This is a genomic window from Hyphomonas atlantica corrig. (assembly GCF_000682715.1).
GTDB lineage: Bacteria > Pseudomonadota > Alphaproteobacteria > Caulobacterales > Hyphomonadaceae > Hyphomonas > Hyphomonas atlantica.
The window spans coordinates 56,424-106,719 of record NZ_AWFH01000004.1; the positions used below are offsets into that span (position 1 = coordinate 56,424).

Genomic DNA, 50,296 nt, shown 5'->3' on the forward strand with positions numbered 1-50,296 from the left:
CGGAGAGGAAGTTATCCGGCTCGACCCAAAATAGCGCCGCCGCACAACCGTTGCTGGTACAAATTGATCGATCGGAGTTGATTTCAACTTTTGATTGCATACACTTCTTGGGTTAGCGCTGTGTCCAGGACATCAAGATGCCGCAAGACAGGTCAAACACCACATCCCGACGGCCCACTGGCGCGGATCGCTTCACAGGCGTTCAGATTCGTCAGGCTCGGCGCGAACTGGGCTTCACGCAGGAAGACCTGGCCAGCACACTGGGACTGACGTTTCAGCAGATCCAGAAATATGAGGCTGGGCACAGTCGGTTGTCGGTTGGGCGACTGCGGGAAGTGGCAATCGCGCTCGGCAAGCCTGTAGGGTTTTTCTTCCTGCCCGTTCCCGCACTTCCGTCCAGCCAGCAGTCGGAAGCCCGCAAACTGAGAATGCTTCAACAGGAAGCAAAAAAACACATCGACGATCTGGCCGAACAAGCTGACCTGATGGCCGCCATTCGAATTCTCAGCGCGCTTTCAGCTCGGCAATCCTAGCGCTGGCATTTGCTACAGAAGAAGCTCGACCGGCCAGACTGGACGATACGCTGAATGGGCTGATCGCAGTTCCGACACGCCTGCCCCTCCCGGTCATAGACGGCGAAAGCATGCTGGAAGTACCCCAGTTCGCCACTGGCGCTCGCAAAGTCTGAAATGGAGGACCCACCCGCCGCAATCGCCTCGGCAATCACATCATTGATGGCTGGCACCAGCCGTGCCGCCCGTTGACCCGGGATTGTCGCCGCGTGTCGCCGGGGCGACACACCTGCTCGCCAGAGCGCTTCGCATACATAAATATTGCCAAGGCCGGCAATGACAGCCTGGTCCAGAAGGGCAGATTTGACAGGTGTTTTCCGTCCCTTGAGGGCGCTGTTCAAATACGCTTCCGAAAATCCGTTCGACAGCGGCTCCGGCCCCATCGCCATTAACCGTGGATAGGCCTCGAATTGCGCGGCTGGCCAGAGTTCCATGAACCCAAACCGCCGGGGGTCATTGTAGATCACCTGCGCCCCGCTCGCGAGTTCAAACACGACGTGATCGTGGCGCGGATCGGTTCCGGTTTCATGGTGGAACTCGCCAATTTTCGAGTCAGAAACGGTAAAGCGCCCCGTCATGCCAAGATGCATGATGAGAACCTCATCCGTGGACAGGGCGAGCGTGAGAAACTTCGCCTTTCGTCCCAGATGTGTGATGCGCGCGCCCGTGAGGCGCTCAGCAAACCGCTCAGGAAAAGGAAACCGCAAATCAGCGCGATTCTGGCTGAGGTGCAGAATCTGCTGCCCTTCCATGACTGGGGCAAGTCCGCGGCGAACTGTCTCGACTTCGGGTAATTCAGGCATGGCAATGGCATATAGCTTACCATGCACGAGGCAACTATGGTGACGCGCATGACGGCAGACAGTGAAACCGAACGCAAAGTCTCATTCGGATTTGAGGATGTAACCGAGTCAGAAAAAGTCGCCCGCGTGAAGGGTGTCTTTCGCTCAGTGGCGTCTCGCTACGATCTGATGAACGACCTCATGTCTGCAGGCGTGCATCGCCTCTGGAAGCATGACGCGATGAACCAGGTAAATCCCCAGCCGGGAGAACGGCATCTGGATGTCGCTGGTGGTACGGGTGAGCTCGCCCGTGCGTTCCTGACGCTGGCCGACAAGGCAGGCAAACGACGCGGCCTCGATTCGCAAGCGACGGCGATTGTGTGCGACATCAATGATGCCATGCTGGAAGCAGGCAAGGCGCGCCCGGACAATCAAAAATGGGAGGGTCGTCTCGATTGGGTCTGCGCTGATGGTCAAAGCCTGCCCTATCCGAACCGATCATTTGATGCGGTGACGGTTTCCTTTGGCATTCGCAATTTTGCGGACCGCGTCGCGGGCTTGCGAGAATTCCGCCGCGTCTTGAAACCGGGTGGTCGTCTCGCTGTTCTGGAATTCAGTCATATGACCGTGCCGGCGCTGCAAGCCGCCTACGACACGTACAGCTTCAATGTCATCCCGAAATTGGGCAGCCTCGTCGCCGGCGATGAAGCCAGCTACCAGTATCTCGTGGAATCCATCCGCAAGTTCCCCGCACAGGATGAGTTCCGTCAGGAGATTGAAGCTTCGGGGTTCTCCCGCGTCAGTGTAACGAATTACTCCGGTGGCATCGCCGCCCTGCACTTTGGCTGGGCAGTTTGATGCGCGTCAGCTCGGGTTCATTTCCGGTGTCAAACTGGAGCGCTGGGTCGGGTCCAACAACAGCTCATTGGGCGGCGGACTCTTGTCTGCATAATACACAGCTGCGGCGATCATCGCCGACACAAGCAAACCACTCATCACAAAGTATAGAATTCCTTTGTTTTTCGGTGCTTTTTTAGTGGCCATGATAGCCTCCTCCATAAATAGATTATCCCTGAACAAACGCTGCACGGAACGACCGGTTCCCACGGCGCAATGGAGCCGCACATGGGAATGATCGGAGATTATCGCCGCCTGATGCGTGCAGGGATCGCTCTGGCCCGCCATGACGTCATCTTGCCGGGCGCATATCAGACCCGCCTGCCCCTACCCGCCCGAATCGCCGGACGGATCCTGCGGCTCGTCGGTGGTGGCGCGAAAGGTCGGCCTGGCCAGAGACTTGCCCGCGCTCTCGAAAAGCTCGGCCCGGCTTACATCAAGCTGGGGCAATTCCTGGCGACGCGGCCCGATGTATTCGGCGCCGAAGTAACCGAAGACCTGGGACGGCTGAAGGACAAGCTGCCCCCCTTCTCCATGAAAGCAGCGCGCGCGGCCCTCGCTGAAGAATTCGGCGCGGCCGACGCAGAACACCTGTTCGGAGATCTGTCAGACCCGGTTGCAGCCGCCTCTCTGGCGCAGGTCCACAAGATGGAGCTGGCAGGTGGCACTCGCGCCGTGAAGATCCTGCGTCCCGGAATTGAGCGACAGCTGACGGTGGAACTCTCCGCCATGAAGCGCGCGGCACGTACAATTGAGGGCATATCCGCGGAAAGCCAGCGCCTCAAACCGGTTGCATTCACAGAGACCATCGCCGCTGCCATGATGCGCGAGACTGATCTGCGTCTGGAAGCAGGCGGCGCAGACGAAATGCATGAGATCAGTCAGAAATCCGGCCATTTCGTTGTGCCGGGCGTCGATTGGGATCGCACGGGTCGCCGTGTTCTGACTATCGACTGGATTGATGGAACACCCCTGACTGACCCAAAGGCGTTGGACCGTCCGGGTATCGACCGCAAGAAACTGGCGAACGACATCACGCAAGGCTTTCTCACGCATGCCATCGAATACGGCGTGTTTCATGCGGACATGCATGAAGGGAATTTGATTATCACGCCAGAGGGAAAAGTAGCCCTGATCGATTTCGGCATTATCGGCCGGATCGGCATGACAGAGCGCCGGTTCCTGGCGGAAATTCTGTGGGGCTTCCTGAAACGCGACTATCTGCGCGTTGCCGAGGTGCATTTCGAAGCTGGATACGTTCCGGCCACCCAATCCGTCGGAGAGTTTGCACAAGCACTGCGTTCCATAGGGGAACCCGTTCACGGCAAGCCCGCCGAAGAAGTTTCGATGGGCCGCGTTCTGCTGCAACTCTTCGACTACACGCACACATTTGGCATGTCTCTGCGCCCGGAACTGGTTCTGCTCCAGAAAACAATGGTTCAGGTCGAGGGCGTTGCACGTGCGATTGATCCCTCACACAATATCTGGTTCGCGTCTGAACCGGTTGTTGGAGGCTGGATACGCCGCAGTTTCGGCCCGGAGGGCGCAGCAAAGCTGGTGGCGGGAAATGTGAAAGAGATTACCAACCGGCTGAAGCGATTGCCGGAAGTGATGGACCGGTTTGAGGCCTCACTTGAGCCGCCCGCACCGCTCCCGCCGCCAACCAGACGGTTTGCGCCCTGGTGGGGCTGGTTCGGCTTTATCACGGCTCTGGTAGCCCTCGCCATATGGGCGGCGAAATAGCCCGATGACAGCAAAATCCTGCAAAACCTGGCGAAATCCTTAACTGACACGGCAGGTTCACGGGGATTTCATGGGGCATCGGCAAGGAATTTGCGGTAAGAGTGCCATCAAGACTGAAGGCCCCGATTAATGACGCAGAAACGCATCCTCCTGATCATTTCCGGCGGAATTGCCGCCTATAAAAGCCTGGAGCTTATCCGGGAGTTGCGCCGGCGCGACATTGCCTGTCGTTGCATCGTCACCAAGGGGGGCCAGGAATTCGTGACGCCCCTGTCTGTTTCAGCCCTGTCAGGCGACAAGGTGTACACCGAACTCTTCAACCTCAGCGACGAAGCCGAAATGGGCCATATCGAGCTGTCTCGTTCGGCTGACCTCGTCGTCGCCTGCCCGGCGACCGCAGACCTGATGGCCAAAGCCGCTGGCGGCCTTGCCAATGATCTTGCATCCACAACTCTGCTGGCAACCGACAAGCCGGTTCTGATGGTGCCTGCCATGAATGTCCGGATGTGGCAGCATCCTGCCACCATGCGCAACATCGAGACATTGCGCGCCGATGGCGTAACGGTGATGGAGCCGGACGAAGGCGCGATGGCCTGTGGTGAATTTGGACCTGGGAGGCTTCCAGAGATCCCGGCGATTGTAGCCGAGATTGAGCGCATGCTGGCGGGTGAAAACGCCGGCGCGCTTTCCGGCACTCACGCCCTTGTCACAGCCGGCCCGACACGGGAACCGCTGGACCCGGTCCGCTTCCTCTCAAATCATTCGTCCGGCAAACAGGGCTACGCCATAGCCGAAGCGCTCGCGCGTCTGGGCGCGCAGGTCACGCTCGTATCTGGGCCGGTTTCTCTGCCTGCCCCGCGCGGTGTGAATTTGGTGCCAGTTGAGACGGCGCGGCAAATGTTGAAAGCTTGCGAAGATGCTCTGCCCACTGATGTCTTCGTATCAGTGGCCGCCGTTGCGGACTGGCGCCCTGCCCGCGCAGCGACCAAGAAGCTGAAGATCAAAGGTGCGGGCAGCGAGCATCCGTCCATGGAACTGACGGAAAACCCGGACATCCTCAAAACGCTGGCCAACAAGCGAAAGAATCGCCCCTCCCTCGTCATCGGCTTTGCGGCAGAAACCCATGATGTCGAGGAGCATGCCGTAGCGAAGCTGAAGCGCAAGAACTGTGACTGGATTGTCGCCAATGATGTGTCTGGCGATGTGATGGGGGGAACAGAGAACGAGATTGCTCTGATCTCGCGAGACGGATCCGAACGCTGGCCACGCATGGGCAAGGACGAAGTTGCCCGCCGCCTTGCCCTGAAAATTGCCGAAACCGTGGGTGATGAAGGCGACGGTTTGAAACTCGCTGCTGAATAGGCGCTAGGTCGGCAGTTCTTCATTGCGGGCAAGTACGTCCCCCGCCAGATACAAAGACCCACAGATCAGGATACGGTCGACACCTGTTGCGGCCGCAGCTTTCATCGCGTCCTCCAGACTTCCGCATGCGGTTGCCTTCAAACCTGCATTGGTTGCCGCTTCAGCGAGCGCTTGCGGGTCTGCGCCCTGATGACCCGGAGCGTTCGGGAGCGTGAAAACGTCAGGTCTCACCTCGCGAAACGGCATGAAATACCCTATTGAGTCCTTTGAGGCGAGCATGGCGGTAACAAGCGCCGTTTTCCCCGGAAGTCCTTGAAGCTGCTTCGCGATCGCCCGTGCAGCGTGGGGATTGTGCCCACCATCCAGCCACACTTCCAGACTCGGCACAATATCCGTAACCGGCCCTTTTTTCAGGCGCTGCATGCGCGCAGGCCAGATCACATTTCGCGCGCCTTCAAAGATCGCATCCTGATCAATGACTGTCGAATTGCCGAACAATTGCACCGCCATTGCAGCGAGCGCAGCATTGGCGCGCTGATGCTCTCCCAACAAGCCGAGATCCTCCGGCATCGCATCAATGAAATGTGCCTTGAGTCGGTATAGCGGCGCTCCGACCTCATCTGCCCGTTTCGCAATAACGTCATCACAGACCTTGCGCTGGATCGCCGTCAAAGCCGGGCAGCCGGGCTTGATGATCCCGGCCTTCTCTCCAGCAATCTTGCGAAGGTCTGAGCCGAGAAAGGCCTTATGATCGAAATCAACTGGCGTAATAACACTCAACGCTGGCTGGTTGATAACGTTCGTCGCATCATAACTACCGCCCAGTCCAACTTCCAGAATGAGCACATCGGCCGGCACTTCGGAGAATGCCAGCAATGCCGTGGCAGTCGTTGCCTCGAAATGCGTAATCTCGTGCCCTTCGATCGCTGTATAGGTGCGTTCCAGCCAGTCGATCAGCCGAGCGTCATCAACGATCTGCCCAGCAAGCCGGATGCGTTCATTGAAGCGGACAAGGTGGGGGCTTGTAAAAACATGCACCCGCAAACCTGCAGCTTCCATCATCGCGCGCATGAAGGCACAGGTGGACCCTTTGCCATTCGTTCCAGCGACATGGATAACCGGAGGAAGTTTGTCCTGCGGACGGCCGAGCAGGTCGAGCGCAGTCAGTACACGCCCGAGCGATAATTCGATCGTCTCTGGATATAGCCCTTCGAACCGCCCCAGCGCTTCGGCCAGGGCCGGACTGTTACCAATCAAGCAGAGCTGCCCTTACTCTTCTGGGATTTCGGTGCGTGTGTCTTGGGAGGCGTCAGAGAGGCCGGCAAACGATCCTCTACCCGTCGGGCATTCGGCATCAACATGGACATCACATTAGACAGCGTGTCTTTCAGCTTCCGACGATCGCAAACAATGTCGACCTGCCCTTTTTCGCGCAGGAACTCCGCACGCTGGAATCCTTTCGGAAGGCTCTCACGAATGGTTTGCTCAATCACGCGCGGACCAGAGAAGGCGATCATGGCACCCGGCTCTGCAATGTGGACGTCTCCCAACATCGCGTAAGAGGCAGAAACGCCGCCTGAGGTCGGGTCGGTCAGCACGACGATGTAAGGAAGTTTCGCCTCCGCAAGCTCGTTGATGGCAAGCGTTGTGCGCGGCATCTGCATCAGGCTGAGTGTGCCTTCCTGCATACGCGCGCCGCCAGACGCGGTGCAAACGACAAAGGCCGCCTTGCGGGCGAGCGCCATATGCGCTGCCGCGACAAATCCTTCACCGGCTGCCATGCCGAGTGAGCCGCCCATGAATGCAAAATCCTGGACGAGCACGACGGTCGGCACGCCGCCAACTTTACCATAGGCCGCGACCATGCAGTCTTCCTGTATGATCGGCGCGCCGCCACCCTCGGATTCCTTTTTGTCCCTGGCGGCAATCTTTGCCTTCGCTGCCTTGAGGCGCGACGGATATGGTTTGTCGTCCCTGAATTTCAGAGGGTCATGCGGAACGGACGGCAGCTCCAGCGGCTCCCAGCGCTCATCATCGAACAGCAGACGCAGGCGCGTGCGCGGACTGATACGAAGATGCGCGCCAGCCGGTGTCACATGCCAGTTTTCTTCCAAATCTGTCCGATAGACGAGTTCGCCGGAAATCGGACACTTCACCCACAGATCGTCGGGCGTGTCTTTCTTCGCCAGCATGGTCTTCAGGCCCGGCGGGGTGACCTTTGTAATCCAGTTCATGCCAGAACCTCCTCGGCGGCATTCAACATCACTGCTTGGCGACCGTCCTGATCGCTTCGCTCAACTCTTTCGCCAATGCGCCCATTCCCCGCGGTGCATCAGCAAATTCCCCCGATTCGTGGGCCTTTTCCGCATGGTCCACGAAAGCAGAGCCTACGACAACCCCATCGGCGATTTTAGCCATTTCTGCAGCTTGATCGCCAGTTTTGACGCCAAATCCCACACAAACAGGCAATCCGGAAACGCGTTTTGCCATCTCAATGTTCCCGGCAATGGCCTGCGGATCGGCGCTTCCGGCCCCGGTAACGCCCGTCACTGCGACGAAATACAGGAAGCCGCTGGCGCCCTCGGCGACCTTTTGCATGCGGGCCTCATGGGTTGTTGGCGTCGCCAGGCGAATGACGGAAAGGTCATACGGCGCGTATGCATCGCGCAGTTCTCCGTCTTCTTCGGGCGGCAAATCAACCAGGATCGTGCCATCGACGCCCGCCTCATGGGCCGCCTCGGCGAACTTCGCAAAGCCCATGCGAAAGACCGGATTGGCGTATCCCATGATGATCACGGGCGTCGTCTTGTCATCCTCGCGAAACCGCGCAGCAAGCGCCAACGTGTCAGCGAGGGTCGTTTTGTGGGCGAGCGCGCGCAGCCCGGCCTTCTGGATCGACGCGCCATCTGCCATCGGATCCGTGAACGGTGCGCCGAGTTCAATAATGTCTGCCCCATTGTCGCGAAGCGCGCACATGGCTGCGAAGCTTGTTTCAAGGTCAGGGTCGCCAGCCATCAGGTAGGAGACCAAAACGGCGCGGGACTCGCCGCTTGCCTTGGCGAAAGTATCTGTAATGCGGGAAGTTGGCATCAGGTGTCCGTATTCTCGTGAACCCAAGCCTCATAAGGCGCATTCGCCTGAATGCAAGGCAGCGCGACCATGGCCGGTACATCATAAGGGTGGTGCGTCAGGACCAGCGCTTCGATCCGGTCCCAGTTCGCTTGAGGCGCTTTCAGCCAGAGCACGAACTCGAACGCCTGCTCGACGACATTCTTCCACCGATAGGTGGACGAGACCGGTCCTTCCAGGTTTGCACACGCCGCAAGGCGATGTTCGATGGCGCCATCAGCGATGGTTTCGGCAACGTGGCGAGACGGACAGGTAATTCGGATAAGTATGATATCGGTCAATCTGATCTCTTCGAAGCAGGTTGGTCAGAAGTGAAGGGGAGCATTTTCTTGTCTCCGCGTCCATCCGAATCCTTTGCACCAAGCGTGATGCGGCGGACCATGCTCATTCCGTTCCGCTCTACATGTCGACGCCGAGCGCCTTCGCCACGGAGAACACATCCTTGTCGCCCCGGCCGCACATGTTCAGGATCAGCAAGCCGTCTGGGCCCAGTTCTTTCACAACTTCCCCCACACGGGCCAAAGCATGCGAAGGCTCAAGCGCCGGGATGATGCCCTCAAGGCGTGTGCAAAGTTGGAACGCATCGAGCGCTTCCTGGTCAGTACAGGAGAGGTATTCCGCCCGGCCTGTATCGCGCAGGAATGCGTGCTCGGGCCCGATGCCGGGATAGTCGAGGCCCGCTGAGATAGAATGCGCGTCGACGATCTGCCCATCGTCGGTTTGCAGAAGATAGGTCTTGTTGCCATGCAGGATGCCTGGCAGGCCGCCATTCAGCGCCGCCGCATGCTCACCCGTCTCAATTCCATGCCCGGCGGCCTCAACACCGATCAGGCGCACGGACTCGTCTTCAAGGAAGGGATGGAACAGGCCAATCGCGTTCGAGCCACCGCCAATACACGCCATCACGGCATCCGGTAGACGCCCTTCCCGCTCCTGGATTTGTGCGCGCGCTTCCTTGCCGATCACGCTTTGGAAGTCGCGCACCAATTCGGGATACGGGTGCGGACCAGCGGCCGTGCCGATACAATAGAATGTGTCATCTACGTTGGTGACCCAGTCGCGCAGCGCCTCATTCATGGCGTCTTTCAACGTGCCTGTACCGGACGAAACCGGCACAATCTTGGCGCCAAGCAATTTCATGCGGAACACGTTCGGCTTTTGCCGCTCGACATCAGTCTCGCCCATGAACACGACACATTCCAGACCGAAACGAGCGCAAATGGTGGCCGTGGCAACGCCATGCTGACCGGCACCCGTTTCGGCAATGATGCGCGTCTTGCCCATGCGTTTGGCCAGCAGGACCTGACCGAGGCAATTGTTGATCTTGTGCGCGCCGGTATGATTCAGCTCATCGCGCTTGAAATAGATTTTTGCGCCGCCGAAATGCTCTGTCAGGCGCTCAGCAAAATAAAGCGGTGATGGACGTCCCACATAATGGGTCCACAGGTCGTCCATCTCGGCCTTGAAAGCCGGATCTTCCTTGGCCTTGCGGTACTCTGCCTCCAGATCCAGGATCAGAGGCATCAGCGTTTCGGCCACATACCGTCCGCCAAACTCTCCGAAACGGCCATTCGCATCCGGCCATTGGTCCCACGTGTTCCGCAAATCCATTCTACCTGCTTTCCTTGCACTTCACGCCCGTATCTAGACCGAAGGGCGAGCCAAGGAAAGCGCGGTGATGTGACCGCCTCCGTAAAGGGCTAGCCCATCAATGGATAGAAGAATTCTTCGCGAGAAATCTTGCCACCGGAAACCGTGTACAAGCCGACCTCCTTCATCTGGATCCGCTCACCTGTTTCCTTGTTGGTCACATCCATATCGAACACGAGCGAGAACTGATCGTCTCCAAAGAGAAAAGGACCCTCTGCGCTCACCTTGTGAACCTCGTGCGCGCCATACCACCAGTCATGCTTGCCGCAGATGCCATCAAGACCGGCTGTTTCCCGGCCGCCATCCCCCATAGCCAACGCTTCGACGGACACGCAGTCGGAGGCGTATAATGTATCCAGCGCTTCCGCCTCTCGCCCGGAATTGCAGCAATCCGCCAGGCTGTTTGCTACGCGGGTCAATTCTTCTGAAAACATGATGTTTCCTCCCTCATTCATGTGCCCTCACCGTAACACAGAACAAAAACGGAACAATCGTAATTTCTAAGAATGTTTTGCGGCGCTAAGAAATTCTGAAACGAGGTCGCGGTCCTTCACACCTTTTCGCCGCTCAACGCCGGAAGATACGTCTACAGCCGGTGCCCCGGTCAATCGAATTGCATCAGCCACATTGCCCGGATTGAGCCCGCCCGCCAACAGCCACGGGCGCGGCGCCGTCCACGCACTCAACAAGTTCCAGTCGAATGCGAGACCATGCCCGCCGGTACGGTCAGCCCCCTTGGGAGGCTTGGCATCGATGAGCAACCGATCCGCGGCAGCATAGTCACCCACGCGAACGAGATCATCGGCTTCGGCAACACCGATCGCCTTCCAGATTTCCTTGCCGGTTCGCGCCTTGATGTCCGCCACACGGTCTGGTGTCTCTTGCCCGTGCAATTGGAGGATTGGAAACCCGAGACCGACAATGCGATCAATTTGCTCGTCGACTGGATCAACCAGCAAAGCCACGGGCCGCGCGGGACCAACCTGCATCAACAGGCTCGCGGCCGCCGGTTCCGTGACAAACCGCGGACTGGCTTCAGCGAAAACAAATCCAATCCAGTCCGCACCCGACTGCGCGGCATGGCGCACCAGGTCCGGATCAGTCAGGCCGCAGATTTTTACTTGGGTCATGCCGCAGGCGTTACGCCAGCAGGCAACACTTCGTCAATTCACGGGCTGACGGGACGTGGATTGTCCTTGAGGACGGCCGCGAAGAAAATCTTGCCAGAATCCTTTGGCCCGATCTCGCGGTTGAAGGTCCAGCGCATGTGCGTAATCTCTTCCGGCATGGACACGCGAACCGGCTGAATTTCCTCAAGGCCCGATTCCGCGATCAGCTTTTCACGCGGAATATACGTGGCGCCACCATCGACTGAAAAATCGACCGAGGCCTGATCATATTCTGCAACGGCAGAATCCCCGAGCAGACTGACATCCTCTGGCACCGGCAGGGTAAGAACAACGTCTTTCGCCGGAGCATCCGCGGGATTTGAGTACGTCACTGAATAGAACAATTGCTCACCCGGCTTCACTTCTTCAGCCGGCAGCAATTCCATCTCCAGACCGCCCTCCTCGTCCTCTATGACGATCACACGTTCGACCTGTTGTTCGACGATGAGTTCCTGGGCGAACGCCGGAAGTCCGATGAGGAGAGTTCCGGCAAGAGTGGCAGCTGCGCGCATCAGCATGACAGGGTTCCTTGGCAGAGACGGTTGATGAAACTTTTTTCACGATCCGCCCAATTGGTTAACAATCGCTCAAATTCCATAAAGGATTTGCAGCGATTTCATGTCCAAGTTTCCGATCTGTGAAGATTGCCCTCCGAATACCTTCGCTTTGTCACTGCGCCGCCACACATGTTGCAAGCCGACACCAGTTTCCCTCCCCACGACAAAAGACGGGCACACTCTCCGGTCAGGATGGCAATCACTCCCAATCCAGCAGATCAGGAGGCACCCATGCCAGTGCACCATATCAAATCAATCCTCGCCGCAAGTCTTGTAGCCAGCACGGCCCTCTTCGGGCCGACTGCCACCGCCCAATCGCCCCAGCCCGCTCCGCGCTATGTGAAAGCAGAAGCGGCAAATGTGCGCGGCGGCCCCGGAGTCAGCAACTCCATCGTCACTGTACTGAACCTTGGCACGGAAGTGTCCATCTATGTCACCAAAGGTGACTGGGCGCGGATCTCCGGCCCAGGCCAGCCCGAGAAATGGATTTACGCGCCACTGCTGCAGGACCACAAACCGCAACCGGCAAAAACCGCAAACGCGCGGACAGCGCCAAAGCCATCGCAGAAAGCTGCCGCCCAACCTGACAGCCACCAGAAACACGAGCCTGAAGCATCCCCTTCAAGGAAGCCAGAACATCCGTCGGCTCAAAAGGAAAAGCAGGACGCACGGCCTGCGCGGTAAGCCACCTCAGTTTCACCTCTTCTCCGACGGCTCGCATCAAAAGGCCGTCGGACGCAGTGGTTTGCACAATACTAGGTCGGCCCGGGCTCATACCAGATTGGAGAACTCCACGCCCTTTCCTGTATGACTGGATGGAGCGTCGGGTTGGGCGGAGTGCCATTTCGAATGGCGTCCCAGGTAGACCAGCGGCACGTCGGATTTTCCAGTATCCGCACATAGTAGAAGGCCCGCTGGTCAGGGTCGAACGTCGGGTCCTGCCACAGCGTGCGGAGAGCGACGTCTCCCTTGAACGGCGTGGGCGTACATGTCGCCAGATCCACCATTGCGAAGTTGTCTGGGCACCGGAACGTCTCGGGGTCAACCGTGCCGCCGTCAGCACATGCGACATCGAACACCTGCTCACGAGATTGTCCGTCCTCGACCCACCCCTTCACTATCTGCGCACGCTGCAAGAACGCAGATGACGGATCGCGGAGTCCCCAAACAAAGAACTCAGGCGCCTTGTCTTCTAGATATGACAGATCGCCGCCCATTGGGACCGCCTGTGCATCCATCTGGGCGATACTCTCTGGGATCACCCCTCCCTCTCCCGCCAGATCGTATCCAGCAAAAAACCGAACCTTGATCCGCGGCCCGGAAGTGGCGAACGTTTCCTTGCGCCGCAAGGCGTCAAAGATCATGTCGCGGGTGTTGGACTCTGCCCACACACCAACAAGGCCAGCCGAACTCCAGGATTGATCGGGCTTGGATGCTTCGCGGGAATTTGGTGTCCCATCAGGCCGGGTGGTCGCACGGTCCGGCGGCACCGAACTGCGCAGCTCAGCCGTTCCATCGACAACGCCTGCCTTTGAAAAATAGTTCGCTTCTTCTACCGATCCGGGCGCGCTGTTGTGCGTGTCAGAAGAACCTACAAAGCCGAACCGAAAGGGATTGAACCCATCAGTCTCTTGCAGGAGCAAACCATCCTTCAATGCCTGGCGCACATAGCTGCCACGGAAGTTGGTGACGTCACCATTGGACCCAACCCGCTTTTCCATCAGCTCGAAATCTGACCACTCATCATTCGGAGAGAGGATCGGGTGCGTATCTGATGTCCCCTTGACCTGCGTGATCTCGACCAGCGGCTCATTGCGCATACGCAAGGCGGCATAATCTGCGTCCATCGGCTCGTCGTTCCGGCGAACAAGTTCAAACATGATCCCGTCCGACCCGTTGGAATTATGAGGAATGGCCAGCGCGTCGGCCCCCTCTTCGCGCCATTGCTCCATCTTTTTCCAGAGGTCTTCGGGGTCTTCGGATTCCAACGCGGCAAACGGAAATTCCGGCACGGTCGCCGATCGAAACAGGACATTCCGATGAAGGTTCAATCCACCCGGTTCGGAGGTGAACTCGTATCCGACAAAAGTCGTGAACCGACCGGGTTCATTATACTTCTCGGCGGCGTCCTGAACGATACCCCATGCCCTGCCGATCACATCAGGTGCCTTGAAACCTTCCGGCATGTCGTTCGCTCGATAGCGAGCCAGAACCCGAAAGAATGCGGCATTGGCCTCCGCAGGGTTCTCACTGAACAGCCCGGCAGCGAGCGGGTCTTTAGACAACCGACGAGCCGGATCGTTCGCTTCCCGCATCGCGCCAAGGTATTCAGCATGATCCGTCACCGCCACGAAATCGAGCGGGGGCCCCAAGAGGCGAACAGGCATGCCATTGGCGTGCGTGATCGTCTCTCCACGCGCGAACCGGTAAGCATCTTCCGGCAAGGTGCGTACATTCCCGAGATAAGCATCGAAGGAGAGGCCCGTATGGACGTGGAGGTCTCCGAAATATGCATTGCGCTCCGAATTGAATGCTACGCCCGCTCCTGTTGACGTAACTTCGGCAGACTCCGTCTCATTTCCGGAAACCGGCGACGGCGCGTCAATGATAGCGCCATCGCATGCCGTTAAAGCTGCAAGCAGAATCATACCGGTAGACCATAGGATCCAGAGGCGGAAACGGGAATATCTGAGCAAGGACATGACCCGACAATACGTGCTCCATCGGGATTCCGTCTGTGCGAGCGACGCCCTCAGCCTTGACGATCGCATCGTTTGGACCCGGGAAATGCTGGCGGTGAGACAGGGATTCGAACCCTGGAGACTATTGCTAGCCTACACACTTTCCAGGCGTGCGCCTTCGACCACTCGGCCACCTCACCGTGCTCAGCAGAGGGGAGCCAATAACCGAAGGTCTGCAAGATCGCAAGACTGTGATTGCCGTTCGTGGCAGACAATCCCATATGAGCCGCTGAAAGGGAGACCGTTTCATGTTGTTCTCGAAAAAGCCCGTCGCGATTCCGGATGCCGACAGCGCCCTGCCCGGCCGCGCGCAGCCCATTCCGACCGCCAGCACCCACTACGTTTTTGACCGCGACCTGCAAGGCCCCATCCCGGAAGGGTTCGAAACGGCCATCTTCGGGCTCGGCTGTTTCTGGGGCGCGGAACGCGTTTTCTGGCAACAGGATGGCGTCTGGCTGACCCGTGTCGGCTATGCAGGCGGCTTCACGCCAAATCCAACCTATGAAGAAGTCTGTTCCGGGGGCACCGGGCATACCGAAATCGTCGAAGTGATCTTCAACCCGTCCGAAGTCACCTTCGCTGATCTGGTGAAGCTGTTCCTTGAAAGCCACGACCCGACCCAAGGCATGCGGCAGGGCAACGACATCGGCACGCAGTACCGTTCAGCCCTCTACACAACGTCTGACGCGCAAGCCGCGACGGCACAAGAGATGATTGCGGTCTACGAAAAAGCCCTCGCCCAGAATGGCCACGCCAGCCAGATCACGACAGAAGTGGCCCCGGCCGGGCCGGTCTACCTTGCTGAAGACTATCACCAGCAATACCTCGCCAAGAACCCCAATGGCTATTGCGGCATCGGTGGTACAGGCGTGTCCTGCCCTATCGGGCTCGGCGTCGCCACCTGATTGGCGGGGGCGCCCCTAGGCCCCGAAGTTTACCGCAAAGCGCTTGCGCGTCTCGATCAGGTTCTGAGCCTTGTACATGGCGTCAGACGCGGCCTGCGCGCGCTTGATGGTCGGGTCAGCCTGAAGTGCCTCGATCACCTTTGATAGGTGACCAATCGCGGCTTCGACAGTCTTGCGATCAAACTGCTTCGTCGCTTTGGCCAACAAGGCACGCCCCAGATCCATGTGCGCCTGCACTGCCCGTGAGGCGTCTTGATCGTTCTTGATGTCGTCGAGATGGATCCGACGCAGCATGATAACCTGTTCCAGGGCCTCGATATCCCCTGACTGTTCGGCGATATGCACAAGAGACGCGCAGAAATCCGCCTCAATCCGGCTGCGCAGCGGCAGGGGTAGCGCCGGGGTATCCTCCAGAATATCAGAAAGCGCGTTGGACAGCGTTTTCATCTTTTCCGGTCGGAATGATTGTGGGTTCGCCAGCGCTGGCTGCAGCTCGCGGGCGAGGAAATAGGCTGCCACGCGCTGCATCTGCCCCTCCAGATCGGACATGCGGCCCGGCAATGTCAGCGTAAAGAGGCGCGCCTCAGCCGGCGTCAGACCTCCGCCGCGGCTAAGGCCGTGCACGACGAAACCATCTTCCTTTCGGCCGGTCCGGTCCGCCCAGACCAGCATGTCGGCGTCCGCCGTCTGCAAACGGCGGCGAGCGCGCTGCACCGCGCGGGTCTCAACACCGCCGCGAATGCTGCCTGTGCGGAAAACTTTCAATGGCGCGCCAAAACTGAACTCCGGCACGTAAGACTCAAGAGACGACAACAGCCACTTCCAGGCACGGCCTGCGCGCTGACCCGTCGGGCGCGCCACAAGAATTCGATAGCCCGGAGATTTGTCGTTGCGCGCGGCGCGTGCACCTGCCTCATTGCGCAATGACTTCAGCAGGGACCGGACAAGGCTGAACGCCACCGCAAGCAATGCCAAAACCAACACACCCAGCATGCCGAGCCCGAACGTGGCGAGCTCTGGCGCGCCAACGACGTTCGCTTCGAACCAGCGCTCAGCGTTTGTGAACCAGTCATTCACGGGCATTCGGGCAGACCTCCGGTATATGTGTGCGATACGAGCCCAACCCCGCACTGGCAACAGGCAAACGCTGTTCAGGCGGCTTCGAGGATGGTTAGATCGTGTTCTGGGCGAGTTGATTTCAGGGGACCGAATGGGCGCAGAAAGATTTGTAACGCGGTTTGCACCCTCGCCGACCGGCCATCTTCACCTTGGCCACGCCCTGTCGGCTTTTCACGTCTGGGATACAGCCCGCAGATATGGTGGCAAAGTGTTGTTGAGGATCGAAGACATCGACCTGACGCGCTGCAAGCCGGAATATGAGGCCTCCATTCTCGAAGACCTGAACTGGCTGGATCTCGACTGGGACGGCGAAGTACGACGACAGTCGGACCATTTTGCAGAGTATGAAGGCGCGCTGGAATCTCTTCGGTCTCGCGGCCTCGTCTACCGCTGCTTCAAGACCCGGCGGGAGATTGCAGCCGCCCTGCCTGCAGGCGCGAGCCCCGATACGGCTGGATATACAGGAAAGCCCCTGCCACCTGCCGAAGAACAGGAGTTGATTGAAAGGGGGCGCGCCTTCGCCTGGCGATTGTCCCTCACCGCGGCCCAAGATTGGCTCGGTTCGCGCTACAAGGCGCTCAGCTACACGACATTCAGCGACACAGGCACGACTGAAGTCGCTGCAGACCCCTCACCTTTTGGCGACGTCGTACTGGCCCGCAAGGACACACCGACCAGCTATCACCTTGCCTGCTGTCATGATGACGCGCTTCAAGGCATCACGCATGTCATCCGCGGAGAGGACATTCGAGAGATGACAGCAATACACGCCCTGCTTCAGGCGCTTATGGACTGGCCTCAGCCACTCTACCGGTTTCATCCGCTCATTATGGGTCCGGATGACAAGAAATTGTCCAAACGCTCCGGAGACCGGGGATTGCGTGAATGGCGTGAACACGGCAAGACGCCGCAAGACATTCGCGCCATGACAGGCTTCTCCGCATGACAGACACTCCTATTTCCGCGCCGGCCGCGCGTCACTGGGTCGGACCCCTGATGATGCTGTGCGGCGGAATCGCAATTGGTTTCGCGCCGATCGGCTTGCGCCTCGGCCTTGATGATCTTGGGCCTCAAGCGATTGCCTTTTGGCGATATGTGTTCGCTGCACCTGTTCTGTTCCTTCTGGTTCTCGGCATCCAGAAACGCCTGCCCAGCAAGCCGAACATGTTCATTGTCATTGGAGGCACATGCTTCGCACTGGATATCGGCCTCTGGCACTGGGGCCTCACCCTAACCAGCGTATCGAATGCCACCTTCATCGTGAATCTCGGAAATGTCGGTGTCGGATTCGCAGCATGGTTCTTCCTGAAGGAGCGCCCAACACCCGTCTGGTTCATCGCCGTTATCCTCGCGATGGCAGGCGCTGCCGCGCTTTCTCTCGGCGCGGCAGGGGGCGGCAGCGGCAATATCCGAGGCGACCTGCTCTCCCTTGCTGCGGCAGTCCTCGTTTCCGGCTACTTGCTGGCGTCCAAACTCGCACGTCGAACGATGAGTGGCATCGACGCCGTCTTCTGGCTGACCTGCGTGGAAATCATCGTCGCCGGCATGATGGTGATGACCTTCCGGGAAGACTTCCTGCCCGCGCATATCTCGGGCTTTCTCGCCCCCTTCATTCTGGGGGTCGGGATTCATGTCATCGGACAGGGCCTGATCATCACAGGCCTGGGCATCACCCCAACATCAGTTGCAGGGGTGCTCATCCTGATCCAGCCTGTCGTCGCTGCCGCTGTCTCATGGCAATTGTTCAATGAACCTCTCACCAGCATTCAGGCCGCTGGCAGCGCGCTTATCCTGTTTGCTGTGTGGCTTGCGCAAAGCGGGCACAAACCGCAGCCAGTCGACTGATCGCAGCATAAATGTCACGAAATGCGTCTAAGGCCGACGCAAACCTGTTCTTCCGGAGTCTGCCCCATGCGCCGCACCGCCCTTCCCCTTGTTTCTATCGCCGCTCTGGCAATTGCCGGTTGTTCTGCCTCATCCGATATCACCGGAACCGACAGCACTTCCACGCCGACAATCACGCGCGAAGCAGCCACCCCCATTCAGTCCGGAGACTCCTACTATCAGTCCGCCGCTGAAGCAGTGGACGCGCGTATCCAGCAACGCGGTGTCAAACCAGCCAAGAACGTCATCCTGTTTGTTGGCGATGGTATGAGCATTCCGACCATCACGGCTGCGCGCATTTATGCCGGTCAGAAGCGCGGGCTTGATGGCGAATCCTATCGACTGACCATGGAAACCCTGCCTTTCATGGCCTTGTCGAAGACTTACAGCCATGATTTCCAGGTGGCCGATTCCGCCTCTACTGCAACGGCAATGGTGACGGGCGCCAAAACGAATTCCCGTATGCTGGGCGTTCTGCAGGACACACGCTTCAACAATTGCGCCAGCGTGGAAGGCAATACAACCGACACCCTGTTTGAGCTGGCAGAACGCGCTGGTCTTGCAACCGGACTGGTTTCAACCGCGCGCCTGACCCACGCGACCCCCGCCTCAACCTTCGCCAAATCGCCAAGCCGCGACTGGGAGAATGATGCGGACCTGAAAGGCGGCGACGCGAGCGCGTGCAAGGACATTGCCCGTCAATTGATCGAATGGCCGGAAGGCGACGGCTTTGAAGTGGCCATGGCCGGCGGACGCGGAAGCTTCACCACCGTCGATCAGGCCGATGTGGAAAACGCGGACTGGTCAGGTAATCGCGAAGATGGCCGGGACCTCACTGCAGAGTGGACGGCCAAGTCCGATGACCACGTGTACATTACTGACAAGGCAGGGTTCGATGCGATCGACTTCGCAAGCGACGCCAAAGTGCTTGGCCTGTTTGAACCTTCTCACATGAAGTTCGCGATCGACCGCGCCGATGATCCAGCGGGCGAGCCGTCGCTCGTCGACCTGACCAAAGCGGCGATCACGCGCCTGTCCCGCAATGATGAAGGCTATATGTTGATGGTGGAAGGCGGTCGGATTGATCACGGCCATCATGGCGTCAGCGCGATCCGGGCCCTGGATGAGACCGATGAAATGGACCAGGCCGTTGCCGCTGCACTCGAGATGACGAATGCGGACGAAACGCTGATCATCGTGACGGCAGATCACTCTCACACGATGACTATTTCAGGTTACCCAACACGCGGAAACCCGATCCTCGGCAAGGTCGTCAGTGGGCTCGACAATGCGCCCATGGATGCGCAAGACGGCAAACCGTATACGACCTTGTCCTACGCCAGCGGGATGACAGCTTGTCGCCTCGTTTCCGGCGAACAGGATTGTGTACGCGAAGACCTGTCCGACATTGATACGACCGAAAAGAACTTCCAGCAGCCTTCGCTTGTGTTCATGGCGTCTGAAACACATGGCGGCGATGATGTTGCCATCTTCGCGACTGGCCCCGGATCGGAACTCGTTTCTGGCGTAATGGAACAGAACGAAATCTTCCATGTCATGGGCCGCGCTTCCGGTCTCGTGTCAGCCCCGACAGAATAGACTGCCGTCGCGTCGGGCCTGTTCAGGCCGCGCATTCTGGGTGAAACTTCTCCATCGCTGGTCATCTGCGCCAAAAAAGAGCGCGGAGACCGGACAGAGGAGGAAAACCCATGAAGGCTGCCGTCATGCGCGCGCCCAATGCGCCGCTATCCATCGAAGATGTTACCATTTCCAAGCCCGGCCCGCGCGAAGTGCTGGTTAGACTGAAGGCGGTTGGCGTCTGCCATTCAGACGTACATTTCTGGGACGGCAACTTCCCGGCTGAACTACCGGTCATTCTGGGCCATGAAAGCGCGGGCGTGGTTGAAGAAGTTGGCTCAATGGTATCTGCGGTGAAGCCGGGCGACCACGTTATCTCGATCCTGTCGCCGTTTTGCGGAACGTGCGAGTACTGCCTGACGGGGCATATGTCAGTCTGCCATACGGTGAACCGGGATCATTTCCAGCGCCAACCCACCGAAGCGCCGCGCCTGTCCATCAAGGGCGAAAAAGTCGGCCAGTTCCTGAACCTTTCCTCTTTTGCAGAGCAGATCCTTGTTCATGAAAACGCGCTGTGCGCCGTAGACAGGGATATGCCGATGGACAAGGCCTGCCTGATTGGCTGCGGTGTCATCACCGGTGTCGGCTCCGTTTTCCACTCGGCCAAGGTTGAACCCGGATCAACAGTCGCTGTGCTGGGGTGCGGCGGCGTCGGACTTGCGGCGGTCAATGGTGCAGCGATTGCCGGGGCCAGCCGCATCGTCGCGGTCGATCTTTCCGATGAGAAACTCCAGATGGCGGTACGCTTTGGCGCAACGGACACGGTCAATCCCGGCAAGGTGAATGCGATCGAAGCCGTCAAGGAGCTGACGAATGGCGGTGTCCATTATTCCTTTGAGTGCGTCGGCCTGAAACAGACGGCGGAACAGGCCTATCACATGTTGCGTCCGCGCGGCGTGGCCACCGTCATCGGCATGATCACACCCGGCGTGAATATCGAGATTCCGGGGATCGAATTGCTCGCTACGGAGAAGCGGCTACAAGGTGCCATCATGGGCTCCAACAGGTTCCGTGTGGATTTCCCACGCCTCATTGAGCTTTACAAGCAAGGCAAGCTTCACCTGGATGATCTGGTCTCGGATCGTATCGGCCTGGAAGGCATTACGGGCGCATTGCAGAATTTGAAAGACAACAAGGGCACTGTCGCCCGACAAGTCGTGGTGTTCGACTAAAGCCCTTCGAGCGGAACTTCTAGAGGTTTCCGACATTTCCTCTCCAGCCGGATACAGATTTCATAAAAGGCTGGAGAGATTGACCATGCTCGAAATGCTTGAATGGATTGCCATGGGCACAGGAATCTGTGCCGCCATCATGATCTCAGCAGATCTGGGACGGAAGATCACCGGCACCGCCTTTGTGATCTTCGCGGTCTCTTCAACGGCTTGGGTCGCAATCGGCGTTGCAGAAAACGAACCGCCACTGCTCTATCAGAACCTCGTCCTGACCGTGATCAATTGCATCGGCATCTATCGCTGGCTGATCCTGAAGAAGGAGGCCGGCTAAAGTCCAAACCGGGAGGGGTTATCCCGGATCAGTGCCTCGAGCTTCGGCAGTCCCTCGCGAATACCCTTTGCCAGTTGGCCTGAAACCAGTCCACCGAGCACCAATGCCGCGCTCGCCTTGCCAGCCCAATGCAGCTCGCACCCGCTGTCAGTCGCCACGACACGGTAGTCCTCAATTGCCGCCGAGACCGGCAATGTGGACTTGTCAAAATAGAACGCCATGCGCATGCCGTCTTCCCACGCAAAGAAGACTTCCTCAACGCGCTGGTCACCAATTTCAACGGTGCGCGTTGTGCCGACGCCGAATGGCTCAGGGCTGGTCCAGATAACTTTCGTGATCGGCAACCATTCCGTCCACGCATCAGCATCCAGCAACGCAGCCCATACTGCGCTGGCCGGGAACGGAAACGCGTGCGACGCACGAAGTTTCGGTTTGACCGTGGCGAGATAGTCCTCGCCCACTGCCTTGTGTTGTTTCAATGCCTTGGCCATCAGGCCCTCCCCTGTCGTCTTATTGTGTAAAGACAGGAGAGAGCGATGTTGCCCTCAAGTCAAACCATGCCGCCACGGCACGGTTCAACATACCGAAGGCTAGTCCCGCAGCAATTCGTTGACGCCGGTCTTGGAGCGCGTCTGCGCATCAACCGTCTTTACGATCACAGCGCAGGCCAGGCTCGGTCCGCCATTCTTGTCTGGCAACGTGCCTGGAACGACCACGGAGTAAGGCGGCACCTTGCCATAGGTGATCTCGCCGGTCTTGCGATCCACGATCTTCGTCGACTGGGTGATGAACACGCCCATTGCGATGACCGAGCCTTCCCCAACGACCACGCCCTCAACCACTTCGGAGCGTGCGCCGATGAAACAATTGTCTTCAATGATGGTCGGATTGGCCTGAAGCGGCTCCAACACACCGCCGATACCTGTGCCGGCGGAAATGTGGCAGTTCGCCCCGACTTGGGCGCACGAGCCTACCGAGGCCCATGTGTCGATCATCGTGCCTTCGCCCACATACGCGCCGATATTGACGTAGGATGGCATCAGAACGGCGTTCTTCGCGATGTAGGCGCCGCGGCGCACGGCGGCAGGCGGCACCGCCCGGAACCCGGCGGCCTCAAATTCAGACGAGCCCCAACCCTGAAACTTCGACGGCACCTTGTCCCACCAGTTTCCGCCACCCGGCACGCCGGAAATCATGCCATTTGCGTTCAGGCGGAAAGACAGAAGAACAGCCTTCTTCAGCCATTGGTGAACCTGCCAGGTGCCATCACCATTGGGGCTGGCCACGCGCGCTTCGCCGGAATCAAGCAGCTCGATTGCCGCTTCGACAGCTTCACGAACTTCGCCCTTGGTCTCGGTTGTCAGCGTGTCGCGGTTTTCCCACGCCTGTTCAATCGCATTGGCAAGGGCTTCAGTCATCTTGGTCTCCGGGAGAATTGTTCGGCAAAGTTTCAAGCGCCGCCTCAAGAAAGGCGGCAAGGTCGCCCGTCACATAGTCTATGTGGTCGGGCCCGTCATCCCCCAACAGATCCTGCAGGTTTGCCGGGCGGGCCTCAACCGGCTCGTGGCTCCAGTCTTTCTCCGAATGCACCAGCACTGTGGTGAACCCCATATCCTTGGCTGGCAGCAAGTTTCGGGCGAGATCTTCGAAAAAAATTGCCTTGCCCGGCGCCACATCATGCATTGCGCAGAACCGATTGTAGGAATCCAGATGAGGCTTTGGTGTATAGTCCGCATCTTCGATCCCGAAACTGCCATCGAACAGATCACCAAGCCGCATCCTGTCCACCACGCGCTCAGCATGGCGGCGAGAGCCGTTCGTATAGACAAACTTGCGCCCTGGCAGCGCGCGGATGGCCTGCCTCAACGCCGGCAGATCTGGCAACGGTGAGAGATCGATATCGTGCACATGGTGGAGAAAATCTGCTGGATCGATCTGATGCACCTTCATGAGCCCGGAAAGTGTCGTACCATAAGTGGCGTAGTATTCTTTCTGGACCTTGCGGGCTTCAACCGGATGCAAATCCAAAGTTCGGGATACAAACTCAGTCATGCGCGTATCGATCTCGGCGAACAGGTCGCACTCTGCCGGATAAAGCGTGTTGTCGAGATCAAACACCCAATCGGCGACGTGACCGAACTGGCCAAATGGCGCGAGATGAATACCCGCCTTGCTGGAGGTCATTGATCGCCCGCCTTGGCGAAGTCCCGCTCAAAGAATTCGAATACGAGACGCTGATCGACCGGCTCATTCGCCGCCTGGAAAAGCGCTGTCCGATAAGCAGAGGCTTCGCAGTCATCTCGGCCGACAATGGCAAATTTCGCCCGGCCGACGCAAAACGCATCAGACGCCTTCGAAAGCGTGCGGATCTTCGTGCCGTCTTCCATCTCGCCATAGACGTAATGCTCAGTTCCGCGCAGCGCCTTGTCGATCACGCGCGCGCAACCGCCGGCCTCAAGCATCCACCACCCACGGCTCTCCCAACCTTCCGTGCCGCGACGGCCAATAGCGCTCCAGATCCGTTTGTCTGTGCGGTTGCACAAGGTGAATCCGACATTCCGGCCATTCTCCTTCGCCACCTGCTCCAGAAAGTCGATCAGGTCGGCATCAGATGTGGATTCGGGAAGATTGTTCTCTTCCAGGAATTTCGCGATGGCCGTGCGCGTTTTGTAGCCGATACGGCCATCAATAGCGCCGGACAGAACCCCGGCCTCTTCAAGCAGGCGCTGGATGCCTGCGGCCTGTGCCATATCTGGCGAATAATTCTCGATCTCTGTAAACGTCGTGGTCCAGCGTGAGCGGCTCTTGATCTCCACAGACCGAAACCCGCGCTCTTCCAGCCCCATCGCCGTGCAGTTCGGCGGGCTTTCCAGCGAAAAGCTGCCCGTTGGGTCTACGCACAGATCTCGGCCGCCGCCCCATTCGCGCAAACCGCCGCGATGGGCTGTGGAGGTACGTCCGTAAACATAGTGAAATTTCGGATCGAGTGGCGCCTTGACGGCAATCTGACAGGATCCAGGCTGCAACTTCGTCCAGCCATCAACCGTAATTGACCCGCCAACAGGGCGGCCAACAGCCGTTTCGATGATGTAGCTGGTTTCATTGCAGAGCTTCCAGCCATCGCCGGAGGCATTCTGGGCCTGCGCCATCACAGGGACCCCCGCCGCCGCTGCGACGAGGCCGAGACATTTAAGAAATGAGCGTACCTGCACCATGTTCGGTAAATAGCTCCATGAGCAGGGCGTGCGGTGCACGCCCATCGAGGATTACTGCCGCCCCAACTCCATGTTTTACGGATTGGGCCGCCGTTTCAAGCTTCGGAATCATGCCACCTGCAGCTGTGCCATCCGCGATGAGGTCCGGAATCGCGTCCACCGCAATCTCGCGCATCAAATTCTTGTTCTTGTCCAGAACACCAGCCACGTCCGTCAGCAGGAACAGGCGGCTCGCCCCGAGGGCCGCCGCAAGCGCACCCGCGGACGTGTCCGCATTCACATTATAGCGATGCCCGTCTTTACCCACGCCGACTGGCGCGACCACGGGAATGAGTTGTGAGTTGGACTTGAGTAAGGCATCCAGTACGCTTGTGTCCACTGCGCTTGGCTCGCCCACGAAACCGAGATCGAGGACCTGCTCAATGTGACTGTCCGGATCGCGTTCGGTCTTCTGGGCCTTTTCCGCCTGGATCAGGTTACCATCCGAGCCCGACAGGCCAACCGCCTTGCCGCCAGCCTGATTGATGGCCCGCACGATGGATTTATTGATCGGACCGGACAGAACCATCTCGACGACTTCCATCGTCGCTTCGTCGGTCACGCGCAAACCACCCTTGAACTCCGACACGATGCCGAGACGATCTAGCAGCTTGCCGATCTGCGGGCCGCCGCCATGCACGATGACAACATTGATGCCGAGCGTCTTCAGCAAGACCACATCCCGCGCAAAGATCGCCGACAGGCGCTCGTCCACCATGGCGTGGCCCCCATACTTCACGACAATTGTCTTGCCGGCGTAACGCTGGATATAGGGCAGCGCTTCGGAAAGCGTGCGGGCGGTGAATTGTGCGTCTGAAATCTGGTCTGTCATGGGCGCCCCTTTAGCGCGGGTTTGCCGACAGGACAAATGCGAATCCTAGAGCGCCCGATTCATGTAGACGCTGTTCGGATCCAGCGTGTAGCCGCCAAACGGGGGGCAATAGTCGAAGCCATAAACTTCATAGAGTTTGCGAGCAGGAATGAAGCCGTCCATCGAGCCGGTTTCCAGATAGAGCGCTGAGTAATTGCGCCGCGCCGCTTCGCTGAGAATGAACTCCAGCATCTGGCGCCCATACCCCTTCCCCCGCATGTCAGAACGAGTGTGCATGGACTTCACTTCGCCTGCCCCATCCGGCAGCGCCTTCAGCGCGCCACAGCCGACAAGCGTCTCATCCTCCCACATCGACCAGACTGTCACTTCGGGCACGCGCAAGCCTTCAGCGGGCAGGAAATGGCAACTCCCGGGCGGTGATTGAGAGAGCATCAGATCGGCGTGCGCCTGGAGAAGCGCCAACATCTCGTCGCTGGAGACATCATCTTCGCAGATTTGAACGGCCATGTGGGAGAACCTCCAGTTGCAGATCACGGCAACTCTTTACCCAGAGACGCCCCCTTATTCCAGCCCGGCTATTTCGGCTCTCAGTTCAGGAATCCCCCACCCCTTTTCAGACGAGGTCTGGCGCACGACAGGATGGGCCGCGCCGCGCTTCTTGAGCTTGGTGGAAATCTTGTCGACCAGCGCATCCACTTCAGACTTCTTGATCTTGTCGACTTTCGTCAGCACGATCTGATAGGTCACAGCCGACTTGTCGAGCATGTTCATGACCTCTTCGTCCGTATCCATCAGGCCGCGGCGGGAATCGACCAGCAGGAAGACACGTCGCAGCGAGGGCCGCCCGCGCAGATAGGAACGCGTCAGGCGCATCCAGCCCTCAGCCTGGGTTCGGCTGACCTTGGCATAGCCAAAGCCCGGCAGGTCGACGAGGTACACGCGTCCTTCGCCAAGATCGAAATAGTTCAGCTCTCGCGTGCGTCCGGGCTCTGCGGACGACCGCGCCAGTTTTGCACGATTTGTCAGCGCGTTGATGAGCGATGATTTGCCGACATTCGACCGGCCCGCGAAGCACACTTCGGCACGGTCTGCAGGCGGAAGACCTTTCAGGTCCACCACGCCTTTGACGAACTCGACAGGGCCGGCAAACAGGACACGGCCAGCTTCGAGCGCCTCTTCACTGAAGCCACCATCCATATCCATCGGCTTAATCCGTCGCTTTTGCCTTGCCGCCGAACAGCCGTTTCACGAACTTGCCGATCTCGGTCTCGACGCCGTTCCGGCGCATGATGAAATATTGCTGTGCAAAGGACAGCAGGTTCGACCACACCCAGTACATGACGAGACCTGCCGCAAAACCGCCGAATACGAACATGAAGACCAGCGGCATGGCTTGAATGATCCGGCGCTGGGTGGGGTCCGGTGGCGGCGGGCTCAGCGTCTGGATCGCTGCCATGGTCACACCATACAGGATCGGCAGAATACCGATGCCAATGATAATGCCGAGGATCGGGATGGATTTGATGTCCGCTGCCGACCAGAACGGGATCAGGCCAAACAAATTGCCGATAGCCGTCGGATCCGGCGCAGACAGGTCACGCAGGAATCCGAAGGATGCGTGGCGCATTTCGATGGTGACATAAAGTGTCTTGTAGAGCGCGTAGAAGATCGGGATCGTGAACAGGATCGGTAGACAGCCCCCCACCGGGTTCGCGCCCTCCTGCTTGTAAAGCTTCATGATCTCTTGCTGCTGGCGTTGCGGGTCGGCCTTGAAGCGTTCCCGGATCTCCTGCATCGGCTCCTGCAGCTTCTTCATCTTTGCCATCGATTTGTAGCTCTGATTGTAGAGCGGCACGAGCGGCAACTTCACCAAAACCGTGAAGGCCAGGATCGCCCAGCCAAACGAGCCCACGATGCCGGACAGCCATTCCAGCGCGTAGAAGAAGGGCTTGGTCAGGAAGAAGGCCCAGCCCCAGTCAATGGCATCGACCATGCGCGGAATGCCCAGATCATTCTGGTAGTGCTGCAGTACGTCAAACCGCTTGGCGCCAGCGTACAGGCTGTTGGATACGGTCTGGCTTTCACCCGCCGCCAGTGTGATCGGCGCAGACTCTGTGCGCACTTCGAGCGGCCCGCCACGTGACAGTTTCCGCTTGTCCACGAGACCGGCAAAGAACGCGTCCTGTTGCGGCACCAGGGCGCCCAGCCAGTACATGTCTGACAGGCCCCACCAGCCGCCCTGGCTGGACGGGAACGTGCCCTCGCTGGTTTCGCCCTTGATGTCCTTCAACTGGAACAATGGCTTGTACTTTTTCAGGCGCAGCTCGTTATCGACCACACCCATGAGGCCCATATGCGCGAGCCCGCCTTTGGAGGATGAGCCAGGATCTGTGGTTTCTAGGAATTGCTTGTAGTCGCCATGACGCTCAATCGAGCCGATGGCGCGCACCTGGCGCGGCTCGCCGGAATTGTTCGTCACCGTGTCGGTGAAGGTGAACAAATAGTCTTCATCAACAGAGATCTCGCGATCAATCACCAAGCCTTCAGACTCGAGGCGCAGGGTGAGCGGATTGCCGGGCGTCAGCTGCCCTTCCCCCACCTGCGTCCAATTCGAGTTGCGGCCAGCCACCAGTTTCGAGCCGTCAGCCCAGTACCAGGTTGCGAAATAGCCGAATTCGGAATTCTCCGGGCGAAACAGGCGAACTTCCTGTTCCTTCTCGACGGTCAAATAGTGCTTCTTGAGGCTGAGATCGTCGATGCGTGAGCCAGCCAGCCGAATCGACCCATCCACAGACGCGGCATCAAATGGCACGCGGACGTCATCTTCCAGAGCTTCCTGAACCGGTTTGATCTCGGCAATGGCCGGGGCGTCGGAAGACACGACCGGACCGGTTTGCTGTTCGGCTTCGCGGACGGCCTGATTGGCTTCGAACTCTTCCTGCGCAGGCTTCATGATGAAGGCCTGATACGCAAACACAAACGCAATCATTGCGACCATGGCGATCAGGAAATTGCGCTGGTCTTCTTTTTCCATCTGGCGGGATCCCGGCAAGTCTGGTCAGCACGCCGGAAGCGGCGGCATCTGGGTTAATCAGCGGCGAGGCTTATCAGCGCGCTTTCCATATCGTCAAGCAAACGCGGCCACGCAATGTCAGCGGTGTCTTTACGGGCAATGAAGACATAATCCCAGCCCGGTTTGCCATGCTGCGGCAAGAGAACACGCGCCGCTTCGCGCAGGCGCCGTTTGCAGCGGTTACGAATGACGGCATTTCCGATCTTCTTGGTCGCGGTAAAGCCTTCGCCCATATGCGCGTCACTGTCCGCGCCCTTGCGCCGTCTGGCCTGCACCAGAAGGGATTTGCGCCGCTCGGTCTTGCCGTGACGCACATAAACGAATTGAGGCCGCACGCGCATGCGTACGACCTCAAATTCAGACTCGTGTGTCTCGCGGGTCATGGCCTCTGCCGCCTGCAATCAAGCGGTCCCTGGCCGGCCGTCTTAAGCGGTCAGCGACTTGCGGCCCTTGGCGCGGCGACGTGCCAGCACCTTGCGGCCATTCTTGGTCGACATACGCTCGCGGAAGCCGTGAGTGCGTTTGCGGCGAAGATTGCTGGGCTGGAATGTGCGTTTCATGGGTCTGCTCTAAAAGCTAAGTATCTCGGAAAGAGGGGCCAATACAGGCAGCACAGCCCTGAAGTCAAGCCGCAGCCTCAGCCAGTTTCGCATTAAATCCGCTTCAACCGGTCTGGGGCACTTTACATCAGCCTTGAGTCTTGGGAACTCTCCCAAAGGTGGCGGGGTGCAGATATTTCAGAGGTATCATGCGGTTTCAACATATCGTTCTTGCCAGCCTGAGCGCGATTCTGGCCTTCTCGGCCCCGGCAACAGCCCAATCGATTGATTATGAGCGCCTTGATGCACGCCTCTCCAGGCTGGCAGCCGATCAGGATATTGTTGGCCTGTCCGTTGCCGTGATTGATCAAGGCGAGATCGCATTCTCCAAGGGGTATGGCGTCACCGAAGCGGGCGGCCCCCCCGTGACGGACGAAACCGTGTTCCGCTGGGCGTCCCTCTCCAAAGGCGTGGCCGCCACCGAAGTCGCCATCTTGGCAAGCCAGGCTCGCCTGAACATTACTGACCCCGTCTCCAAATTCGCGACCACCCTGCGCCTGCCGAATGGCGGAGAGGCGAAGGCAACGCTTGAAGACGTGCTGTCTCACCGGCTGGGCATTCTGCCAAACGCCTACGACACGCGCCTTGAGGATGGCTGGGAGGCCGCCGACATTCGCACCAGTCTCCGGTCCCTGAAATCCATCTGTCCGGTTGGAGACTGCCACACCTATCAGAATGTCGCCTATGACAGCATTGCCGAAGTCATCGAAGACGTGACCCAATCGCGCTATGCAGACGCCGTGGAGGCATCCGTCTTCAAACCAATTGGCATGGTCACAGCAAGTATTGGCCGCGCCGGACTGGAAAGCGCCCCCTCTTGGGCTAAACCGCACTCCAAACGCAGCCGCGATCTTGGCCCTCCTGACAAGAAGATCGTGAATGACGATTACTATCGCGTCCCTGCGGCGGGCGGCGTGAATGGCTCGATCCGGGACCTCGCGCTCTACGCCCGCGCGCATATGGGCCTGTTGCCGGAAGTGCTCAGCGACTCCGCCCTGGACATGCTTCAGGCGCCCCGCATCTATACCCGTCGAGAACAATCCAGCATGTCCCGGCGCTATAGCGGGACGGTACGTGACGCACGTTATGCGCTCGGCTGGCGGGTCTACAAATATGGAGAGCCCGGCTACCGCGTTGTTGGCCATCGCGGCGCGGTGGAGGGCTATCGCTCCTACATCCTGTTCGACCCAGAACGCGACACGGGCGTGGTCATCCTCTGGAACTCCAGCTCCCGCAAGCCAAACGGGATCGGATTCGAAGTCATGGACATGGCTTATAACCTGCCCTTCCGCGACTGGATGGAGCTTGACGGTGAAGTCACAGCGGGCAGTCACTGACGCCAGGCTCACGCGCCTGTCAGCGCAGCGCACGCAGACGTGACGGGATTTCCGGGAGCCCTTGGCCTATGTGGTGGTCTCCATAGTCCAGCCACATACCAGATGCGTCATGCCCAAATTTCTATCCCTGCCCCGAATTCTTGCCAGCATCGCCCTTGCGGCACTTCTCATGCAACCAGCCCTGGCCCAGTCGGACGATGACTGGACGCGATTGCTTGAGACCTATGTGATAGAGAGCGCAGATGGCTTGAATCGCGTGGACTATGAGGCCCTGGCAGGCAACGAAGCGGATCGCGCCGCGCTGGATGCCTATATCGCCGGTTTCGAAACCCGGGACCTTTCCACCACTGGTGACGCAGAATTCGCGGCCTGGGCCAACCTCTACAACGCCGTCACGGTCCGGCACATTCTTGAGCGCTATCCGCTGGACTCGATCCGGGATGGTTATGTTTTTGGCGGCCCCTGGAAAAAGGTTTCCGTTTCGGTGGGCGGCGATGACGTCTCCCTCGACGCGATTGAGCACGACATTCTGCGTCCACGCTTCAAGGACCCTCGGGTACATTATGCCATCAATTGCGCGTCCTATGGCTGCCCGAACCTGGCAATTCGTGCGTGGACCGCAGACACACTTGATGAAGATCTGGATGCGGCCACGCGGGCCTATGTCAATCATCCACGCGGCGTCAGCGTGTCTTCCCGTGGGCTGACGGTGTCTTCGATTTACAAATGGTTTCAGGCTGATTTCGGCGGGTCGAAAGGTGGCGTTATCAATCACCTGCTTGAATACGCCGAACCCGCCCTTGCAGAAAAAATTCGCACTAATCCCAAAATTCGCGGCTATGAGTATGACTGGTCGCTCAATGACACCCGGACGGACCCCGCCCAATGACTGACGCAGCTGACACAAAATCAAAGCCGATCTGGCTCCGCCTCTGGCCGCTCTACCTGATTGCCGGCGGCCTCGTCGCAGCCTGGGCATTCGGCCTTTTCGACTATCTGTCGCTTGAGACCCTGCGCCGGCAACAGGCCGCGCTTCGCGCTTTTGTCGAGGACAATCTGATCCTCGCCATCGCCGCCTATATCGGAATCTACACCGCCAGCACGGTCTTCATGCTTCCAGGCGCATTGTGGATCACGATCACAGGTGGCTTCCTGTTCGGTCTTGCGGGCGGCACTCTGGCCACGGTCATTGGCGCAACGTTTGGCGCGAGCCTGCTTTTCCTCGCCGCGAAAACGTCTCTTGGCGGGTTCATGCGCAAGATTGCGAGCGGCTATGCGGAGAAGGTCCGCACCGAGTTCCAGAACAGTCCGATGGCATACATGTTTGCCATGCGATTCATCCCCGCGATGCCGTTTCCCGTCGCCAACATCCTGCCAGCCATCCTCGGTGCAAAATATCGCGACTATGCCATTACCACCGCGCTTGGGATCGTTCCGGGCGTTGTTGCGTATACATGGGTAGGTGCAGGCCTGGGCGCGACATTTGCGAAGGGGGAAGATCCCGATCTCGCATCGGTCTTCCAGAACCTGCTGCCCGCCGCCATCGCGCTTGGGGTCGTTTCCCTGTTGCCGGTGGCATGGAAGAAATTCTTTCCAAAGAAAGCCAACCAGATTGAAGAGGCCGCCTGATGACAGATCTCGCTGACCAGAATGCCCGCGCCCCGCTTGGCGGCTCCGCCGACCTAGACAAGATCGCCACTTCCCCTGCCCCGCACGCGGCCGGCACCGCGCCAATGAGAGAGATGACCGCCGACCTTGTCGTGATCGGCGCTGGCTCTGCCGGACTATCCGCCGCCGCAGGCGCCGCTCAGCTGGGCCTGTCTGTCGTGCTCTACGAAAAAGGTGAAATGGGCGGAGATTGCCTCAACACAGGCTGCGTGCCGTCGAAAGCGCTGCTCAGCGCGGCAAAGGCCGCCGCAGAGATTCGCGATGCCGGCAAGTTCGGCATCGAGACGACGCCTCCCCGGATCCACTGGGACAAGGTCAAACAACACGTCAACGCCTCCATCGCGACGATTGCCCCGGTAGACAGCCAGGAACGATTTGAAGGCCTCGGCTGTACGGTCATCCGTGAACATGCCAAATTCGCCGGTCCGGACACGATCATTTCCCCAACCACCCGGGTCAAGGCTCGTCGTATCATCATCGCCACAGGCTCACGCGCCTTCATTCCACCTATCGAGGGGCTGGCAACCGTCCCCTATCTGACGAATGAAACGATCTTCAGCATTCCTGAAATGCCGAAGCATCTGATCATTCTGGGCGGCGGGCCCATCGGCATGGAAATGGCGCAGGCATTCACGCGCCTTGGCGCAAAAGTCACGGTCGTTGAAATGGGCAAGGCGCTGGGCCGGGCGGACCGCGATCATGCCGAAATCGCCATCGAAGCGCTACGCGACGAAGGTGTCACGATCCTGGAAGGCTACAAAGCCACCAAGATTGAACAGGACGGAGAAGCGATCCGTGTCCTGACCGAGCCGAAAGGCGGGGAAGCCTGGACGCTTGAAGGCTCCCATCTGCTTGTTGCGGTAGGTCGCCAGACCGTATTCGACGGCATGGATCTCGAAGCCGGCAATGTAGATCATGACCGCAGGGGCATCATTGTAGGCGATAATCTGCGCTCTAAATCGAACAAGCGCGTCTGGGCACTGGGCGATGCCGCAGGGCGTGAGCAATTCACACATATCGCCGGTTGGCACGCCTCCGTCTTTACGCGCCGCGCCTTCTTCAAACAGGGCACCAAGGCAGACAGCCTGCCCGTACCAGCCGTCACCTACACGTCCCCGGAAGTTGCTCAACTCGGCATGACGGAAGCCGAAGCCCGCGAGAAGCATGGCGACGACATCTCGGCGCCGAGCTTCAAATTCGAGGAAAGCGACCGCGCCATAGCGGAGGCAAACACCGAAGGCGAAGTGAAGCTGATTGTACGCAAGGGCAAACTGCTTGGTGCGTCCATTGTCGGCAAGGATGCCGGCGACCTTATCCAACTCGTCTCGGTCGCCATGTCGAACGGGCTTGGTGTAAAGGATCTGACGAATTTCATCTCGCCCTACCCGACCCGCGCCGAGGGCGTAAAGCGCGCCGCCAACGCGCACTATGCCGACGTGGTATTCGGCAAGAGCGCAAGGCTGCTCGTCAGCTTGCTCCAGCGTATTCCGTAGGCTAGGTCAGGCAGTGTGAAAGACGCTGCCGACCTGACCTTTCCGGACGCCACCAGAACCCGCGCCGGGGCGCGCTGGTTCGACAGTCTCTCATTTCGTCTGTTCGGCCTCACAATTCTCGCCATACTGGTGGTGGAAGCCTTCATCTTCGTGCCGAGCGCAACGGGCCAGCGCAATGACTGGCTGACCGAACGGATCGAAGCGGCCCGGATAGCATCCCTCGCCCTTGAAGCCTCACCGGGGCGTTCGGTCTCAGAAGAATTGTCGGCTCGGCTGCTGGATCATGCCGAAGTCTGGGGTGTGGCCGAGCTGGACATGGACGATGAGATGCGGTTCCAGCTGCTTCCCCCACAAATGCCGCTCAATGGTGAATTTCACGCACTCGACATGCGCGAGGCCGGACCAATGGACCGGGTGGCCAACATGTTCGGCGCATTTTTCGCGCCAGATGACCGCATTCTTGTCGTTACAGCCAAGGGCACAGAAGAGGATCGTATCATCGAAGTCCTGCTGCCGCAGGCGCCGATGAAAGCCGAGCTGCAATCCTACGCCAGCCGTATCGCAGGCCTGTCACTGCTCATCGCGTTTGCCGCGGCGACCATCATCTACGTCCTGCTGCACCTACTCGTCGTTCGCCCGATGCAGCGCGTCACATTGAGCGTTGAGCAATTCCGAATGGATCCCGGATCGTGGACACGGCGCCTGCCGCATACCAAACGCCGCGACGAAATCGGCCGCGCCCAGAACGCGTTGGCCGACATGGAAAGCGCGGTGGCCGACAGTTTCCGTCAGCGCTCTCATCTGGCAGAACTCGGCACGGCAGTTGCGAAGATCAACCATGATCTGCGCAACTCGCTGGCATCGGCCCAGCTCGTTTCCGATTCTCTCGCCCGGTCTGAGGATGTCCGTGTACAAAAGGCTGCCCCAAGGCTTGAGCGCGCCCTGACCCGCGCCATCACGCTCGCCACCGATACGTTGGATTATGGCAAGGCCATGCCTCAGCCCGCCGAACCTGAACAGGTTGATCTCAAGCAGGCGCTCGACGAAGCTGCCGATGAAGCGCTGGCAGCATGGCCGTCTGTTGAGTTCATCAACAATGTACACATGCTGGAACATGTCCTGGCGGACCCTGACCATTTACACCGCATCGCCGCGAATTTGATCCGCAACGCCGCCGAAGCCATGTCTGCGGCCGGGTCTGATCCATCGCGGATTTTTGTCAGTCTGGAATCAGGCACAATCGTCTTTACAGATACAGGTCCGGGCCTGCCGGAAAAAGCCGCGGCAAATTTGTTTACCCCCTTCGCCGCGACGACCCGTCAGAGCGGAACAGGCCTTGGCCTCGTCATTGCGCGCGAGCTTGCCCAGTCCATGGGCGGAGACCTGACCCTTGCCGAAACAGGGCCGGAGGGATCCGTGTTCCACCTCACACTTCCGCCACAGGACTGACACAAAGCGCGGAACCAAGCCGCGCGGAATGCATTGGTTCATCATACAAACGGATGGACCCCATGACCCCTGAAACCATTGTTTCTGCACTATTTTCCACGAGCGCTGCAGCCGCAGCCGGATTGGCTGTCATGCTCCAGCCTACGCTGCCCCGACCCGATGTTCAGCCGGTCGACCATTTTCAGGAAGCGGACTTTTCGATCTACGATCGGGACTTCACGCTTCAGGGTCGCGACTGTGAAATCGGTATAAAGCGGCGTGGCATATGCCTCAGCAGATCACCGCTGGAAGATACCATTGTTCCGGGGCGTGTGCTTCCAGTGGAAATCCCGGCGACGAGCGCAGAATTTCCCATCATACTGGAAGCCCCCCTTAAGGCATCCCACCTACAGACTGTGCGGTTTGGCCACCGTATTGCCTTGTTTAATCCGGATACGCGCGAAATCGTCGACGTGATCGACTTGACCGCCCAGAGTTTTGCAAACGCCAGAGTGTCCGATCGGCAAAAGGCGGAACTAGAAGGCACACCTGACGCACAAACCAGCTAAGTCAATCAGGTCGTATAGTCGAACAAAAGAAAAGCCAGCCTCGAGAGGCTGGCTTCTGCTTATACATGACTGGAAGATTAGTTCGCTTCATCTTCCACTTCGTCAGCGGCTTCATCAACTTCTTCGCCGAATTCTTCAACCGGACCATCATTCGTGTCACACGCGGCCAGCCCGAATGCGCCAAGACCGAACAAAATTGCAATAAGTGGCTTTTTCATTTCCGTAACTCCTTTATCAGTCAGCCCCCAGAGAGAAGGCGTCCTCCTGCAAACGTGCTTGGGTGGGACTGGTTCCGAAAGAACAGGATTGGTTTGGTTCATAAATACGTCCCTCCCCCGGATGATCCCGAAATTGTTCACACAGACGACTGGCTGATCGTCATCGACAAACCGTCAGGGCTTCTGTCTGTGCCGGGGCGTGGGCCGGAAAAAGCCGACTGCGCCATAACCCGCATCCAGAAAGCTTGGCCAGATGCGCTCACCGTCCACCGCCTGGACATGTCTACGAGCGGTCTATTGCTGTTCGCGCGGTCAAAAGATGCGCAGAGGGAATTGTCGCGCCAGTTTGAGGCTGGCCGCGTGGAGAAAACCTACATCGCAGATGTCTGGGGCCGGCCCGATTCCCAGCATGGCCTCGTTGATCTCCCCCTGATCACTGACTGGCCAAACCGACCCCGGCAGAAAGTCGACCGAGAAATCGGCAAGCCCAGCCAGACCCGGTACCTGATCTCCCAATCCAGTGCGGTCGCCAGCCGCATGAGCCTGACCCCTCTCACCGGGCGCTCCCACCAGCTTCGCGTTCACATGGCCGAACTCGGTCACCCGATCCTGGGCGATGAGCTGTACGCCCACGATGAAGCTGAAAGGATTGCCACACGGCTGCATCTGCACGCGGCGGAATTAGCCTTCACCCATCCGCAATCTGGATCCCCCATGCGGTTTCAATCTCCCTGTCCTTTCAATCTGCCTTGACGGACCGCCTGCAGGGAATTATCGTTTTTCGATAATGGGAGATTCCACGATGCACGCTGAAATTGTTCGCCTGTCGCTGCACCATGTCGATATCAAGATCGTCAAAGACGACAAGATGCATGTCCTCCAATGGCGCCGCAATCTGCTTTGGGATGAAGTTCTGCTTGATGGAAAACGCCAAGCCTCCAGCCACGGCCTGTTCGGGCGCGAAAAAGTCTACGGGCTCGTATTCGGACGGGATGTGGAAGGGCGCGGTGGGGAACAAGTCATGTTGCTGCTCGACACCTCCACCCATGCCGACTGGACCGACGGCACCCAGCGCGTAAAGGGCGTTCGCCTCGAGGGGCGTGACGGACCACTGGTTGCGTTTGGTTCGCTTGATCCAAAAAATCTGGAAAAGCCGGCAACGTTTGGCGACTGGATGAAAAAGAATATGGGCATGGAATGGGGCGACCCGCCATCGAGCCGCCCGCATTGATCCTATCAAGAGTCGCGTGATTGCGAGGCCACTGGCACCAGACGCACGGTCGCCTTCCGGTTCAACGGCTCGATCGATCCGTTCGCTGCATAAGCACGCGCCTGGCCTTTCGGCATGATAGCGATCTGCTCCGCTGAGATATCGCGCGCCTCAAACGCGGCTGTGACGGATTCGGCGCGGTCCTCTGAAACCTTCTCGTTCAGGTCCTCCGGGCCGGTTGCATCGGCATGACCGGCGACTTCGATCCGGAAATACTCACACCGGGCGGAATCCGCTGCAACTGCATCGAGAACCGCTTCAGCCTGATCCCCAAGCTGGGTGACACCGCGCTCGAAGTAGATCGTGAATTCCTCAGTCGCACAGGCGGCCGGGGCCGGATCGTAAGTGACCGGCTCCTGCGGTGGCGCTGGCAAGTCTGCATGAGCCGCCAGGGCCGTCATAGCGGCGGACATAAGGGTCAGGCTGGCGATTTTCATCTTTGTCTCCGTTGGTGACTACGCCAATAGAAACGTCACTTTCGCAGCCCGGTTCCTCACAATCTTTTCTTCGTGCGCCCTTCATGGGCCTTGGCATTGGCCGGATCGGCCGGCCAGTCATGCTTCGGATACCGCCCGCGCATGTCCTTCGCCATGTCCAGATACCCTGCCCCCCAGAACCGGCCGAGGTCTTGTGTGGTCGCCACAGGCTTCATACCCGGCGAGAGCATTTCCACGGTCACGGGCACGCGTTCGGCGGCCAGTTTCGGATGCAAACTCAGTCCAAAGAAGGCCTGCGCCCGCGCCGAGACCAGCGGCGCACGATCATCCAGATAGTCGACTTGCGCCGTCTGGCCGGAGGGCAATGACAGGCTGAGCGGCGCATCCTTGCGCAGCGCCTCCTGAACCGGCCAGTCGAGCGATGCGATCAATGCCTCGCGTACCTCATGCCCAGCCGGCACCTGCGCGCCCTTGCGTTTCAACAGCGGCAACAGCCAATCTCCGGCACTGGCGATTAAGGCTTCCGCTTCGAGCGCCACCGGTGCAATGCAATCTGCGCGCTCCAGCATTGTGATGCGCGCCAGCGTCTCGCGCACCACATCGTCCGCACCAATTGCGGCAAAGCCCCCTTCGCGGATCGCATCCAGCATGGCCCGCGCGGCCACAGTGGCGCTCGGCTTTGGAAGCGGACTTTCCGACAGGACAATCGCGCCCAGCGCCTTCACCCTCCTGGCCGTGAACTTTCCGGTTTTCGGGTCAAAGCTCGCCCGGTCTTCAGATACAACGCCACCAATTTCCAACGCGTCTGCCTCAGATATCGGGGCCGCCAATGAGATGCGCGCCTCTTTCGCGGCGCCGCCGAGATCAGCGATCACCAGCCATTCCTGATTCGCCAGCGCTTCGGTCTCCGGCAACATGGCGGCGCGGCCAGAGGCCATCAGATAACTGCCCGCGCTTCCGGGGCGTTTGCGGGCGATCTGGTCCGGCCAGGCGCGTGCCAGCAAACTCGCCAGATTCCCGTCGGACGCAGCCCCCTTCCCCCAAGCCTTCGCCTGCGCCTTCAGGCTGCGCGCCCTTGGCGAGCCATCCCTGCGAAATCCGGCCAACCGGTCGCGCAGATCGGGTGAGTTGCCGCCCATGCCCCGCTCCCCGGCGAGCGCCGCGATCTCCGCCGCCAAGGCGCGTTCCTGTGGCGTGGGCGCACCGGCCACCAGTGCCCCAAGCCGAGGCGGCAAGGGCAGCCGCGCCATTTCCGAACCCAGCGCTGTCAGCGCGCCATCCTGATCGATCGCGCCCAGCGTCGTCAGCAAGGCTTGCGCCGCCTTCAACCGCCCGGCTGGCGGCGCGTCCATCCAGGTCAGGCGCGTTGCGTCCCGCTCGCCCCATTCCGCCAGCGCCAGCACGAGGCCGGACAAATCACTCTTCAAGATCTCCGGCACAGGCGAAGGCATCAGGCCCCGTGTCGCCGCCTCGTCCCACAGGCGGTAACATACCCCCGGCGACAATCGCCCCGCCCGGCCTCTCCGTTGATCAACTGACGCGCGGGATGCCTTCACGGTCGACAGGCGCGTGCCAAGCCCCCCAGCGGCATCTTCAGCGACGCGCGACAACCCGGAATCTATCACGATCCGAACACCCTCTATGGTCAGCGCGCTTTCGGCGATATCGGTCGCGAGCACCACTTTCCGCATCCCGTCCGGTGCCGGGGAAACAGCCGCGTCCTGTTCCGCAGGGCTGAGCGCTCCGAAAAGCGGCGCAACCCGTACATTGTCCGGCACACGCTCCAACTGCTCCGCCGTACGCTGGATTTCGCGCGCGCCCGGCAAGAAAGCGAGGATAGACCCCTCTTCCTCGCGCAATGCCTTGCGAACGGCTGACGCCATCCGGTCCTCAATCCGGTCCTGCGACCGACCCAGATAGCGCGTCTCGACCGGATATTGCCGCCCCTGGCTTTCAACCACCGGAGCCCCCAAGACACTGGATACCTTTTCTGTATCGAGCGTAGCGGACATGATCAGCAGCTTGAGATCATCCCGAAGCGCGCCCTGAGCTTCCATCGCCAATGACAGTCCCAAATCCGAATTCAGCCTGCGCTCATGAAACTCGTCAAAGATGACTGCGCCGATTCCGGTCAGTTCGGGGTCTGACAGAATACGCCGTGTAAACAGGCCATCGGTGATGACCTCCACCCGCGTCGCATCTGAGACCTTGCGGTCCACACGCGTTGTCAGGCCGACCGACTGCCCGAGTTTCTCGCCAAGAGACTTCGCCATCTGTTGCGCGGCCATTCGCGCGGCGATGCGCCGTGGCTCCAGCATGAGGATCTTGCCGTCGATCACCGCCGCTTCATCCAGCAATCCCGCCAGCGCCAGAGGCACCCGCGTGGTCTTGCCCGCGCCGGGGGGCGCGGCAAGCACCAGTCGCGAATGCGCGCTGAGGCCGGAACAGATCTCGGCCAGCACATCATCGATCGGCAGGAATGGACGCGTCACACTCACCCCAGCCTGATAGGCGTTTCGACATCCGGCTGGCAAGCTGCAGGAATGCGCCGGGCCGCAATTGCTTTCACACGCGGCGCGGCCTACCGTCTGGCGCTAATCGGGGCAGGAGGCAGCGCTCATGAAATGGTGGTTTGGCATTGATCTCTGGAAACGCGTGATCGCAGGGCTCGTGCTCGGCGCCGCGGTTGGCCTCGGCCTTCGCTATGGCCTCGGCCCTGAAGCCGCCAGCGACAATGTCACCGCCTGGGCCAAGCCAATCGGTGACGCGTTCATCAATCTGATCAAGATGCTGGTCGTGCCGCTGATCTTCACGACGCTCCTGTCCGGCGTGCTTGCCATGGGGGATCCGAAGAAGCTGGGCAGCCTCGGCGGACGCGCCCTGCTCATGTATATGGGGACCACGATCGTTGCAGTGAGTTTCGGCCTCCTCATGGGGACGCTGATCCAGCCCGGCGCAGGTTTTGATCTGTCCATCGCCTCGGCCTCCGATATCGCAGAAGCCAAGGCACGCCTTGATGCCAACCCGCAGCCGGGCAGCGTCGGCGAGCAATTGATAAACACACTGCTCTCCATCATCCCGACCAATCCGGTCGCTGCGCTGACGAATGGCGACGTGCTGCAAATCATCTTCTTCGCAATCATGCTGGGGATTGGCATCCTGATGACGGGCGAGGCCGGCAAGCCACTCGCCAATGTCATCAATAGCGCCGCTGAAGCCGTCATGAAGCTAACGCTGATCGTCATGGAAACCGCGCCATTTGGGGTTTTCGCCCTGATGGCTTGGGTACTCGGCGAGCGCGGCCTGGATATTCTCGTCTTCCTCGGCAAGCTGACCCTGACGCATTATCTCGCCTGCATCCTGCACATTCTGATCACATATGGCCTGATCGTGCGCGGCGGCTTGCGCCTGCCACTTATCCCCTTCTTCCGCGGCGCCGTGGACGCGCAGGCCGTGGCCTTCTCGACGTCATCGTCAAACGCCACACTGCCCATGACGATCTCCTGCGCGCGGGAAAACCTCGGCATTGGCAAGCCGGTTGCCTCCTCGGTCCTGCCGCTGGGCGCGACCATTAATATGGACGGCACAGCGCTCTATCAGGGTGTCATCGCCCTGTTCGCCGCGCAGGCCATGGGCACGCCCATGACGGCCGGCATGTATCTGACCATCATTCTGATGGCGACGCTGGTTTCCATCGGCACGGCAGGCATTCCATCTGTCAGCCTGTTCCTCGCCGCAACGACACTCAGCGTCATCGGCGCAACGCCGGAACAGATTGTCGTTGTCATTGCTGTTCTCTTCCCGTTTGACCGCATCCTGGACATGATGCGCACGGTGACCAATGTGACCGGAGACCTGACAGTCGCCACGGCGGTGGCGAAATGGGAAGGCGAGCTGGATGAAGAGATCTTCCGCGCCCGCGACCCGGTCTGATCTGTTTATTCACGTCAAACTGATATTTCTCGCGGCTTGGTCATTTTCAGTTCAACAAACGATTGTTACCCCTAACCCATGTTAAGCCAAATGGAGGTGGGAATGGCTGGTATCAATCTTTTCGACATGCTGACGCAAACCAATAATGGCGCTGCGGTGCAGCAAGTGGGTCAGCAAACAGGGCTGCAGCCGGACATGGCGCAAGCAGCGATCAAGGCACTGTTGCCAGCGATTGCCGGCGGTCTTCAGCGCAATGTGCAACAGCCCGGCGGCCTGCAATCCTTGCTCGGCGCGCTGCAAAATGGCCAGCACGAGCAGTATCTCGACCGGCCCGAAACGCTCGGCACGGCAGACTCCATCGCGGACGGAAATGCCATTCTCGGCCATTTGCTCGGTTCCAAGGATACAAGCCGCGCCGTCGCGGCCCAGGCCGCCCAGAAAACCGGGCTCAGCGAGCAGGTCCTGAAATCCATCCTGCCAATGGTGGCGTCGATGGCGATGGCCTCCCTGTCGAAACAGACCAAACAGTCAGACCTCGGCGGCGCCTTGGCGGGCATGCTCAGCGGCCAGCAGCCACAGCCCGGCCAGTCCGGTCTGGGTGGCATGCTGGGCGGACTTCTGGGTGGCGGCTCGAAAGCCCCATCGCAGTCCGGCGCGGTGGGCATGCTTGGCGGGCTGCTTGATGCCGATGGCGACGGCAACGCAATGGACGACATTTTCCAGATGGTGATGAACCGCCAATAGACTTGGAACCGGGCATGGCATGGGGCATTGAACCCCCATGCATGTATCCCGAACACAATGGCTGTGCGCCGGTCTCAGCCTGATCCTGTTTGCCGGTCTCGCCTTGGGCGAGGCCGGTCTCTGGCCTCTCGACGCATTTGATCGCGCCATAACAGATGCCATTCCCGCCCTGCGCAGCGAGGTTCTGAACCTCTTGATGCTGGCGGTTACGGCGCTCGGCGACAGCCGCTTCCTCATCTTTGTCAGCGTCGTCACGATTGGCGCGCTCCTCATCGCGAAGGCCTGGCGCGAGGCGATCCTGTTCGGCGTCACATTCTCGCTGATGCCCCTCATCGTGAAAGTGCTGAAAGTCACGATCGCCCGTCCCCGCCCGACCGTGGACCTCTATGGCGGCGTTGAATCCTTCAGCTTTCCCAGCGGGCACGCGACGAACTCCGCCCTCATCTATGGCGCGCTGGCCCTGCTCTCCCTCGCTGTCTTCCGCAAGCTGCCCGGTCGGCTGATCGCTGCGGCGTTTGCACTCCTCGCCATCATGATCGCCCTGTCCCGCGTCTATCTCGGCGCACATTGGCCAAGCGACACGCTGGCCGGCCTTGGCCTTGCGGGGCTGATGCTGACGATCATTTCTATCCGGCATGAGGAGGCCCGCCTGCCCGATGCGGCAAAGTTCGTGCCGTTTGTCCTCATCCTGATCACCGCGGCCTTCCCGCTCTACCTGTTGGTTGCCCTTCCCGAAGCACGCGATCTCTACACAGCCCTTCACAGTGAATAGGCTCGCCCCGGACCGGCATTCAGGCTAAGCGAGCCGGAATGCTGACCCGCGGAAAAGTCTTCTCCCTCGCCGTGCCGATCATCCTGGCGCAGGCCGCGACCGCCACGACGGGCGTGGTCGACACCGCCATCATGGGCCGGTTCGGAGACAAGGCAGACCTCGCAGCCGTCGCAATCGCGGCGGTGGCCTATAGTTTCATCTATTGGGGCTTCGGCTTCTTGCGGATGTCCACGACCGGCCTCACGGCGCAAGCCAATGGTCAGGGCGATACGGCAGAATCGCGCGCGATCCTGCTGCGCGCCCTGATGCTGGGCGGCGCCATCGGCCTGGCTTTGGTGTTGCTTTCCCCCCTGCTGAAAATCGGCACTTTCGCCGCCTTTGAAGGCACGGAAACGGTCGAATCGCTCGCCAAAGGCTACTTTGATGCGCGCATCTGGGGGGCGCCCGCCTACCTCATGGGCCTTGCCGTTACTGGCTGGATGCTCGGCACGGGCAAGACCGGACAGATGCTCGCCTTCCAGATTGTCCTTAATGGCGTGAATGCCGGGCTGGATGCATGGTTCGTGGCCGGATTGGACAGGGGCCCGGCAGGCATCGGCGCAGGCACCGCTATCGCCGAATGGATATCGCTCGGCTTCGGTCTCATTCTGGTCGCGCCCGCCTTTCGCGGCCATGCTCGCCTGATCGACCGGGCGAAACTCACCGAACTGTTCGCGGCCAATCGCGACATCATGATCCGCACACTGGCCCTCGTCTTCTGTTTTGCCTGGTTCGTCCGGTCCGGCACGCTGATTTCCACCGCAATTACTGCTGGCAATGAAGTCCTGCTGCAATTCATCACCGTTGCGGCCTTCGTGCTCGACGGGTTTGCCTTTGTCGCGGAAAAGGAAGCCGGCGAAGCCTATGGCGCACGGGATGGCAAACGGCTCACTCGCGCCATGCGGCTGACAACAGAATTCGCCCTCATCGCTGGCGCGGCGATCTCTCTGCTCTACTTCTTCGGCGGCGGCTGGGTATTGCAAACCTTCATCCGCGATCCGGAAGCGCAGGCCGCCGCACTGGCCTACCTTCCCTGGTGCGCGGCCGTACCATTTCTCGGCATTGCCGCCTGGCAGCTCGACGGATTATTCCTTGGCACGACGCAAGGCCGCGCCCTGCGCAATGCGGGCGTCATCTCTGCGGCGTTCTATCTGTTTGCAGACCTGTTGCTGCGCCCGGCCTATGGCAATACCGGCGTCTGGGGCGCGTTCCTGCTGATGTATGTGTTCCGCGCTGCGGCACTGGGCATCTATGTGCCCGGCCTGTTCAAAGGTCTTTCCCGACCGCCTCAGCCAGAGACTTGAACCCGTCAGCCTGCAACAGACGGACAAGATCCTTGTTGATCTGCTCGGCAAGCCCCGGCCCTTCATAGACCATCGCGGAATAGAACTGTACCGCGTGCGCGCCTGCCCGGATCTTGCGATAAGCATCCGCCCCACTCGCAATGCCCCCTGCCCCGATCAGATCGAATGCGCCAGTCAATTCGCGCGCAAATGCCGCCAATACATCTGTAGACGGATCCATCAAGGGCGCGCCCGACAGGCCGCCAGCCTGGTCCTTGTCAGCGCATTGCAAGCTTTCAGGCCGCGCTAGCGTCGTGTTGGAAACAATCAGGCCTGACAACCATGCGCCAGGGCCACGCACCACACCGCAAATATCCGCAATCGCCTCAGCATCCAGATCCGGCGCAACCTTCAGAAACACCGGCTTGCCATTGCGCTCCGCCGCGCCGCACGCTGTCAGCAGTGCCTCAAGCGACGCCTTGTCCTGAAGCCCGCGCAGGCCGGGCGTGTTCGGCGACGAAATATTAATCGTGATATAATCCGCATGGGGCGCAACTGCCTCGACACCCCTCACATAATCCGCAACACGATCTTCGCTATCCTTGTTTGCCCCAACATTCGCGCCAAGCGGCACAGACCCGGTATAGGCCTGCAAGTTCGACACGAAATTGTCGAGCCCTTCATTGTTGAAGCCCATCCGGTTGATCACGGCCCTGTCTTCCGTCAGGCGGAACAGCCGCGGTTTCGGATTGCCCGGCTGAGGACGCGGCGTCACTGTTCCGCACTCCACAAAACCGAAGCCATATTTCGACATCGCCGTTGGCACATCGCAATTCTTGTCAAACCCGGCGGCCAGTCCAACCGGGCTGTTCAGCGACAGGCCGGATTTCGGCAGCGTAACGGCCAGCGTCGCATGCGCCTCCGGCGGGTTGATCGGTACGCCCAGCCGCGCCTTCAGCAGGCGGATCGTGGCGGTATGCGCGGCTTCAGGTGGCAACAACTTGATGGCGGCAACGCCAAGATCAGTCAGGCTCATGATTCAATTCCTCTGGCATCACCGGCGCTCCATCCGCCCCACAGGCCAGGCGCCAGACCGCATCGGCCTTCGCGATTTGAAGGCGTGTATACAGGTGCGGGAACAATTGTCCGCCCCGGCTCGTTTCCCATTTGAGCGGTGGTAGCCGGTCAACTGGAAAGCGGACAAGCCGCACATTCTGAAGACCGGAAAAATATTTTGCCGCCGTCTCGCCTACCTGTTTCACCGTGGAAAGATGGACATAGCCATCCTCCCGGTCGAGCGGCACATCGGTCACACCGCTGGCCTCAGCGGCACGCCACTGGTCGTCGGTCAGAAGCTTGTAGACATATGCGTCATCCATACGCGCCATTCAGCAGGCTTTGACGCCGGGCGCAATATCGGGTCACTGTTGGAAAGGAATTGGGGACACACATCATGCCAACCCACATTACTCAGGAAGAAGCCGAAACCCTCCACCTGCCTGATGGCCAGACCGTGGCAGAGGCGATTGCCGGGTTTGACCGCTTTTCAGACCTGATGGACACGCGCTTCAGGATTGCCGGCGTTCCGTTCGGGCTCGACTCCGTGCTCGGCCTCGTGCCTGTGGCGGGCGATGCGGTCACCGGTGTCGCGGGCCTTTATGCCCTCGGCACAGCGGCGCGCCACAAACTGCCCATCACGGCGCATATTCACATCGTCTGGAATCTGGTCTTCGACACGCTGCTTGGGTCGGTCCCTCTGGCGGGGGATGTCTTCGACTTCTTCTTCCGGTCCCACCGCAAGAATTTCCGCGTAGTCGAGAAACACCTCGTCAAACGCGCGCGGCGCCATCAGAAGAAAATGGCCAGGGCAAACGCCTAGATGCTGGAATCGGCCTTGTCGCTGGCGCGCGAGATCAACCATTCGCCCTTGCCGGATTCGCAGGCGGCAAACCGGCCACGCTCCTTGCCCGGAATGACATAGGAAATATCCCGGCAGGTCAGCATCACGCTGCGCTCGACTTGAGCCGATACCGTGCGCTGCACCGCGCTATACTCGCTCACCGAATAGTTCACGGTCTTCAAGACAGGGCGGCTCGCTTCGCGCATCGTCGTCTGCTCGACCATGATCTGAACCACGCCGCCATTCGGCAAGGCCAGCTCGCGGGTCTCGCCATCCTGCGCCGTATTCACGATCGACAGGAAATCTGCCTGCAAGGTTGCCAGAAGATCATCGGCAAGGGGCGCGTCACTGGTGCGCTGGATGCGCTCCGCCATGAAGGCCTCGACATTTTGCGACGCCTGCTGGACCGGAACCGGCTTCTTGAAGGTGCGCACATGGGCCGCGTTCGGCTTCAGCGCCGCTGGCGCAGTGCGCTGAACCGGCGTCTGCGCCACGAGAACGAGTGGCTTTGAGGGCTTCAGGGACGCGGTCGTTGGCATCGGGCCTGTATAGGCGGCCCAGTTCGACACGGGCGCAGCGGCCTTGGCTGGCGCTTTCCGGACGAGCGGCTTCACGGTTGGCAAGGGCGGCGTCAATGGCTCGGCAGACAGGCTCACCGCGCTCGCCATCGAAACATACTGCACTTCGCCGCGCAGAGCCTGTACTTCAGCCGCCGCGATCCGGCGCGCTTCAGCCATACGGTCGGCCTCCAGATTGGCAAGGCGCATGGCTTCCCGCTCAGCCTGGGCCAGTCGGCGGGCTTCCAGCTCGGCGAGACGGGTTGCCTCGGCGCGGGCTGCGGCCTCGCGTTCCGCTTCCAGCTCGGCCTGACGGATCGCTTCCATCCGCGCGACACGGGCAGCCTCTTCCTCAGCCAGACGCCGCTTTTGGACCTCTGCATCGGCCAGGCGTGTCGCTTCCGCCAAGCGGGCGAGGCGTTGCTCTTCCGCCAGTTGCTGAGCCTCGACCTCGGCAATCGCGGCAGCGGCGCGGCGCTCTGCCTCCGCAGAAGCGGCGGCGTCTGCAGCGCGCTGGGCCTCGACATGCTTTTCGTTGCGCGCGGCAATGTCGAACGCGATCGCCTTGTAATCAAACCACGGCTTGGTCGCCATGCCTGCCGGTTCGGACGCCGTTGCCATCGCCAGCGCAGATGCCTGGCTGGAGGTAATCCGCTGACTGGTCACCGCCTCAAGCGCCGCGCGCATTTCTGCTGCGTCGCCCTCTTCGTCGCCATCGCTGCCGCTCGTATCGGTCAGCGCATTGTCCGCCGCCATGAAGGACAGGCTGGCAAAGCCGAGCACGGCAAGGCTCGCAAAGGCGAGCTGTGAAAGCTTGGATAAACGCGCGCTCATGCCAGAGGCATCATCACCGTCACCGCCGCCCAGCGTCAGCCCATTGGACAGGGTGATCGCCGGCAGGGCCCCGCTCATGGAAGACATGGCCCGCGCCATCAGCGGCGTGCGCTCTGCCAGCGGCTCCACCCCTGCCCCGATCGGGCGTTTTGGCCGCGGAGCCCGCACAGGCTGTGCCCGGCGACGCGCCACATCCCGCGCAACATTCGGATGATGCACACCAGAGGCAATGGCCAGCGTTGACTGGGGCCGCACCGCCCGGCGCGCTTCCAGCCGGTCGCGGAACGATACTTCATTCACGGCCGGGCGCGAGGCGTCGGCGCGGTCATGAACCGTGTCCAGAACGGCACGGCGGAGGCTTTCGGGAAGGATTGCAACAGGCTCGCGCCTATCTGTCAGGTGCATATCAAGCATGACCCTATCTAACCCCCAGCTGCCTACCTTATCCTTAACGCGGCCAGTATATCGCGTTAACCACGTGCAAACTATCCCTTCCGCGAAGACTCTTGTTGGATTCTGGTCCACTGCCCCGCTTGTCAGCGCGGGCATTCACTCCTATTGCATCCCCGCAACCACCGCGCCCCCATAGAAGGTACAAAGACATGTCCGTTTCCGCTCCGAAAAAAGTCGTACTCGCCTATTCCGGCGGACTGGACACGTCGATCATCCTGAAATGGCTACAGACGGAATTCGGCGCCGAAGTCGTCACCTTCACCGCAGATCTCGGACAGGGCGAAGAGCTTGAGCCCGCCCGCGCCAAGGCGCTCGCCGCCGGGGTGAAGCCGGAAAACATTTTCATCGAAGACGTGCGCGAGGAATTCGTCCGCGACTTCGTCTTCCCCATGTTCCGTGCCAACGCCGTCTATGAAGGCGTCTACCTGCTCGGCACCTCAATTGCCCGCCCGCTGATCTCCAAGCGCCAGATCGAGATTGCCGACATGGTCGGCGCTGACGCCGTCTGTCATGGCGCAACCGGCAAGGGCAATGACCAGGTCCGCTTCGAGCTTGGCTATTACGGCCTGAACCCCGACATCAAAGTCATCGCCCCGTGGCGCGACTGGAGTTTCAAATCCCGCACAGATCTGCTCGCTTTCGCTGAGCAGCACGGCATCGAGATCACCAAGGACAAGCGCGGCGAGGCCCCCTTCTCCGTCGACGCGAACCTGCTGCACTCCTCCTCCGAAGGCAAAGTGCTGGAAGACCCGGCAGAGCCCGCGCCGGAATTCGTCCATATGCGGACGATCAGCCCGGAAGACGCCCCGGACGAGCCCGAGACCATCACCATCGGCTTCGAGCGCGGCGACGCCATCGCGATCAATGGCGAGGAAATGTCCCCCGCCACGCTGCTCACCGCGCTGAACGCCTATGGCAAGAAGCACGGTATTGGCCGGCTCGACCTCCTCGAAAACCGCTTTGTCGGCATGAAGTCCCGCGGCATCTATGAAACGCCCGGCGGCACCATCCTTCTGACGGCGCATCGCGGCATCGAACAGGCCACGCTCGACAAGGGCGCCGCCCATTTGAAAGACGAGCTGATGCCGCGCTATGCAGAGCTGATCTATAATGGCTTCTGGTGGAGCCCGGAGCGTGAAATGCTGCAGGCCGCCATCGACCATTCCCAGCGCTGGGTGACCGGCGAAGTCACGCTGAAACTCTATAAGGGCCAAGCCTACCTCACCGGCCGCTCCAGCCCCTATTCTCTGTACCGGGAAGACATCGTCACCTTCGAAGACGACCACGGCGCCTATGACCAGAAAGACGCCGAAGGCTTCATCAAGCTGAACGCCCTGCGCCTGCGCCTGCTGGCCGGTCGCGATCGGAAGTTCGGGAAGAACTGATATGCCTTGGGTTTCACGGCCACCTTCGCCTGAAACTCAAGTTGAAATTGATAATTTCAATACGTTCCGAGGGGGATTCCTCAGCTCTTTTGCGCAGATCGAATTTACAATTGGACGACTCCTAGCTCGTTTGAACGACACGCCACCATTCAAAGGTGCGTTAGAATCTGTAAAATTCCGCTTCGAAAGCCGCGTCGACGCGTTCGAAAATTTCTTTTCAACGAGAGCCGAACTTGTCGATTTAAAAGAAGAAGCGGAATACTTGTGCTCCAAGATACGCACCACCTACGATCTACGCAACTTCTTGGCTCATGGCATCGTCCGTTTTGATGTAGATACTGGAATATTCACTATTCGACGCATTTTGCCCGCTGCCAGTGATCCTTGGCGGGAGATTCAAATAGAAATTCTCAGTGAAGCTGTTAACTCGCACTTGTCGGAGATGAGCTTGTTTTGCCAGCGGTTTATGTACTTTGCGCGTGAAATAAATGATGAATACCAACTACAATTCTAGAGGCGCGTAGCGGGTTAAGCCTAGCGCTCATGCTGAGCGAAGTCGAAGCACGG

The 50,296-nt window shown here is 59.7% G+C and carries 55 protein-coding genes and 1 tRNA gene (1 of these 56 running past the window's edge); 27 read left to right on the plus strand and 29 right to left on the minus strand.

All coding sequences use genetic code 11. From position 1 onward, the window contains the following. Positions 1 to 34, plus strand: partial view of a hypothetical protein gene (locus HY36_RS04660; RefSeq protein ID WP_155841703.1) — the end only. The gene continues 320 nt to the left of window position 1, outside the view; the window shows 34 of its 354 coding nt (coding positions 321–354); the start codon falls outside the window, past its left edge; the stop codon is at positions 32 to 34. Positions 35 to 137: 103 nt separating this feature from the next. Next, positions 138 to 533, plus strand: a complete 396-nt coding sequence (locus HY36_RS17655; protein WP_051602508.1) for a helix-turn-helix domain-containing protein — start codon at positions 138 to 140, stop codon at positions 531 to 533. Here HY36_RS17655 and mutM read toward each other — a convergent pair. Further along, positions 530 to 1,375 (minus strand): bifunctional DNA-formamidopyrimidine glycosylase/DNA-(apurinic or apyrimidinic site) lyase, encoded by an 846-nt coding sequence (mutM, locus tag HY36_RS04670; protein ID WP_035549229.1) that lies wholly within the window; start codon positions 1,373 to 1,375, stop codon positions 530 to 532. The two genes, HY36_RS17655 and mutM, sit on opposite strands and share 4 nt — an antisense overlap. 21 nt (positions 1,376 to 1,396) lie before the next feature. On the opposite strand from mutM, the gene HY36_RS04675 reads away from it, so the two are divergent. Continuing rightward, on the plus strand, positions 1,397 to 2,212 hold the full coding sequence (locus HY36_RS04675) for a class I SAM-dependent methyltransferase (protein ID WP_241764145.1): 816 nt from the start codon (positions 1,397 to 1,399) through the stop codon (positions 2,210 to 2,212). Positions 2,213 to 2,218: 6 nt separating this feature from the next. Here HY36_RS04675 and HY36_RS04680 read toward each other — a convergent pair whose 3' ends face one another. After that, a complete protein-coding gene (locus tag HY36_RS04680; RefSeq protein ID WP_155841705.1) occupies positions 2,219 to 2,398 on the minus strand; it encodes a hypothetical protein in 180 nt (59 codons plus the stop codon). Positions 2,399 to 2,479: 81 nt separating this feature from the next. On the opposite strand from HY36_RS04680, the gene HY36_RS04685 reads away from it, so the two are divergent. Beyond that, positions 2,480 to 3,994 carry an AarF/UbiB family protein gene (locus HY36_RS04685; protein ID WP_035549368.1) on the plus strand — a complete coding sequence of 505 codons (1,515 nt, stop codon included), beginning with the start codon at positions 2,480 to 2,482 and terminating at the stop codon, positions 3,992 to 3,994. A gap of 129 nt (positions 3,995 to 4,123) precedes the next feature. Further along, positions 4,124 to 5,356 (plus strand): bifunctional phosphopantothenoylcysteine decarboxylase/phosphopantothenate--cysteine ligase CoaBC, encoded by a 1,233-nt coding sequence (gene coaBC / locus HY36_RS04690; RefSeq protein WP_035549235.1) that lies wholly within the window; start codon positions 4,124 to 4,126, stop codon positions 5,354 to 5,356. Between the two features lie 3 nt (positions 5,357 to 5,359). Here coaBC and HY36_RS04695 read toward each other — a convergent pair whose 3' ends face one another. The 8 genes from HY36_RS04695 to HY36_RS04730 all read right to left on the minus strand — a co-directional run bounded on the left by HY36_RS04695 (position 5,360) and on the right by HY36_RS04730 (position 11,822). Next, positions 5,360 to 6,613, minus strand: coding sequence for a bifunctional folylpolyglutamate synthase/dihydrofolate synthase (locus HY36_RS04695; RefSeq protein ID WP_035549238.1), 1,254 nt, complete (start codon positions 6,611 to 6,613; stop codon positions 5,360 to 5,362). Then, positions 6,610 to 7,590 (minus strand): acetyl-CoA carboxylase carboxyltransferase subunit beta, encoded by a 981-nt coding sequence (locus HY36_RS04700; protein ID WP_035549240.1) that lies wholly within the window; start codon positions 7,588 to 7,590, stop codon positions 6,610 to 6,612. Before HY36_RS04700 ends, HY36_RS04695 begins: the two co-directional genes overlap by 4 nt. A gap of 28 nt (positions 7,591 to 7,618) precedes the next feature. Then, positions 7,619 to 8,446 carry a tryptophan synthase subunit alpha gene (gene trpA, locus HY36_RS04705; RefSeq protein ID WP_035549242.1) on the minus strand — a complete coding sequence of 276 codons (828 nt, stop codon included), beginning with the start codon at positions 8,444 to 8,446 and terminating at the stop codon, positions 7,619 to 7,621. Beyond that, complete coding sequence (gene cutA / locus HY36_RS04710) at positions 8,446 to 8,766, minus strand: divalent-cation tolerance protein CutA (protein ID WP_035549244.1); 321 nt, start codon at positions 8,764 to 8,766, stop codon at positions 8,446 to 8,448. Before cutA ends, trpA begins: the two co-directional genes overlap by 1 nt. Before the next feature lie 118 nt (positions 8,767 to 8,884). Next, entirely contained in the window at positions 8,885 to 10,096 is a 1,212-nt protein-coding gene (trpB, locus tag HY36_RS04715; RefSeq protein ID WP_035549247.1) for a tryptophan synthase subunit beta, read from the minus strand. Positions 10,097 to 10,185: 89 nt separating this feature from the next. Further along, a complete protein-coding gene (locus tag HY36_RS04720) occupies positions 10,186 to 10,569 on the minus strand; it encodes a nuclear transport factor 2 family protein (RefSeq protein ID WP_035549371.1) in 384 nt (127 codons plus the stop codon). A 66-nt stretch (positions 10,570 to 10,635) separates the two neighbouring features. Beyond that, positions 10,636 to 11,265 carry a phosphoribosylanthranilate isomerase gene (locus HY36_RS04725; RefSeq protein ID WP_035549250.1) on the minus strand — a complete coding sequence of 210 codons (630 nt, stop codon included), beginning with the start codon at positions 11,263 to 11,265 and terminating at the stop codon, positions 10,636 to 10,638. 38 nt (positions 11,266 to 11,303) lie between these two features. After that, positions 11,304 to 11,822, minus strand: coding sequence for a hypothetical protein (locus HY36_RS04730; protein WP_035549252.1), 519 nt, complete (start codon positions 11,820 to 11,822; stop codon positions 11,304 to 11,306). A gap of 270 nt (positions 11,823 to 12,092) precedes the next feature. Between HY36_RS04730 and HY36_RS04735 the strand changes: the two genes are divergently transcribed. Then, entirely contained in the window at positions 12,093 to 12,545 is a 453-nt protein-coding gene (locus HY36_RS04735; RefSeq protein ID WP_035549255.1) for an SH3 domain-containing protein, read from the plus strand. 71 nt (positions 12,546 to 12,616) lie between these two features. Here the strand turns inward: HY36_RS04735 and HY36_RS04740 are convergent, their stop codons facing one another. Together HY36_RS04740 and HY36_RS04745 are read right to left on the minus strand one after the other, a co-directional pair. Continuing rightward, entirely contained in the window at positions 12,617 to 14,509 is a 1,893-nt protein-coding gene (locus HY36_RS04740) for a DUF3604 domain-containing protein (RefSeq protein WP_051602509.1), read from the minus strand. 143 nt (positions 14,510 to 14,652) lie between these two features. Next, positions 14,653 to 14,742, minus strand: a tRNA-Ser gene (locus HY36_RS04745). A 108-nt stretch (positions 14,743 to 14,850) separates the two neighbouring features. Here HY36_RS04745 and msrA point away from each other — a divergent pair. Then, positions 14,851 to 15,507, plus strand: coding sequence for a peptide-methionine (S)-S-oxide reductase MsrA (gene msrA / locus HY36_RS04750; RefSeq protein WP_035549260.1), 657 nt, complete (start codon positions 14,851 to 14,853; stop codon positions 15,505 to 15,507). Between the two features lie 15 nt (positions 15,508 to 15,522). Here msrA and HY36_RS04755 read toward each other — a convergent pair whose 3' ends face one another. Beyond that, positions 15,523 to 16,590, minus strand: coding sequence for a hypothetical protein (locus HY36_RS04755; RefSeq protein WP_035549262.1), 1,068 nt, complete (start codon positions 16,588 to 16,590; stop codon positions 15,523 to 15,525). 127 nt (positions 16,591 to 16,717) lie between these two features. Between HY36_RS04755 and gluQRS the strand changes: the two genes are divergently transcribed. From gluQRS to HY36_RS04780, 5 genes are all read left to right on the plus strand, one after another. After that, positions 16,718 to 17,572 (plus strand): tRNA glutamyl-Q(34) synthetase GluQRS, encoded by an 855-nt coding sequence (gluQRS, locus tag HY36_RS04760; protein WP_035549264.1) that lies wholly within the window; start codon positions 16,718 to 16,720, stop codon positions 17,570 to 17,572. Further along, positions 17,569 to 18,471, plus strand: coding sequence for a DMT family transporter (locus HY36_RS04765; RefSeq protein ID WP_035549268.1), 903 nt, complete (start codon positions 17,569 to 17,571; stop codon positions 18,469 to 18,471). Before gluQRS ends, HY36_RS04765 begins: the two co-directional genes overlap by 4 nt. Before the next feature lie 66 nt (positions 18,472 to 18,537). After that, positions 18,538 to 20,109 carry an alkaline phosphatase gene (locus tag HY36_RS04770; RefSeq protein ID WP_035549271.1) on the plus strand — a complete coding sequence of 524 codons (1,572 nt, stop codon included), beginning with the start codon at positions 18,538 to 18,540 and terminating at the stop codon, positions 20,107 to 20,109. Between the two features lie 110 nt (positions 20,110 to 20,219). After that, positions 20,220 to 21,320: a Zn-dependent alcohol dehydrogenase gene (locus HY36_RS04775; RefSeq protein ID WP_035549274.1), complete on the plus strand. Its 1,101-nt coding sequence runs from the start codon at positions 20,220 to 20,222 to the stop codon at positions 21,318 to 21,320. Positions 21,321 to 21,405: 85 nt separating this feature from the next. Then, entirely contained in the window at positions 21,406 to 21,651 is a 246-nt protein-coding gene (locus HY36_RS04780; protein WP_051602510.1) for a hypothetical protein, read from the plus strand. Here the strand turns inward: HY36_RS04780 and HY36_RS04785 are convergent. The 10 genes from HY36_RS04785 to rpmH all read right to left on the minus strand — a co-directional run bounded on the left by HY36_RS04785 (position 21,648) and on the right by rpmH (position 29,370). Beyond that, a complete protein-coding gene (locus HY36_RS04785) occupies positions 21,648 to 22,142 on the minus strand; it encodes an SRPBCC family protein (protein ID WP_035549277.1) in 495 nt (164 codons plus the stop codon). The genes HY36_RS04780 and HY36_RS04785 overlap by 4 nt on opposite strands. Positions 22,143 to 22,241: 99 nt before the next feature. Beyond that, complete coding sequence (gene dapD, locus HY36_RS04790) at positions 22,242 to 23,069, minus strand: 2,3,4,5-tetrahydropyridine-2,6-dicarboxylate N-succinyltransferase (RefSeq protein WP_035549280.1); 828 nt, start codon at positions 23,067 to 23,069, stop codon at positions 22,242 to 22,244. Beyond that, complete coding sequence (locus HY36_RS04795) at positions 23,062 to 23,835, minus strand: pyrimidine 5'-nucleotidase (RefSeq protein WP_051602511.1); 774 nt, start codon at positions 23,833 to 23,835, stop codon at positions 23,062 to 23,064. The genes dapD and HY36_RS04795 overlap by 8 nt, the downstream gene beginning before the upstream one ends. After that, on the minus strand, positions 23,832 to 24,800 hold the full coding sequence (locus HY36_RS04800; protein ID WP_241764146.1) for a DUF1036 domain-containing protein: 969 nt from the start codon (positions 24,798 to 24,800) through the stop codon (positions 23,832 to 23,834). Before HY36_RS04800 ends, HY36_RS04795 begins: the two co-directional genes overlap by 4 nt. A gap of 40 nt (positions 24,801 to 24,840) precedes the next feature. Further along, positions 24,841 to 25,737 carry an acetylglutamate kinase gene (gene argB, locus HY36_RS04805; RefSeq protein ID WP_035549285.1) on the minus strand — a complete coding sequence of 299 codons (897 nt, stop codon included), beginning with the start codon at positions 25,735 to 25,737 and terminating at the stop codon, positions 24,841 to 24,843. Between the two features lie 45 nt (positions 25,738 to 25,782). Further along, complete coding sequence (locus tag HY36_RS04810; RefSeq protein ID WP_035549288.1) at positions 25,783 to 26,244, minus strand: GNAT family N-acetyltransferase; 462 nt, start codon at positions 26,242 to 26,244, stop codon at positions 25,783 to 25,785. Positions 26,245 to 26,298: 54 nt separating this feature from the next. Next, positions 26,299 to 26,940, minus strand: a complete 642-nt coding sequence (yihA, locus tag HY36_RS04815) for a ribosome biogenesis GTP-binding protein YihA/YsxC (protein ID WP_155841708.1) — start codon at positions 26,938 to 26,940, stop codon at positions 26,299 to 26,301. Between the two features lie 4 nt (positions 26,941 to 26,944). Further along, complete coding sequence (gene yidC, locus HY36_RS04820; protein WP_035549289.1) at positions 26,945 to 28,771, minus strand: membrane protein insertase YidC; 1,827 nt, start codon at positions 28,769 to 28,771, stop codon at positions 26,945 to 26,947. 53 nt (positions 28,772 to 28,824) lie between these two features. Next, positions 28,825 to 29,193 carry a ribonuclease P protein component gene (gene rnpA, locus HY36_RS04825; protein ID WP_035549291.1) on the minus strand — a complete coding sequence of 123 codons (369 nt, stop codon included), beginning with the start codon at positions 29,191 to 29,193 and terminating at the stop codon, positions 28,825 to 28,827. Positions 29,194 to 29,235: 42 nt separating this feature from the next. After that, complete coding sequence (gene rpmH, locus HY36_RS04830; RefSeq protein ID WP_035549294.1) at positions 29,236 to 29,370, minus strand: 50S ribosomal protein L34; 135 nt, start codon at positions 29,368 to 29,370, stop codon at positions 29,236 to 29,238. A gap of 188 nt (positions 29,371 to 29,558) precedes the next feature. Here rpmH and HY36_RS04835 point away from each other — a divergent pair, with 188 nt between their 5' ends. The 6 genes from HY36_RS04835 to HY36_RS04860 all read left to right on the plus strand — a co-directional run bounded on the left by HY36_RS04835 (position 29,559) and on the right by HY36_RS04860 (position 35,904). Further along, the gene (locus HY36_RS04835) at positions 29,559 to 30,746 is read left to right on the plus strand and encodes a serine hydrolase domain-containing protein (RefSeq protein ID WP_035549297.1); all 1,188 of its coding nucleotides are present in this window, start codon (positions 29,559 to 29,561) and stop codon (positions 30,744 to 30,746) included. A 109-nt stretch (positions 30,747 to 30,855) separates the two neighbouring features. Then, positions 30,856 to 31,635, plus strand: coding sequence for a DUF547 domain-containing protein (locus HY36_RS04840; RefSeq protein ID WP_035549299.1), 780 nt, complete (start codon positions 30,856 to 30,858; stop codon positions 31,633 to 31,635). Beyond that, positions 31,632 to 32,375 carry a TVP38/TMEM64 family protein gene (locus HY36_RS04845; protein WP_035549301.1) on the plus strand — a complete coding sequence of 248 codons (744 nt, stop codon included), beginning with the start codon at positions 31,632 to 31,634 and terminating at the stop codon, positions 32,373 to 32,375. Before HY36_RS04840 ends, HY36_RS04845 begins: the two co-directional genes overlap by 4 nt. After that, complete coding sequence (locus HY36_RS04850) at positions 32,375 to 33,907, plus strand: dihydrolipoyl dehydrogenase family protein (RefSeq protein ID WP_081806039.1); 1,533 nt, start codon at positions 32,375 to 32,377, stop codon at positions 33,905 to 33,907. The genes HY36_RS04845 and HY36_RS04850 overlap by 1 nt, the downstream gene beginning before the upstream one ends. Positions 33,908 to 33,922: 15 nt before the next feature. After that, on the plus strand, positions 33,923 to 35,356 hold the full coding sequence (locus HY36_RS04855; RefSeq protein ID WP_241764147.1) for a sensor histidine kinase: 1,434 nt from the start codon (positions 33,923 to 33,925) through the stop codon (positions 35,354 to 35,356). 62 nt (positions 35,357 to 35,418) lie between these two features. Continuing rightward, positions 35,419 to 35,904: a hypothetical protein gene (locus HY36_RS04860; protein WP_155841710.1), complete on the plus strand. Its 486-nt coding sequence runs from the start codon at positions 35,419 to 35,421 to the stop codon at positions 35,902 to 35,904. Between the two features lie 77 nt (positions 35,905 to 35,981). On the opposite strand, the gene HY36_RS18600 is transcribed toward HY36_RS04860, so the two are convergent. Then, the gene (locus tag HY36_RS18600) at positions 35,982 to 36,122 is read right to left on the minus strand and encodes a hypothetical protein (RefSeq protein WP_164473910.1); all 141 of its coding nucleotides are present in this window, start codon (positions 36,120 to 36,122) and stop codon (positions 35,982 to 35,984) included. A 93-nt stretch (positions 36,123 to 36,215) separates the two neighbouring features. Here HY36_RS18600 and HY36_RS04865 point away from each other — a divergent pair, with 93 nt between their 5' ends. Beyond that, complete coding sequence (locus HY36_RS04865) at positions 36,216 to 36,875, plus strand: pseudouridine synthase (protein ID WP_035549306.1); 660 nt, start codon at positions 36,216 to 36,218, stop codon at positions 36,873 to 36,875. A gap of 49 nt (positions 36,876 to 36,924) precedes the next feature. Then, positions 36,925 to 37,353 (plus strand): hypothetical protein, encoded by a 429-nt coding sequence (locus HY36_RS04870; RefSeq protein WP_035549387.1) that lies wholly within the window; start codon positions 36,925 to 36,927, stop codon positions 37,351 to 37,353. Between the two features lie 5 nt (positions 37,354 to 37,358). Here the strand turns inward: HY36_RS04870 and HY36_RS04875 are convergent, their stop codons facing one another. Together HY36_RS04875 and hrpB are read right to left on the minus strand one after the other, a co-directional pair. Next, positions 37,359 to 37,829: an OmpA family protein gene (locus HY36_RS04875; protein ID WP_035549309.1), complete on the minus strand. Its 471-nt coding sequence runs from the start codon at positions 37,827 to 37,829 to the stop codon at positions 37,359 to 37,361. Positions 37,830 to 37,885: 56 nt separating this feature from the next. After that, the gene (hrpB, locus tag HY36_RS04880) at positions 37,886 to 40,327 is read right to left on the minus strand and encodes an ATP-dependent helicase HrpB (RefSeq protein WP_035549312.1); all 2,442 of its coding nucleotides are present in this window, start codon (positions 40,325 to 40,327) and stop codon (positions 37,886 to 37,888) included. A gap of 121 nt (positions 40,328 to 40,448) precedes the next feature. On the opposite strand from hrpB, the gene HY36_RS04885 reads away from it, so the two are divergent. From HY36_RS04885 to HY36_RS04900, 4 genes are all read left to right on the plus strand, one after another. Further along, complete coding sequence (locus tag HY36_RS04885) at positions 40,449 to 41,762, plus strand: dicarboxylate/amino acid:cation symporter (protein ID WP_035549315.1); 1,314 nt, start codon at positions 40,449 to 40,451, stop codon at positions 41,760 to 41,762. Positions 41,763 to 41,864: 102 nt separating this feature from the next. Next, positions 41,865 to 42,506 carry a DUF937 domain-containing protein gene (locus HY36_RS04890; protein WP_035549318.1) on the plus strand — a complete coding sequence of 214 codons (642 nt, stop codon included), beginning with the start codon at positions 41,865 to 41,867 and terminating at the stop codon, positions 42,504 to 42,506. Positions 42,507 to 42,543: 37 nt separating this feature from the next. Beyond that, complete coding sequence (locus HY36_RS04895; protein ID WP_051602512.1) at positions 42,544 to 43,278, plus strand: phosphatase PAP2 family protein; 735 nt, start codon at positions 42,544 to 42,546, stop codon at positions 43,276 to 43,278. 38 nt (positions 43,279 to 43,316) lie between these two features. Continuing rightward, entirely contained in the window at positions 43,317 to 44,621 is a 1,305-nt protein-coding gene (locus HY36_RS04900; RefSeq protein ID WP_035549320.1) for an MATE family efflux transporter, read from the plus strand. Here HY36_RS04900 and HY36_RS04905 read toward each other — a convergent pair. Together HY36_RS04905 and HY36_RS04910 are read right to left on the minus strand one after the other, a co-directional pair. Further along, the gene (locus tag HY36_RS04905; protein ID WP_035549323.1) at positions 44,584 to 45,636 is read right to left on the minus strand and encodes a quinone-dependent dihydroorotate dehydrogenase; all 1,053 of its coding nucleotides are present in this window, start codon (positions 45,634 to 45,636) and stop codon (positions 44,584 to 44,586) included. The two genes, HY36_RS04900 and HY36_RS04905, sit on opposite strands and share 38 nt — an antisense overlap. Next, positions 45,623 to 45,979 carry a DUF952 domain-containing protein gene (locus tag HY36_RS04910; RefSeq protein WP_035549392.1) on the minus strand — a complete coding sequence of 119 codons (357 nt, stop codon included), beginning with the start codon at positions 45,977 to 45,979 and terminating at the stop codon, positions 45,623 to 45,625. The genes HY36_RS04905 and HY36_RS04910 overlap by 14 nt, the downstream gene beginning before the upstream one ends. Positions 45,980 to 46,053: 74 nt before the next feature. On the opposite strand from HY36_RS04910, the gene HY36_RS04915 reads away from it, so the two are divergent. After that, positions 46,054 to 46,479, plus strand: coding sequence for a DUF4112 domain-containing protein (locus tag HY36_RS04915; RefSeq protein WP_081806041.1), 426 nt, complete (start codon positions 46,054 to 46,056; stop codon positions 46,477 to 46,479). On the opposite strand, the gene HY36_RS17660 is transcribed toward HY36_RS04915, so the two are convergent. Next, positions 46,476 to 48,296 carry a hypothetical protein gene (locus tag HY36_RS17660; RefSeq protein ID WP_162175948.1) on the minus strand — a complete coding sequence of 607 codons (1,821 nt, stop codon included), beginning with the start codon at positions 48,294 to 48,296 and terminating at the stop codon, positions 46,476 to 46,478. The genes HY36_RS04915 and HY36_RS17660 overlap by 4 nt on opposite strands. Before the next feature lie 197 nt (positions 48,297 to 48,493). Between HY36_RS17660 and HY36_RS04925 the strand changes: the two genes are divergently transcribed. Both HY36_RS04925 and HY36_RS04930 read left to right on the plus strand, forming a co-directional pair. Beyond that, positions 48,494 to 49,729: an argininosuccinate synthase gene (locus HY36_RS04925; RefSeq protein ID WP_035549325.1), complete on the plus strand. Its 1,236-nt coding sequence runs from the start codon at positions 48,494 to 48,496 to the stop codon at positions 49,727 to 49,729. 1 nt (position 49,730) lies between these two features. Next, the gene (locus tag HY36_RS04930; protein WP_035549328.1) at positions 49,731 to 50,243 is read left to right on the plus strand and encodes a hypothetical protein; all 513 of its coding nucleotides are present in this window, start codon (positions 49,731 to 49,733) and stop codon (positions 50,241 to 50,243) included. The last annotated feature ends 53 nt before the right edge of the window (positions 50,244 to 50,296 follow it).

Bases quoted from the DNA above. Each gene is read 5' to 3' on its own strand.
- HY36_RS17655 (WP_051602508.1), top strand. From the start codon at position 138: ATGCCGCAAGACAGGTCAAACACCACATCCCGACGGCCCACTGGCGCG.
- mutM (WP_035549229.1), bottom strand. From the start codon at position 1,375: ATGCCTGAATTACCCGAAGTCGAGACAGTTCGCCGCGGACTTGCCCCA.
- HY36_RS04675 (WP_241764145.1), top strand. From the start codon at position 1,397: ATGCACGAGGCAACTATGGTGACGCGCATGACGGCAGACAGTGAAACC.
- HY36_RS04680 (WP_155841705.1), bottom strand. From the start codon at position 2,398: ATGGCCACTAAAAAAGCACCGAAAAACAAAGGAATTCTATACTTTGTG.
- HY36_RS04685 (WP_035549368.1), top strand. From the start codon at position 2,480: ATGGGAATGATCGGAGATTATCGCCGCCTGATGCGTGCAGGGATCGCT.
- coaBC (WP_035549235.1), top strand. From the start codon at position 4,124: ATGACGCAGAAACGCATCCTCCTGATCATTTCCGGCGGAATTGCCGCC.
- HY36_RS04700 (WP_035549240.1), bottom strand. From the start codon at position 7,590: ATGAACTGGATTACAAAGGTCACCCCGCCGGGCCTGAAGACCATGCTG.
- trpA (WP_035549242.1), bottom strand. From the start codon at position 8,446: ATGCCAACTTCCCGCATTACAGATACTTTCGCCAAGGCAAGCGGCGAG.
- trpB (WP_035549247.1), bottom strand. From the start codon at position 10,096: ATGGATTTGCGGAACACGTGGGACCAATGGCCGGATGCGAATGGCCGT.
- HY36_RS04720 (WP_035549371.1), bottom strand. From the start codon at position 10,569: ATGTTTTCAGAAGAATTGACCCGCGTAGCAAACAGCCTGGCGGATTGC.
- HY36_RS04725 (WP_035549250.1), bottom strand. From the start codon at position 11,265: ATGACCCAAGTAAAAATCTGCGGCCTGACTGATCCGGACCTGGTGCGC.
- HY36_RS04730 (WP_035549252.1), bottom strand. From the start codon at position 11,822: ATGCTGATGCGCGCAGCTGCCACTCTTGCCGGAACTCTCCTCATCGGA.
- HY36_RS04735 (WP_035549255.1), top strand. From the start codon at position 12,093: ATGCCAGTGCACCATATCAAATCAATCCTCGCCGCAAGTCTTGTAGCC.
- HY36_RS04740 (WP_051602509.1), bottom strand. From the start codon at position 14,509: ATGATTCTGCTTGCAGCTTTAACGGCATGCGATGGCGCTATCATTGAC.
- msrA (WP_035549260.1), top strand. From the start codon at position 14,851: ATGTTGTTCTCGAAAAAGCCCGTCGCGATTCCGGATGCCGACAGCGCC.
- HY36_RS04755 (WP_035549262.1), bottom strand. From the start codon at position 16,590: ATGCCCGTGAATGACTGGTTCACAAACGCTGAGCGCTGGTTCGAAGCG.
- gluQRS (WP_035549264.1), top strand. From the start codon at position 16,718: ATGGGCGCAGAAAGATTTGTAACGCGGTTTGCACCCTCGCCGACCGGC.
- HY36_RS04765 (WP_035549268.1), top strand. From the start codon at position 17,569: ATGACAGACACTCCTATTTCCGCGCCGGCCGCGCGTCACTGGGTCGGA.
- HY36_RS04770 (WP_035549271.1), top strand. From the start codon at position 18,538: ATGCGCCGCACCGCCCTTCCCCTTGTTTCTATCGCCGCTCTGGCAATT.
- HY36_RS04775 (WP_035549274.1), top strand. From the start codon at position 20,220: ATGAAGGCTGCCGTCATGCGCGCGCCCAATGCGCCGCTATCCATCGAA.
- HY36_RS04780 (WP_051602510.1), top strand. From the start codon at position 21,406: ATGCTCGAAATGCTTGAATGGATTGCCATGGGCACAGGAATCTGTGCC.
- HY36_RS04785 (WP_035549277.1), bottom strand. From the start codon at position 22,142: ATGGCCAAGGCATTGAAACAACACAAGGCAGTGGGCGAGGACTATCTC.
- dapD (WP_035549280.1), bottom strand. From the start codon at position 23,069: ATGACTGAAGCCCTTGCCAATGCGATTGAACAGGCGTGGGAAAACCGC.
- HY36_RS04795 (WP_051602511.1), bottom strand. From the start codon at position 23,835: ATGACCTCCAGCAAGGCGGGTATTCATCTCGCGCCATTTGGCCAGTTC.
- HY36_RS04800 (WP_241764146.1), bottom strand. From the start codon at position 24,800: ATGGCGCAGGCCCAGAATGCCTCCGGCGATGGCTGGAAGCTCTGCAAT.
- argB (WP_035549285.1), bottom strand. From the start codon at position 25,737: ATGACAGACCAGATTTCAGACGCACAATTCACCGCCCGCACGCTTTCC.
- HY36_RS04810 (WP_035549288.1), bottom strand. From the start codon at position 26,244: ATGGCCGTTCAAATCTGCGAAGATGATGTCTCCAGCGACGAGATGTTG.
- yihA (WP_155841708.1), bottom strand. From the start codon at position 26,940: ATGGATATGGATGGTGGCTTCAGTGAAGAGGCGCTCGAAGCTGGCCGT.
- yidC (WP_035549289.1), bottom strand. From the start codon at position 28,771: ATGGAAAAAGAAGACCAGCGCAATTTCCTGATCGCCATGGTCGCAATG.
- rnpA (WP_035549291.1), bottom strand. From the start codon at position 29,193: ATGACCCGCGAGACACACGAGTCTGAATTTGAGGTCGTACGCATGCGC.
- rpmH (WP_035549294.1), bottom strand. From the start codon at position 29,370: ATGAAACGCACATTCCAGCCCAGCAATCTTCGCCGCAAACGCACTCAC.
- HY36_RS04835 (WP_035549297.1), top strand. From the start codon at position 29,559: ATGCGGTTTCAACATATCGTTCTTGCCAGCCTGAGCGCGATTCTGGCC.
- HY36_RS04840 (WP_035549299.1), top strand. From the start codon at position 30,856: ATGCCCAAATTTCTATCCCTGCCCCGAATTCTTGCCAGCATCGCCCTT.
- HY36_RS04845 (WP_035549301.1), top strand. From the start codon at position 31,632: ATGACTGACGCAGCTGACACAAAATCAAAGCCGATCTGGCTCCGCCTC.
- HY36_RS04850 (WP_081806039.1), top strand. From the start codon at position 32,375: ATGACAGATCTCGCTGACCAGAATGCCCGCGCCCCGCTTGGCGGCTCC.
- HY36_RS04860 (WP_155841710.1), top strand. From the start codon at position 35,419: ATGACCCCTGAAACCATTGTTTCTGCACTATTTTCCACGAGCGCTGCA.
- HY36_RS18600 (WP_164473910.1), bottom strand. From the start codon at position 36,122: ATGAAAAAGCCACTTATTGCAATTTTGTTCGGTCTTGGCGCATTCGGG.
- HY36_RS04870 (WP_035549387.1), top strand. From the start codon at position 36,925: ATGCACGCTGAAATTGTTCGCCTGTCGCTGCACCATGTCGATATCAAG.
- HY36_RS04875 (WP_035549309.1), bottom strand. From the start codon at position 37,829: ATGAAAATCGCCAGCCTGACCCTTATGTCCGCCGCTATGACGGCCCTG.
- HY36_RS04885 (WP_035549315.1), top strand. From the start codon at position 40,449: ATGAAATGGTGGTTTGGCATTGATCTCTGGAAACGCGTGATCGCAGGG.
- HY36_RS04890 (WP_035549318.1), top strand. From the start codon at position 41,865: ATGGCTGGTATCAATCTTTTCGACATGCTGACGCAAACCAATAATGGC.
- HY36_RS04895 (WP_051602512.1), top strand. From the start codon at position 42,544: ATGCATGTATCCCGAACACAATGGCTGTGCGCCGGTCTCAGCCTGATC.
- HY36_RS04900 (WP_035549320.1), top strand. From the start codon at position 43,317: ATGCTGACCCGCGGAAAAGTCTTCTCCCTCGCCGTGCCGATCATCCTG.
- HY36_RS04905 (WP_035549323.1), bottom strand. From the start codon at position 45,636: ATGAGCCTGACTGATCTTGGCGTTGCCGCCATCAAGTTGTTGCCACCT.
- HY36_RS04910 (WP_035549392.1), bottom strand. From the start codon at position 45,979: ATGGATGACGCATATGTCTACAAGCTTCTGACCGACGACCAGTGGCGT.
- HY36_RS04915 (WP_081806041.1), top strand. From the start codon at position 46,054: ATGCCAACCCACATTACTCAGGAAGAAGCCGAAACCCTCCACCTGCCT.
- HY36_RS17660 (WP_162175948.1), bottom strand. From the start codon at position 48,296: ATGCACCTGACAGATAGGCGCGAGCCTGTTGCAATCCTTCCCGAAAGC.
- HY36_RS04925 (WP_035549325.1), top strand. From the start codon at position 48,494: ATGTCCGTTTCCGCTCCGAAAAAAGTCGTACTCGCCTATTCCGGCGGA.
- HY36_RS04930 (WP_035549328.1), top strand. From the start codon at position 49,731: ATGCCTTGGGTTTCACGGCCACCTTCGCCTGAAACTCAAGTTGAAATT.